This is a genomic window from Rubritalea sp. (genome assembly GCF_051252225.1).
GTDB lineage: Bacteria > Verrucomicrobiota > Verrucomicrobiia > Verrucomicrobiales > Akkermansiaceae > Rubritalea.
Genome location: NZ_JBPOGE010000007.1, coordinates 56183 through 113853, shown reverse-complemented (window position 1 = coordinate 113853; position 57671 = coordinate 56183). Strand labels below are relative to the sequence as shown.

52 protein-coding genes (2 of these 52 running past the window's edge) are annotated in these 57671 nt (G+C 46.3%); 4 read left to right on the top strand and 48 right to left on the bottom strand.

Translation table 11 applies throughout. The annotated features are described in order from the left end of the window. A protein-coding gene (locus ACSHX2_RS08815) for a beta-N-acetylhexosaminidase (protein WP_435692565.1) crosses the window boundary here: on the top strand, positions 1-291 show its 3' portion. The gene continues 1695 nt to the left of window position 1, outside the view; the window shows 291 of its 1986 coding nt (coding positions 1696-1986); its start codon lies beyond the left edge, outside the window; it ends in the stop codon at positions 289-291. 122 nt (positions 292-413) lie between these two features. Here ACSHX2_RS08815 and ACSHX2_RS08810 read toward each other — a convergent pair whose 3' ends face one another. From ACSHX2_RS08810 to ACSHX2_RS08750, 13 genes are all read right to left on the bottom strand, one after another. Next, positions 414-1673, bottom strand: coding sequence for a phospholipase D-like domain-containing protein (locus ACSHX2_RS08810; RefSeq protein WP_435692564.1), 1260 nt, complete (start codon positions 1671-1673; stop codon positions 414-416). A gap of 39 nt (positions 1674-1712) precedes the next feature. Further along, positions 1713-2318 carry a DUF1287 domain-containing protein gene (locus ACSHX2_RS08805; protein ID WP_435692563.1) on the bottom strand — a complete coding sequence of 202 codons (606 nt, stop codon included), beginning with the start codon at positions 2316-2318 and terminating at the stop codon, positions 1713-1715. A 311-nt stretch (positions 2319-2629) separates the two neighbouring features. Further along, positions 2630-3022 carry a (deoxy)nucleoside triphosphate pyrophosphohydrolase gene (locus tag ACSHX2_RS08800; RefSeq protein WP_435692562.1) on the bottom strand — a complete coding sequence of 131 codons (393 nt, stop codon included), beginning with the start codon at positions 3020-3022 and terminating at the stop codon, positions 2630-2632. Between the two features lie 152 nt (positions 3023-3174). Next, positions 3175-3669, bottom strand: coding sequence for a single-stranded DNA-binding protein (gene ssb / locus ACSHX2_RS08795; protein ID WP_435692561.1), 495 nt, complete (start codon positions 3667-3669; stop codon positions 3175-3177). Between the two features lie 128 nt (positions 3670-3797). Continuing rightward, positions 3798-4085: a 30S ribosomal protein S6 gene (locus ACSHX2_RS08790; protein WP_435692560.1), complete on the bottom strand. Its 288-nt coding sequence runs from the start codon at positions 4083-4085 to the stop codon at positions 3798-3800. Positions 4086-4097: 12 nt separating this feature from the next. Beyond that, positions 4098-4664, bottom strand: coding sequence for an aminoacyl-tRNA hydrolase (gene pth, locus ACSHX2_RS08785; protein WP_435692559.1), 567 nt, complete (start codon positions 4662-4664; stop codon positions 4098-4100). An 84-nt stretch (positions 4665-4748) separates the two neighbouring features. Beyond that, positions 4749-5336, bottom strand: coding sequence for a 50S ribosomal protein L25 (locus ACSHX2_RS08780; protein ID WP_435692558.1), 588 nt, complete (start codon positions 5334-5336; stop codon positions 4749-4751). Positions 5337-5685: 349 nt separating this feature from the next. After that, positions 5686-6615 (bottom strand): ribose-phosphate diphosphokinase, encoded by a 930-nt coding sequence (locus ACSHX2_RS08775; protein WP_435692668.1) that lies wholly within the window; start codon positions 6613-6615, stop codon positions 5686-5688. A gap of 284 nt (positions 6616-6899) precedes the next feature. Then, entirely contained in the window at positions 6900-8393 is a 1494-nt protein-coding gene (locus tag ACSHX2_RS08770; protein ID WP_435692557.1) for a sugar transferase, read from the bottom strand. Next, positions 8386-10092 carry a hypothetical protein gene (locus tag ACSHX2_RS08765; protein ID WP_435692671.1) on the bottom strand — a complete coding sequence of 569 codons (1707 nt, stop codon included), beginning with the start codon at positions 10090-10092 and terminating at the stop codon, positions 8386-8388. The genes ACSHX2_RS08770 and ACSHX2_RS08765 overlap by 8 nt, the downstream gene beginning before the upstream one ends. Further along, on the bottom strand, positions 10085-11743 hold the full coding sequence (gene xrtU / locus ACSHX2_RS08760) for an exosortase U (protein ID WP_435692556.1): 1659 nt from the start codon (positions 11741-11743) through the stop codon (positions 10085-10087). The genes ACSHX2_RS08765 and xrtU overlap by 8 nt, the downstream gene beginning before the upstream one ends. A gap of 25 nt (positions 11744-11768) precedes the next feature. Next, on the bottom strand, positions 11769-13223 hold the full coding sequence (locus ACSHX2_RS08755) for a hypothetical protein (RefSeq protein WP_435692555.1): 1455 nt from the start codon (positions 13221-13223) through the stop codon (positions 11769-11771). A gap of 369 nt (positions 13224-13592) precedes the next feature. Then, positions 13593-14672 carry an adenylyltransferase/cytidyltransferase family protein gene (locus ACSHX2_RS08750; protein WP_435692554.1) on the bottom strand — a complete coding sequence of 360 codons (1080 nt, stop codon included), beginning with the start codon at positions 14670-14672 and terminating at the stop codon, positions 13593-13595. 698 nt (positions 14673-15370) lie between these two features. Here ACSHX2_RS08750 and ACSHX2_RS08745 point away from each other — a divergent pair. Next, positions 15371-16306 (top strand): type I phosphomannose isomerase catalytic subunit, encoded by a 936-nt coding sequence (locus ACSHX2_RS08745; protein WP_435692553.1) that lies wholly within the window; start codon positions 15371-15373, stop codon positions 16304-16306. A 273-nt stretch (positions 16307-16579) separates the two neighbouring features. On the opposite strand, the gene ACSHX2_RS08740 is transcribed toward ACSHX2_RS08745, so the two are convergent. From ACSHX2_RS08740 to ACSHX2_RS08665, 16 genes are all read right to left on the bottom strand, one after another. After that, positions 16580-17440 carry a glycosyltransferase family 2 protein gene (locus tag ACSHX2_RS08740; protein ID WP_435692552.1) on the bottom strand — a complete coding sequence of 287 codons (861 nt, stop codon included), beginning with the start codon at positions 17438-17440 and terminating at the stop codon, positions 16580-16582. Further along, entirely contained in the window at positions 17430-17975 is a 546-nt protein-coding gene (locus tag ACSHX2_RS08735; protein WP_435692551.1) for a WcaF family extracellular polysaccharide biosynthesis acetyltransferase, read from the bottom strand. Before ACSHX2_RS08735 ends, ACSHX2_RS08740 begins: the two co-directional genes overlap by 11 nt. 3 nt (positions 17976-17978) lie before the next feature. After that, positions 17979-19127, bottom strand: coding sequence for a glycosyltransferase (locus tag ACSHX2_RS08730; protein WP_435692550.1), 1149 nt, complete (start codon positions 19125-19127; stop codon positions 17979-17981). Between the two features lie 16 nt (positions 19128-19143). Beyond that, positions 19144-20220, bottom strand: coding sequence for a glycosyltransferase family 4 protein (locus tag ACSHX2_RS08725; protein WP_435692549.1), 1077 nt, complete (start codon positions 20218-20220; stop codon positions 19144-19146). Then, positions 20217-21347 carry an O-antigen ligase family protein gene (locus ACSHX2_RS08720; protein WP_435692548.1) on the bottom strand — a complete coding sequence of 377 codons (1131 nt, stop codon included), beginning with the start codon at positions 21345-21347 and terminating at the stop codon, positions 20217-20219. Before ACSHX2_RS08720 ends, ACSHX2_RS08725 begins: the two co-directional genes overlap by 4 nt. Positions 21348-21412: 65 nt before the next feature. Then, positions 21413-22558: a hypothetical protein gene (locus ACSHX2_RS08715; RefSeq protein ID WP_435692547.1), complete on the bottom strand. Its 1146-nt coding sequence runs from the start codon at positions 22556-22558 to the stop codon at positions 21413-21415. Positions 22559-22575: 17 nt separating this feature from the next. Further along, the gene (locus ACSHX2_RS08710; protein ID WP_435692546.1) at positions 22576-23232 is read right to left on the bottom strand and encodes a CatB-related O-acetyltransferase; all 657 of its coding nucleotides are present in this window, start codon (positions 23230-23232) and stop codon (positions 22576-22578) included. Continuing rightward, entirely contained in the window at positions 23225-24427 is a 1203-nt protein-coding gene (locus ACSHX2_RS08705) for a hypothetical protein (protein ID WP_435692545.1), read from the bottom strand. Before ACSHX2_RS08705 ends, ACSHX2_RS08710 begins: the two co-directional genes overlap by 8 nt. Further along, positions 24379-25017 (bottom strand): glycosyltransferase, encoded by a 639-nt coding sequence (locus ACSHX2_RS08700; protein WP_435692544.1) that lies wholly within the window; start codon positions 25015-25017, stop codon positions 24379-24381. Before ACSHX2_RS08700 ends, ACSHX2_RS08705 begins: the two co-directional genes overlap by 49 nt. Beyond that, positions 25010-26062: a hypothetical protein gene (locus tag ACSHX2_RS08695; protein ID WP_435692543.1), complete on the bottom strand. Its 1053-nt coding sequence runs from the start codon at positions 26060-26062 to the stop codon at positions 25010-25012. The genes ACSHX2_RS08700 and ACSHX2_RS08695 overlap by 8 nt, the downstream gene beginning before the upstream one ends. Positions 26063-26064: 2 nt before the next feature. Beyond that, the gene (locus tag ACSHX2_RS08690) at positions 26065-26994 is read right to left on the bottom strand and encodes a sulfotransferase family protein (RefSeq protein WP_435692542.1); all 930 of its coding nucleotides are present in this window, start codon (positions 26992-26994) and stop codon (positions 26065-26067) included. Continuing rightward, the gene (locus tag ACSHX2_RS08685) at positions 26969-28414 is read right to left on the bottom strand and encodes a lipopolysaccharide biosynthesis protein (protein WP_435692541.1); all 1446 of its coding nucleotides are present in this window, start codon (positions 28412-28414) and stop codon (positions 26969-26971) included. The genes ACSHX2_RS08690 and ACSHX2_RS08685 overlap by 26 nt, the downstream gene beginning before the upstream one ends. 39 nt (positions 28415-28453) lie before the next feature. After that, positions 28454-30511 carry a polysaccharide biosynthesis tyrosine autokinase gene (locus tag ACSHX2_RS08680; protein WP_435692540.1) on the bottom strand — a complete coding sequence of 686 codons (2058 nt, stop codon included), beginning with the start codon at positions 30509-30511 and terminating at the stop codon, positions 28454-28456. A 184-nt stretch (positions 30512-30695) separates the two neighbouring features. After that, positions 30696-31493, bottom strand: a complete 798-nt coding sequence (locus tag ACSHX2_RS08675) for a polysaccharide biosynthesis/export family protein (protein ID WP_435692539.1) — start codon at positions 31491-31493, stop codon at positions 30696-30698. Positions 31494-31579: 86 nt separating this feature from the next. Beyond that, positions 31580-32173 carry a hypothetical protein gene (locus tag ACSHX2_RS08670; RefSeq protein ID WP_435692538.1) on the bottom strand — a complete coding sequence of 198 codons (594 nt, stop codon included), beginning with the start codon at positions 32171-32173 and terminating at the stop codon, positions 31580-31582. A 115-nt stretch (positions 32174-32288) separates the two neighbouring features. After that, the gene (locus ACSHX2_RS08665) at positions 32289-33548 is read right to left on the bottom strand and encodes a hypothetical protein (RefSeq protein WP_435692537.1); all 1260 of its coding nucleotides are present in this window, start codon (positions 33546-33548) and stop codon (positions 32289-32291) included. Between the two features lie 215 nt (positions 33549-33763). Between ACSHX2_RS08665 and ACSHX2_RS08660 the strand changes: the two genes are divergently transcribed. Continuing rightward, entirely contained in the window at positions 33764-34492 is a 729-nt protein-coding gene (locus tag ACSHX2_RS08660) for an integrase catalytic domain-containing protein (RefSeq protein WP_435692536.1), read from the top strand. 651 nt (positions 34493-35143) lie between these two features. Beyond that, positions 35144-36622, top strand: coding sequence for an O-antigen ligase family protein (locus ACSHX2_RS08655; RefSeq protein WP_435692535.1), 1479 nt, complete (start codon positions 35144-35146; stop codon positions 36620-36622). Between the two features lie 188 nt (positions 36623-36810). On the opposite strand, the gene ACSHX2_RS08650 is transcribed toward ACSHX2_RS08655, so the two are convergent. The 19 genes from ACSHX2_RS08650 to ACSHX2_RS08560 form a co-directional block, all read right to left on the bottom strand. Then, a complete protein-coding gene (locus tag ACSHX2_RS08650; protein ID WP_435692534.1) occupies positions 36811-38703 on the bottom strand; it encodes an O-antigen ligase family protein in 1893 nt (630 codons plus the stop codon). A gap of 23 nt (positions 38704-38726) precedes the next feature. Then, positions 38727-40211, bottom strand: coding sequence for a sugar transferase (locus ACSHX2_RS08645; RefSeq protein ID WP_435692533.1), 1485 nt, complete (start codon positions 40209-40211; stop codon positions 38727-38729). Positions 40212-40302: 91 nt separating this feature from the next. Further along, complete coding sequence (locus ACSHX2_RS08640) at positions 40303-41049, bottom strand: exosortase-associated EpsI family protein (protein WP_435692532.1); 747 nt, start codon at positions 41047-41049, stop codon at positions 40303-40305. Positions 41050-41052: 3 nt separating this feature from the next. Further along, positions 41053-41967, bottom strand: a complete 915-nt coding sequence (locus ACSHX2_RS08635) for an exosortase/archaeosortase family protein (protein ID WP_435692531.1) — start codon at positions 41965-41967, stop codon at positions 41053-41055. Positions 41968-42018: 51 nt separating this feature from the next. Beyond that, complete coding sequence (locus tag ACSHX2_RS08630) at positions 42019-43119, bottom strand: glycosyltransferase family 4 protein (protein ID WP_435692530.1); 1101 nt, start codon at positions 43117-43119, stop codon at positions 42019-42021. Next, positions 43119-44549 carry a hypothetical protein gene (locus ACSHX2_RS08625; RefSeq protein WP_435692529.1) on the bottom strand — a complete coding sequence of 477 codons (1431 nt, stop codon included), beginning with the start codon at positions 44547-44549 and terminating at the stop codon, positions 43119-43121. Before ACSHX2_RS08625 ends, ACSHX2_RS08630 begins: the two co-directional genes overlap by 1 nt. After that, positions 44539-45438, bottom strand: a complete 900-nt coding sequence (locus tag ACSHX2_RS08620) for a 6-hydroxymethylpterin diphosphokinase MptE-like protein (protein ID WP_435692667.1) — start codon at positions 45436-45438, stop codon at positions 44539-44541. Before ACSHX2_RS08620 ends, ACSHX2_RS08625 begins: the two co-directional genes overlap by 11 nt. Beyond that, positions 45438-46853: a lipopolysaccharide biosynthesis protein gene (locus ACSHX2_RS08615; protein WP_435692527.1), complete on the bottom strand. Its 1416-nt coding sequence runs from the start codon at positions 46851-46853 to the stop codon at positions 45438-45440. Before ACSHX2_RS08615 ends, ACSHX2_RS08620 begins: the two co-directional genes overlap by 1 nt. 31 nt (positions 46854-46884) lie before the next feature. After that, positions 46885-47961: a sulfotransferase gene (locus tag ACSHX2_RS08610; protein WP_435692525.1), complete on the bottom strand. Its 1077-nt coding sequence runs from the start codon at positions 47959-47961 to the stop codon at positions 46885-46887. Between the two features lie 23 nt (positions 47962-47984). Continuing rightward, on the bottom strand, positions 47985-49154 hold the full coding sequence (locus ACSHX2_RS08605; protein ID WP_435692523.1) for a LegC family aminotransferase: 1170 nt from the start codon (positions 49152-49154) through the stop codon (positions 47985-47987). Beyond that, positions 49155-50363 (bottom strand): polysaccharide biosynthesis protein, encoded by a 1209-nt coding sequence (locus tag ACSHX2_RS08600; RefSeq protein WP_435692522.1) that lies wholly within the window; start codon positions 50361-50363, stop codon positions 49155-49157. A 51-nt stretch (positions 50364-50414) separates the two neighbouring features. Next, positions 50415-51500 (bottom strand): nucleotidyltransferase family protein, encoded by a 1086-nt coding sequence (locus ACSHX2_RS08595; RefSeq protein WP_435692520.1) that lies wholly within the window; start codon positions 51498-51500, stop codon positions 50415-50417. A 31-nt stretch (positions 51501-51531) separates the two neighbouring features. Beyond that, positions 51532-52578: a GNAT family N-acetyltransferase gene (locus tag ACSHX2_RS08590; protein WP_435692518.1), complete on the bottom strand. Its 1047-nt coding sequence runs from the start codon at positions 52576-52578 to the stop codon at positions 51532-51534. Then, entirely contained in the window at positions 52562-53737 is a 1176-nt protein-coding gene (neuC, locus tag ACSHX2_RS08585) for a UDP-N-acetylglucosamine 2-epimerase (RefSeq protein WP_435692517.1), read from the bottom strand. Before neuC ends, ACSHX2_RS08590 begins: the two co-directional genes overlap by 17 nt. Continuing rightward, positions 53737-54771 carry an N-acetylneuraminate synthase gene (gene neuB, locus ACSHX2_RS08580; protein ID WP_435692515.1) on the bottom strand — a complete coding sequence of 345 codons (1035 nt, stop codon included), beginning with the start codon at positions 54769-54771 and terminating at the stop codon, positions 53737-53739. Before neuB ends, neuC begins: the two co-directional genes overlap by 1 nt. Positions 54772-54773: 2 nt before the next feature. Then, on the bottom strand, positions 54774-55475 hold the full coding sequence (locus ACSHX2_RS08575) for a cytidylyltransferase domain-containing protein (protein WP_435692513.1): 702 nt from the start codon (positions 55473-55475) through the stop codon (positions 54774-54776). Between the two features lie 3 nt (positions 55476-55478). Continuing rightward, the gene (locus ACSHX2_RS08570) at positions 55479-56297 is read right to left on the bottom strand and encodes a WecB/TagA/CpsF family glycosyltransferase (protein ID WP_435692511.1); all 819 of its coding nucleotides are present in this window, start codon (positions 56295-56297) and stop codon (positions 55479-55481) included. 19 nt (positions 56298-56316) lie between these two features. Next, complete coding sequence (locus ACSHX2_RS08565) at positions 56317-57249, bottom strand: UDP-glucuronic acid decarboxylase family protein (RefSeq protein WP_435692509.1); 933 nt, start codon at positions 57247-57249, stop codon at positions 56317-56319. Positions 57250-57292: 43 nt separating this feature from the next. Beyond that, positions 57293-57671, bottom strand: partial view of a DegT/DnrJ/EryC1/StrS family aminotransferase gene (locus tag ACSHX2_RS08560; protein ID WP_435692507.1) — the 3' portion only. The gene runs 803 nt beyond the window's last position; only the last 379 of its 1182 coding nucleotides appear in the window; its start codon lies off the right edge, out of view — the gene reads right to left on this strand; it ends in the stop codon at positions 57293-57295.

Sequence of the window (57671 nt, the reverse complement as noted above, 5' to 3'; positions counted from 1 at the left end):
TTCTTATCCAACCGACCCGCAAAAAAAGGAGACTATTTCACAGTCCATCTACAAGACTCCACCCAGGGCCTTATCACTGTCACCACCGGTGGCAAAGGCAGGAAATCTGGTAGCTTCCTCATCTCTGGAAACCTCGAAGTCTCCACCGATGGCAAAACCTGGTCAAAGATTGCTGAATTCAAAGACGGTAACGCCTCCGGCAATGCCCCTGCCGGCACCAAACACATCAAGGTCTCGATCACAGCCGACCATAAAAAGTGGCTCACCATCGAAGAGATTGATTTCCAGTAACAACTGAGATCTAAGATGAACGGTAGGTAGATGAGTGTGATTTAGTCAGCCAAGCTCACTAATCATTGTTTAGCCTAGGAACGCCAACAACAAATACACTTGGCCAAAGGCCAAGCTCACTTCTACAACTGCGGCTCTATCAACTTCCCAGCCCAAAGCTTCGGTCGTTCAGCCCAACTATATCCAGTATCTTCCATTGTCATTTGCTGACTTTGCTTAAGGTCCCGCTCAAACACCGCGCGCTGCACTGCAGCAAAGCTCTCGCTCAGCACATTCACATTAAGCTCATCATTAATGAAAAATGTTCGATCATCAAAATTCCCAGAGCCTATGATAGAAAGCGCATCATCCACCACGATCAACTTCCCGTGTAACATGCATGGACCGTATTCATAAATGCGGACACCAGCGGCGAGCAACTCAGGCCAATGTGAACGCGAAGTCAAACGCACCACAGGAGTGTCTATCTTATCATTTGGTAAGATAATATCCACTTCCACACCTCGTGCTCGCGCCCTCAATAAAGCTTTTCTCAACTCCTTGTTAGGCAAAAAATAGGCGTGCTCGATCAAGAGCGATTCCTTAGCAGAATCAATCGCCAATAAATAGCTAGCACCGAGCGTATCACCCCTCTCTTGAGGAGCGCCTAACACCGCCTGAGCCCGCATTTTACCCACTTTACTTAAAGGAGGGAAATACCCATCACCACTGAGCTCTACACCAGTCAGCTCTTTCCAATTATCGTTAAAGGCATGCTGAAGATCAGCAACCACGGGCCCGCGCAAACAATACATCGTATCGCGCCAACGCCACTCCTTTTCCACATCTCCATCCCAACAATCAGCGTAACCAGCTCCACCTGTGAAAGCCACTTTCCCATCCACCACAAGAATTTTTCGGTGATCCCTATTATTCCCATGCAATGGGCGAAAATAATTAAATGGGCGGTAAATCTCCACCTCAACCCCCGAATGCCTCAACTTAGCCAAGTAACGCTCATCAATCTTACGCGAACCAATCCCATCAATGACAAAGTGCACCTTCACTCCTTTTTCGGCACGCTCAGAAAGCGCCATCACTAGGTCGTAGGTCACCACCGCATCAACCGCCACGAAGGTCTCGAAAGTGATCGTCTTCTTAGCAGACCGGACCGCCTCTAACATCGCAGGAAAGTACTCAGCTCCATTCACCAGTGTTTCCACCTCATTCCCCTCAGACCAGCCCGCCATACATTGAACCGCAGAGTCCTCGCGAAAACCCTTTTCATACACAGCAGGAGCGCTGGCTCCCAACTCTGCATACACACTCGGATCCAGCTTCGCGCAGGAGCTGATACAGCAGACAAGAAATGCTGTTAGAAGGAGTTTTATGTAGCCGTTCAAAGTGAAAAAACGCTATCGAACAGCCTCTCCATTTGCAATCTACTTCACACGATAATGACCAGTAATAGGAAAGCCGAACAAACAATCCTCGAGCTTGGCACCCGCTCCAATATTATGAATCACGAAGGGAACTCCATCCGCATTTAGCTGATTGCTGACAATCATAATATGCGGCAGCCTGCCCGCTACAGTGCATGTCACGATATCCCCAGGTTTGTAATTCTTAGGATGCCTCTCGACCTCCAAACTCCAGCCCATTCTGGTGAAATACCTTTTCAGGTTCGGCACCCTTCGATGATCAATATTTTTATCCGGCCGCTTAAGCCCCCAGCTTTGTGGGTATTTCTGGAAATTTTCCTTCATATCGTCATGCACTAGCTGCTGTAAATCCATCCCCCAGGCTTTACGCATCGCTCGGATAATCACATCAGTACACACACCCTTTTCCACTGGGATATCACCCATCGGATACTCTAACGCAGCATAAGAGGGATCATATTCTACAGTCTTCCCTATCTGCCAGCTCGCCGCATCGACCAACTGCTTTGGCTTCCCGGAGACTTCAACCGTGGTGACTTCTCCACATGCCACGCACGTGTAAGCGATAATAATTAACCCGATGATTCTCTGTAACCTAGACCACATAACTCAGCCCTTATACTCAACGGAACTTAATCCACAATAAAAACTCAGAAGTGGTAAGGCGCCCCCTCCAGCGAAAATTTACGGCAATCCGTAGACAGGCATGGCGGGCTCGCTAAGTACGCCGCTATCTAAAGGCGCGTTAAAGCCCTCAAAGCTCGACCCTCTACTCTAACCCTTTCGCCAAAGGCGAAATTTATACCAGCCTAGGCAAGAGCCACGCGACAGCCTAGGAACGCCAACAATAAAAAGACCCATGGCTGAAAGCTGTAGTCAAAACCTCAAACTCACTGCCGCAGGACTCTGAAGGCGCTTCAACAGTAATCCTTGAAGCTCAGAAACTCCTCAAGAATTGGAACATCTGCAGGTGCCAGCTGGTAGTCTTTCACTCTCGCTGGCCTCACCCACACTATCTTCTGATGCTCGAGAGCAACTGGCTCACCGAGGCATTTACAAAGAAAAGGAATCAACCGAATCGAAAAACCATCGTAATGATGCACGACCGGCGTCAGAGCATCACCTACCAGAGTCATACATCCCAGTTCCTCTAGTAACTCGCGCTGCAACGCTAAATTCTCGGCCTCACCGGCATCTACCTTACCACCAGGAAACTCCCACATCCCAGCTTGAGCTTTCCCCTCAGGCCGCTGACAAAGCAAGAGCTCACCCTGTGAGTTCTCAATCAGAGCACAAACAACAGGAATCATCTTTAGATAAGTAGGAGTGTCGCTTCTTCGACGTCCAGAGGAATTCGGAGAGTGGTCCTCAACATGCTTATAATAGCCCGCACTCAAATATCGAGGTCAGACTATACACAAGTCGGACACCACCTGAGTGGCATCCCGACCAAATTTAAATCCTAAAACGGGATATCATCATCTTCGCCTTCAAATTGAGGCATTGGATTCGCAGGGGATGCCCCCTGTTGCGGCGGAGCTGCTGCTTGCGCTTGTTGTGGAGGTCCCGCCTGTTGCTGTGGAGCTCCTTGCGGCGGTCGCTGCTGACCTCCACCACCATTTGCGCCACCACCACCGACAAACTGCATATTCTCGCCAACTACTTTAAGACGACTACGCTGCTTTCCCGTTTGAGTGTCCTGCCACGTATCTAACTGAAGGCGACCTTCAATAAACACGCCTCGACCTTTCGCTAGGTACTGCCCGGCAAGCTCTGCTGTACGCCCCCAAAGCGTCACATCCACAAAAGTGGTTTCATCCACCCACTCTTCGCCTTGCTTCACACGGCGATTACAGGCCACACCAATATCAGTGACTGCTGTACCTTTAGGAGTGTATCGAACTTCGATGTCACGGGTCACATTGCCCATGATCATTACTTTATTAAAACTAGACATGTTGGGAGGGACTCTAAAAAGAAAATCCCTACTCGACAATAGAAAAGCCAAGCAGGGATGAAATCATTTTTACCACCTCGGTTTGAGGTGTCGATCGACTGGAATTCTAACGGATCACCGTTAGAAAATTATCCAAGACGACGGTATTGGTGCATGTAGATGCCAGCGACAAGGTCGAGAGCTTCTTTGATGTCTTCGATAGCTTCAGGAGCTGCGTCGAAGAAGTAGTTTACGTAAACACCGCCTTCGATTTGGCGCGCGTTGTAAGCAAATGTCTTACGACCAAGCTGCTTCACTTCGTCGAGTGTCGCACCATTTGCTTCGATTACCTTGCCTACTTCGCTAACGAATTCGTCAACGGAACCTTCTTTACCTTTGGTGTCGAGAACGACAAGACCTTCGTATTTTCTGCTCATAATTTTCAGTTTCTATGATTTGTTTTTGACGTTATACACGTTTGCAGCGGCTTCCAGCCCATCTGATAGCGCAAGCTGCACAGCATCAGCTGCTCTTGCAAGCGCGTTTTCCATTTCAGGCTTTTCGTCAGGAGTAAACCTCCCGAGTACATGCCCTACCATTTCTCCAGGTTTGGGGCCACCAATGCCGACCTTCAATCGAGGGAAATCATCGCTACCGAAATGCTGAATCAGTGATTTGAGTCCGTTGTGCCCTCCTGCTGAGCCACCTTTACGAAACCGTAAGGAGCCCACTGGGAGAGAAACATCATCAAAAACCACGAGCACTTCTTCTGGCTTCCATTTATAGAAGCGAAGCGCGGATCCTGCTGAAATACCACTTTCATTCATAAATGTCTGTGGCTTCATCAGCAGCGCCTGCGGATGCTTTGCGATATGTGATTTCCACTTGAGATGGTTCACAAATTGAGCGCCTGATCTGCCAGAAAGAATGTCGAGGACATCGAACCCAACATTATGTCGGGTGCCTTCGTATTTTCTTCCTGGATTTCCCAGGCCAATGACCAATTTGATTGCCACTTGTAGTGAAGGTCCGCTAGCTATTAGGAAATGGAGTTATCCACCAGCCAGCGGCAAAAGTTGCTATGAAACGTCAGTGATTAATTAGTCTTCTTGAGCAACACCAGCGGACTTAGCTGCACGTGTCATTGCGACGAGTGCGATAAGAACCTTGTCATGAAGAGTTGGAGTAACACCTTCTGGGAACTTGACGTCACCAATAGTAAGAGACTCAGAAAGCTCGAGACCTGTAACATCAGCGTTGATTGTTTCAGGAAGATCTTTCGGAAGAGCCTTCACCTTGAGAGTGTGAACGAGCTGCTCGAGAGCACCACCAGCTTTAACACCCTTAGGCTCACCGAGGAGAACCACTGGAAGTTTTGCTGTAAGAACTGTCTTTTCAGTCACTGCTAGAAAGTCAGCGTGAAGAATAGCACCAGAAAGCGCGTCGAACTGGAGATCCTGAAGGAATACCTGTTGTGGAGCGGAACCTTCAACTTCGAGGTTGAGAAGGATCTGGGATGAAGGTGATGCCTGAAGGAGATCTTTGAACTCCTTAGCATTTACCTTAACGTTCTTGTTTTCGGTTGCACCGTAAACGACGGATGGGACGAATCCCTCGCGACGCATTGCATTCAACACGCCAGAACCTGTGCGCGCGCGCTCAGTTGCTTTGATTGTTTCAATAGCCATTTTAATTATTTTATATAGAAGTTAGACATCGCCCAAAGTTACTTTATCAGACGTTTCTAGATGCGGTTTGTCCTGTGGAAAAATATGGCTGGTAGGTTGGTGAGATAATAACCTTTCCACAGGCCGGGCGCGGGTGGTAACGCCCTGAGCACGAATTGTCAATCAGAAAGCCACACACCTTTGGAGAAGGGAGAAGTGAGATGGGGGTGGACACCCTGCGACTCTACCTTGCACTCATCATGGCTAAAGAATGCTTATCTGCAACAGGGAAGGTAGGGCGGGCTCATCACAGAGAACTCAACCATCCTGAAACTTAATACATATACTACTAGCGCCATAGGCGCTTCGCCTACATATCAAACAGCGAAGTCACGCTCTCACCATTATGAATGCGACGCATCGCTTCACCGAAAAGAGGGGCTATCGAAAGTGCAGTGACATTGTCACCATAGGCTTGAGGGACAGAGTCGGTAGTGATCAGATCTTCGATCACAGAATCTTCAATCCGCTTGCGTGCAGTCTCACCGATTACAGCGTGTGAGACACCCGCAAAAATACGTTTGCAGCCACTCTCCTTCAAAATTTTTGCAGCAGCACAGAGCGTACCACCAGTCTCGGTCATATCATCGATCAAGAACACATCCTTACCTTCCACATCACCTATCACCTGAGTCGCCTCAACACGGGTTGCACTCACACGGTGCTTAGCAACGATTGCAAGATCCGCTCCGAGAGCATCAGAATAGGCACGTGCATTTTTCACGCCACCCACATCAGGAGAAACCACCGCTAGATTTTTACCATCTACGCCACACTCTTCCTTGAGGTATTTCACCATCACTGGGCGCGCGTAGAGGTGATCTACAGGAATATCGAAAAACCCCTGGATCTGCGCTGCGTGAAGATCCATAGTAACCACTCGGTTAATCCCGGCGGCGGAAATCAAGTTAGCAACAAGCTTCGCGGTGATAGGCACGCGAGACTTATCCTTACGATCCTGTCGAGCGTAACCAAAAAATGGCATTACCGCAGTAATCCGTCCCGCAGACGCACGACGTGCAGCATCAGTCATGATCAACAGCTCCATCAAATTATGATTCGTTGGAGGGCAGGTTGGCTGTACAATATAAACATCCTCACCTCGAATATTTTCATTAATTTGCACGAGAGTTTCCCCATCAGGGAACGCGTCCACTATCACATCAGCAACAGAAGTTTCGAGATGAGAAGCAATATTCTCTGCTAGCTGATTGTGCGCTGAACCTGCAATGATTTTCATAAGATCGTCTGCAGCTTGAGCAGCAATCTCACTACAGTCAATCACTCACACGTCTAAAAAGAGCGAAGAGGGAAGATACAGTTAAATCGCATGCCAGCTTTCGTCAAAAGCGAAATTTATACTAGCCGCGACCGGCGCTTCGTTCCAGCTGCAGGAACGGACCAGCACTGCTCACTTGGCTGAAAGCCAAGCCCCCCCTGGCGGGCCGTTGAATCACCTAGTTAAGAAACAAGTGATAAATGGACTTATAACTCGCCATTTTTAGAAGCCGCGTACAGCGACAATCACATCCCTTTGCCGAATAGTACCATGTAGAACGTCTTTACCACGATCGCTACATCGAGAGTCAGTGAATAACGGCGCACGTAATAAAGGTCAAAGTTGAGCTTCTCTAGCGTATCTTCATCATTCGCTCCGTAGGAATAATTCACCTGCGCCCAGCCAGTGATCCCCGGTTTCACCGCATGACGGAAATGGTAAAACGGGAAACGCTCCTCATAGCCCTTCACCAGATCCACCCATTCAGCGCGTGGACCGATCAAACTTAGATCACCCACTAGCACATTCCACAGTTGCGGAAGTTCGTCGAGGCGGGTCTTGCGGATAAATTTTCCAATCGGAGTAAGGCGAGCATCATTCACCTGCGTATATTTTGGCCCCTTCTCAGACCCCACGCGCATCGAGCGGAACTTAAGAATCATAAAAGATTTTTCACGGTGACCAGTACGCTCTTGTCTAAAAATAATCGGCCCCTTACTGGTCAGCTTGACCGCTAGAGCAGTTCCGATCAAAAACGGCGATGCAAACACAATACCCAGCAAAGCAGCGCCAATATCACACAGACGCTTTATCCGATCATAACTCACACTTCGGTTCAGACGGAAACCATCGAGCATCGGCCAGTTAATCGTCAACTGCGATGGCGGCTCTATCCGAAGTGCGTGCGCCAGATACGCTTCATAGGTATAAATCTTATGGCGTTGAAATAGCGCTGACACCATCCGCCGGCTAAACTCGTGCGGCAGCTTTTCCATCGGTGTCGCCACAATATAATTTTCTACATATTTCCCGCGAATCGATGACTGGAAGGTCACCGCTTTTGAATTCTCTACAAACGGAGATTCCTCGTCTCCCTCGATCAAGCGCTGCCCGATTCTAGAGGCATCAAAACTCACCACAACAAAATCGTGGGCAATATCCCGGGCGACAAGACGTCGATACAGATCGCGTGCACGCTGCCCAGCTCCAATGATACACACTGTGTTTTTACGCTCGAAATAGGACTGCAACCTCCCCAACACTACTCGATAAAAAATAGAAACCACGGGAAAAAGTAGCAATGCCCCCCCAACTACAAGGCGCGGTGACTTCAAGTCCACACCATAGGCTACCACCGAATAAATCAGACAAAATGTCAAAACAGCCACACCCACTGACATGATGATGTGCTCAGAAATGAAACGGTACGTCCGCTTATCTGTCGCGTAATTATATCCCCCTACCAAATACACGCCTATGATGCTCGGCAGTAAAATAGCCAGCAGCACACGCCTACTCACAGCCCCCAGCAAGTCTGCATCTGAATGAATATAAATGCCTATACTGAAAATAGCTACGATCAGAAAAACATCTGAAATCAGCAAAGCCAATGGATATATACGAATCGCCAATCGACGCTTCCAGTGGGTTTTCTCTCCCACTTCCGAGTGGGTCACCGCAAAGATGGATCCACTCAGTGGTGTTGTCTTATCATAGTCTTCGCGGGGATCGCTATTCATGTTCTTGCTCTCTCAATTTACTCGCTTCATTTTGAAGCGCGCGTTGATATTTCTCAGCGTTCTCTTTATCCTCTAAACCTGTGTATGCGCGTACTAGCCAATCATAGCCACGCAGCTTTTCTTGCCCCTCGAGCTCCTCCATACGCGGCTCAAGCAGCAGTAAAATCTCTTTCCACTGTGAACGCACCGAGTAGATGTAGCAACGATCTAAGAGCACATCTGCCCATTGTTCATGGTCAATTTCCTCAGCAATGTCCAATAGCTCAAAAGACCTCTGGTAGGACGAACGGTTCATCCCGGTAAACACCGTGATCGCGCTCGACCCTTCACGCGCGAGATACAGGGCAGCATAACGCATAACCTCCATCGCTTTTGGATCCAGGGACTTCGCAATAGAAAAATGCAACCGAGCGCTCTTATCGCTCCCCTCCACCCAGGAGTCCATGCCGCGTGCTAGGTGAGCAGAAACACCTCCGCGCTTCACCACCACATCCAGAATCTGCCCCGAGAGCAGCGGATATCCGGAAGCGGGGTCAATAATCTGATTTAGCACCGTACCGCAGCGTACGCGTGAGCTTCCCATCGTAATAGCACGGTCGAAATAACCAAATGCTTCCAACCGCCTCTCAGCATCCCGGAATTCGAGCAATTTCTCAAACATCCGTATGTAAAGTTCGCCTAGCCAGGCATCGTAATTTTGCCTATCTGCAGTCAACGATCGCTTACGTTCAATAATAGAAATTGCCTGTTTGAGGAGATCTGCTGACACCACCAAATCGGCTGTGTTTTGGGACTTCAGCGCCAAACCTTCTACATATTCACGCAAATACAAATCAAGCTCTGGATCTTCGTACAGAACATAGTCTAGCATTGTGTCCAGTTCTTCCAGCGCGCTGTCCTGGGCTCCTTGCCCAAAATAACTCTGCACCAACAGCAGCGATGCCTCAGGATCACGTTGCTCATAGTCACGCAGCACCTCCACAGCTCCTTGCGATTTTTGTTGAGAACGCAACAAGCGAACCAAGGTCTTCTTCCAATAGTTTAAATCACTATCTGTCAACGCGCTGTCAACCATGGCACGCGCCATCGCGGTGAGTTCATCCGCCTCTTCTGGGTTCATTTCACCTTGCTGCAGACGGCTAGAAATCAACCAACGTTTCGCAGGCTCATAACCACGTTCTCCCACCAATTTCTGCCGTAAAGCTTGAGCCCTAGGCTTATTACCATTCGCCGTCGAAGCCATCCATGCATGCAACAGCACTTGATCGTTATCGCTATAGTTTTTGTGGTGAATCAGCTTACCTAGCAAGAAGTCAGCCTGTTTCGCATCCCCCTCATTCATCGCCTCCATAGCACTGCGATAGTAACCTTCCTCCACTCCACCACGATTACTATTAGCACTGATGAAATAGGTGGTGAAGCCAACCATCGCGAGGATGAGAACCGGCGATGCTAACCATAGATTCTTCCATGGCCTGCCGACACACCATATTTTAACAAACCCCCATACAGCTCTGAAGGGCTTAGTTAACGCGTAAAAAAACGACTGGACCCTTATCTTGACAGCAAATACAGAAAGCCACTTTTTAATCTTCCACAACAAAAATTTAGGCAATAGCACTACAAGCCCAAGCACGTGGAGCAACTTATTGCTCTTTCTCCAGCTTCGCATCCGCATTGAGTCGTACGGGTTATTCATGTTTTCCACCCTCCTCCTCGAGTAATTTACGTGTTTGCTCACGAAACTCGCCGTACATTTCGCGAATTTCTTGCTTCATCTCCTCCCCCAAGGGAAACGGTGTCGTCACCATCGTTTGAGTTTGGTAATAGGTCGTAAGTGACTTGTCGGATTCTATTTTAAATGGCTCCTGCCACTGCTTTGGATTAAGATAATAGGCCAACATATCTACCCCCGTATCCGCAGGTTTTGGCTGCACGACTCCACCTTTTTGGTCGCTATGACTACACAAAATGAAACCGTAGTCCCCAGTTGGTAATCCCATCAGAGTCTCTGAAGCCTTCCATTCCTCAAAATCGCCACTCTCAGCGTTTGCTATTGAATCAACTTTCCAACCCAACTGCGTATAACACACACGCACGTCATGCCAGCTATCAAATGGATAATCTAGAGCCATAATTACTAGCGAGTCTTGGTATTGTAGCCTCCAAATAAAGGAAAACTGTCCCCACACACTGGCGAAATCGCGTTGCTCAGTTTCCACAGAAAGAACCTCCCAGCCAGGACGTGTAAATTGCACGAGAGTCGGGTCGATCATCACTAACTCATCTTTGCTCCCAAACATCGAATGTTTTTCGCCCCCCTCACTAGACCAAATTTCATTCATAATAAGCCCAGAAAAAAGAGCCAATACACCCAACCCAAGACAACTCGTTACAACAGCTATCTTTCTCGCAATTCTAGACTTCCCTGGCCGCCTTTTCTCAAGCACAGAAGCTGGATTTATCCTGACTATCCAATTCCATAATTTACTCAAGCCTAAGCCATCAGGCTTTCTGCTATCCACTTTCACAGGGGCCAACAAAAAGGCCACGAAAGCATCCGCACACAATAAAGCAGCAAAGGCCAATCCGTAGGACACAGCCAGTAAAGCGTAAAGCCACCAAGACTTTAAAATATCCACATCAAAATAGCCATAAATACCCCCAACGAGAACAACTCGCAAGACATTCACCCCTGCAGCGACGAGCAGCCCAACGATCACCATCAAACAAAGATGTAACGCCTTCCTCCTCTTAATAACACAAAACAAGCCAGCAAGTGCCGCAACTGCAATGATGGAAAAATAACTATTACTGATTCGCCCTGCGGCAATTTCATAGCCATTAATCACCATCACATCACTCTGCATTAGATGAGCTACGCCAACTCTATCAAGGACTTGAGACCCAATTTTTAAACTGATCCCTTCGAACAACGACAATATCCGATATTCGATTTGATCTGGTAATCTTAACGAAAACAGCATGAGCACCCATATTCCCCACAAGCCTTTAATTTTACGTAAGCTCAACAGATAGCAAAATAAAGCCGCTAGCATCAACATTACTGAGGCCGCGACTGGCCATGCATTATAGTATAGATAACCAACTACCGCAGAGAGAAAGCTACCGCTCAAGAAAAGAGTGATCACCCAGTAAGGTGCGTTTTTTTCAACCTTGGCCGCAGCCTTCCAACGAAAAATAAATAGCCCCACTAGCGACAGCCATAAAACAGGTAGGAAATGATAAATAATCTTCCTCCCAAAAATCGAATGGGAATACTCAACAAGCAATGGCGACAACAGCACTACGTATACGAGTGCGAACAGCCAGACACCAAAGCGCTTCATCGGTTTTTTCGTCTCAACCATGACCTTATTGATTTTGAGCCATATGCTCCTCCGCAAGCAAACGTTCTCCTTGATTCTTATAGGATTCCGCTAGTAATTGGTGAATTTCTTTACGCTTTACTTCATCGGAAGTGTGCGCAGCTAAAGCTTTTTCTAGCAACATAATTGCCTCCATCCACTGTGCCTGCCCTATCGCAACCCTCGCTTTTATCACGAGCAACTCCTCATCTTCCACACTACTCAATGCCTGTAGTCGTTCAGAAAGCTGCACAAAGTCTGCCGATCCCTGCTCGAGCTGAAACGCCACGTTTTGCAGCACTGCTTGGTGGTTCAGAGGAGCTGCTTGCACAGCAGCATCTAGGAACCCCCCCTTTTCCGCCGGCAGCATTTCAGCCAACACCAAACACAGCTCAGCTTTCAAATGAGCATCCTCCACCCTCGGCAATTCCTGTGACAGAGCACCTCCAAGCCTCGCCTTAAGCTCCGGAAAACGTGCCGCGACTATCTGCAACGCCGCCACTAACTCAGCGCGACCGAGCTGTTGTTGGTGGGCGAGCAACAGCATATCCACGAGCTTCTCACCATCCAGCGGATTTTGCTTCAACAGGTCAATGGCTAGAAAATAGTACTGTCCAGATTTCGCCGCCGAAATCAATGTATCCTGTCCTACAAAATCGCGTTCAAAAGTACGCATCGAACTATCCACCGCGTCGAACTCCTTCAGCAACATTCCTGAAAACAAATAATCTAAGCGCACATTGACATTGCCGCGCTGCTGACCAGCCACCCCTTGCCCTAAAGTCGCGAAGCGATGCCACCCCGCCTCCTCCAAGCCCAGATCATCGCCCTTAAAGCAAGTCGCATTGGCTAAATAAACTCCTAAGTCAGCATTTGCGCCATCGCCACTTGCCAGAGCATCCAGCATCAGCGTCAGCGCATCGTTGCGCCGTCCCACGCTTATCAAAAATTCAGCTAGCATCACCACCGGCTCAATTTCCCGCGGGCTCAATTCCACCGCAGCCTCTAAATGGCGCAGCGCTTTCACCAGTAACTCATCTTCTTCTAATTCAAACGGAGCCGCCACTTTACTGCCGCCAGCAGCCTCGATCGGAAACTTCTTCAAATAGCCAAAAGGCTTTTCTGCCAATAAATCCTGCGCCATCCAGAAATGCGCCGCACTATTCCCCTGCGGAATCTTGTTCGACATATGTAAGGGAGCGAGACGCTGCATCACCGCCCTCGCCTTAGCCTTCTCGCCATTATTCCAGAGCATCAGCGCATCATCGAAGCTCAAATTAGAAATCTCCTTTGCCACATCCGAAATACTCGCATCACCGAAATCCTGCTGCACAGTAACCTCATCAGTCGAAGTTGCATGCCAGATACCAGCAGCCAACACGACTATGATCACCGCAGTGACTCCCGCCTTCCGCCCATGGTTCTCGAACCAACGTTTTATTTTTTTGAGGGGCTTTGCCATACGGGCGAAAAGTGACCTCGTTTCCACAAACATTCAAGCCCAGATTGAGTACCTAAGACTGAGGAACAAGGAAATAGGAAATTGAAGAAAGTGAAAAAATCAGAAATGGTAGACGGTAGATTAGCTAACGGTACCATACAAAATGCTTATCTGCTGAAGACAGGGCGAGCTCACACCAAACAACTTCACCCCCCTTTCACCCAGACATCTGTTCCATCTAGCCAAGCACTCCACCGAAGGCCCCCTTTCGCCAACGGTGAAAATTATACCAGCCTAGGCTAAAGCGAAGCGACAGCCTAGGAAACCAGCCACAACATTACACTTGGCTGAAGGCCTAGCCTCATACTACAGCCGAAGCCCCCTTCGGCTCTATCGGCAGTATGGTTCCACCGCTCGCATCTGTTTATCTTCTGCCACCGCGACATCGCGTGCTGCCGACTCGCCAAAAAGATACAAGGCATAGCCACCAAAACCACCACCGCAGTACTTACGCGCCAACGCTCCGACAACATCTGGCAAAGGCTGCATACCTTCCTTCAGCTGCGCCTGATGGTACAGTCGAACACCTTCCGCCAATTTCTCGACATCTTCCGAGATCACTCCCTCTCGCGCCAGCTCAGACGATTCCGCGATCATGTCGTAATCTCGCTCCATATCCGCAAACGATGGCGTATCGTGCTCGGCACCAGTCCAGAGAATCGCCAACTTACCCGCCAGCATGTCGCCATTGCGTTTAAAATCTAATACCGGGAGCTGACCACTGCGCCACACACAAAGCCCCGTTTCCTTAATCACTGCCGGATCCTGCCAGCCAACCCCGAGATCGAGCTCAGCCTCGACACCGTCGTTGCCATTCAGCAAGGCCCACGCCCCACTGCCGCCCAGACCAGCTTGCTTTTCATAATCCCACTCGCGTAAGCTCACCATCGGCGAAATCGCACAGTTCACCACGAAGGCTCCCTCGCGCGAATGACGCGGCACATCCAGCCAACCACCCGCGAAATCCACTCGCAGCGGAGCCTCAGTCGGCGCCTTCACCCACTTCACAATCCCCGATGTCGAGACCGGCTCGAACTTCGGCGGAGTTTTAGGCAGCACAAAATACGTCGCCCCCACTTCCGCACAGAGTGCACGTTTGACCTCCGCGTATTGGTCATCCTCCGTCACCACCAGCATGTCTGGCTTCGCCTGTAAAAAGTAAGATCTGAAATCCAAACCCGTATCCGTGTCCGTACCGATGACGACATCGTCCACCATCCGCAACCCGCGAAGCAAAGCCTCCTTATGCGCATCAGGGATCGATGATCGACGCTGCTTATGGTGCCACAGCACATCTTCCGATGCAAAACTCACCGTCAAATGATCACCCAGCGCACGCGCCTCTTCAAAAAACTGCAAGTGACCTGCGTGGATAATATCGTAACAACCGGAAACAAAGATTCTTTTCATGAATTTAATTTAAAATGGGGGGAAGCTATGCTTCCGAAGGTTTGGTAGGGCGTGCTCGCCAAGCACGCCGATGCGTATCGGATGCAAATTGCTTGCCTAGCAAAAGCTATCGTGGTTTCGCTGCGCAGTTTAAGCGTCCGCTAGAAACAAGTTGAAGCCTTAAATGAATTTTCTTCAAAAGTGCACACCTTAATTCGCTCCGGTACCTACCTCAGGAAGTATGCTTGCGTACTCCTACATTCGCCGAAGGCGATACCTATCCCAGCCTAGGCTAAAGCGAAGCGTCAGCCCAGGACCCTCCCACCCACAACCACACTTGGTAAAGGCCAAGCCTATTAGAAGCCTCCTCGGCGCTCCCGCCCTTATCTGTCACCCAATTCTGAAAATTTTGCCCATTCTGTATAGCGTAAGAAATCTCTGCTACATCGTGCTGAAATTTAACATTATTCGTGGCGGCGTGCTCAGCGACCCGTCCTTATCTGACATCCATTCGTGAAATTCGCAAGATTAGTGGTAAAGCTCCATCCTGCTGGCATTTTAGAAAATTTAGTCTATTTCGCGGTAAAAAAACTCACTCAACATTCGCCACAGCCTCGCAATTTGAAGTATTTATTTGTTTTTTTACATCTATCAGCTTCAACTCCCAGCAGAGTTGATCACGATCAAACTCTAACCACGACCAACTGAAAACTTCCTTCATGACCCCTATCACCTTCACTCCCATCTACCAACAACGCGTGTGGGGTGGTAGAAAGCTCGAAAGCATTTACCGTCACACACTTCCAGATCCTCTCACACCCTACGGTGAATCGTGGGAGATTTCAGATCGCTGTGAGGCGCAATCGGTCGTCACCTCTGCAAATTTTAAAGGTAAAACCCTACATGAACTCTGGTCGGAGCATCGATCTGAACTCTTTGGCGACTACAGCTCTGAGCGCTTCCCCCTCCTCATCAAAATTCTCGATGCCCAGGCCGACCTCTCCATTCAGGTACACCCACCGCAACACATCGCCTCTGCACTCCATGGAGAAGCTAAGACTGAAATGTGGTACATCGCACACGCTGCGCCAGGAGCCACCATCTACGTTGGCTTAAAAAATGGCACCACCAAAGAGGCTTTCGAATCAGCTCTCCACAATGGCGATCCAGACAAACTTGTCCACGCCATCCAACCACTAGCTGGTGACTCCATCCACATCCCCTCAGGCAGGCTCCACGCCATTGGCGCCGGACTCGTCATCTATGAAATCCAGCAAAACTCAGATACCACCTACCGCGTCTTCGACTGGAACCGTCTAGGTCTCGATGGCAAGCCGCGCGACCTCCACATCGAAGAATCGCTCAAGTGTATCGACTTCGATGATTTTGAGCCCGCTATGGACAGCCCTAAAGGCACCACACTTGCTGAATGCCCTTACTACAAGGTTGACGAAATCAACCTCATAGCTGGAGACACACTAGGCAACCCAGCTACTGACAAGTTCTCCATCCTCACCATCGTCGCAGGAACTATCCGCGACACTGAAGGCTCAGAATACACAACTGGAGACTTCCTCCTCCTCCCCGCAACGGCATCAGTCACAGCCGCGTCTAGCGCAAAAATCCTCCAAACCACCCTTCCTACAGGAAATTAAACCTTTTTTCCCTTCGGATCAGTTTCACCAAACAATCCATTCAACACTCAACGCACTTTCCCTCCATTTTCGCCAAGGGCGAAACTTATACCAGCCTAGGCTAGAGCAAAGCGACAGCCTAGGATTCCCTATCCTAATACCACACTTGGCTGAAGGCCAAGCCTCATAAGGCCAGCGGCGCGCTCAGCGATCACGCCCTACCTCACCATTCGTCCAATTCGATCGATTCGTGGTGAAAAATCCATCAAACAAGCGGCTCTTAAATCAATCCCCTTAAACCTTCGATCTCATAAAAAACTGCGGAATCTTAGAAAAATTCTTCCAGAGCAAGGCATTCAGCCCGAGACCGTTCTCCTGTATCACGGACCAGTCCTCCTTCGACTTCTGAATAATGTTCTTCAGGTTACGGTTACTCACCCCACCCGTCCGCATCATCATCAGCACCTTCGGCAGATACTTGGCATGAAGCTTATGCTTCCACAGATAGCGCACCATGCTGTCGTAATCCGCCGCGATCTTATACTGCTGATCAAAGCCACCCAGCTCCTCGTAATATTTCCGACGCATGTAAAAAGCAGGATGCGGCGGCATCCACCCCTTCTTAAAATTCTCCCGATCGTACTCACCTGATGACCAGTGACGGACGATCTTAAATCGATCGTCACTGGAGTTGGCAGTTTTCAGGTGGCAGTTTTCAGACCCATCCACCTGCGACTCCGTCGCAGCACTCTCAACCTTCTCCTTTTTCCTTTCTCCTTTTTCCTCTCGTCGCTCCGCGACATATTCTAAATCACCGTATACCGCATCGATTTTCACATCTTCAAAAACCTTCGCCACATCACTAAGAACCGAGGGGCTTGGATAAAAATCATCGGAGTGCAGCAGGCCGATCACATCTCCCGTGGCCAGCTTGAGCCCCTTATTCAGAGCATCGTAAATCCCCTTATCAGGTTCAGAAACCATCACATCTGGTTGACGGCTCGCAGACTTCAGCACCTCTACTGTGCCATCCGCCGACCCTCCATCGACCACTACCCACTCGATATCAGCATAGTCTTGTGCAGCCATCGCTTCACACGCCGCGGCCATCGTCGCCTCGCGATTATACACCGCCGTGATTACGCTAAGTTTCATATCTCTTTTTGATAAATTTTGCGGGATTCCCACCAACCACTATCGCCGTCTGCACATCCTTCACCACAACCGATCCTGGCGTGCACATGCTAGATTCCGCCATCGTCACCCCAGGAGCGACAAAACTCGATGCACAAATCCAGACACCATCCTTGATCACGATCGGTTTTGTAATCAGATCAAAACTCTCTTGTCGGCTATCGTGTGAGCCGGTGCAGAGAAAGGCACGCTGTGAAATACACACATGCGATCCGACACGCACCTCATCGAGAGACAAAAACATGACCTCGTCACCAATCCATACGTGATCACCAAGTGTCACGCGCCATGGGAAGGTGATATTCACCGCAGATCGAATCACTACGCCTTCACCCACTTTCGCTCCAAAAGCTCTCAACAATACCACTTTAAATACAGAGGGCACAGGCAGTGAATGCGCAAAAAACAAACAGCGGCAAAGCCACCATAAAAGCTCTTTTATTAGACTCGCTCCCCGCTCGAACTCTCCCGTGCTAAATTTGGATAAATCGACCATCGTTTAATTTCCTCCTACGCATTGTGGTTTTTCTCCTTGCCCCAAGACCCACGCATAACACTCACTAAATTGTTGTGAAATGGTTGCCCATGAATATTCCTCTCTGACTACTTGTGGAGCTCTACGCCCCATCTCACGCAGATCCTCTAAACTTTTAATACAAGTGGCTTCATACAAAGCTTCCCGAATTCCTTCCACACTCGGCTCCGTCCACCAACCTATATTTTCTCGTTCTAGGATCTCCCATGGAGCCCCTTTGGTAGTAATCACTGGCACACTCGCAGCTAACGCTTCTGCGACAACTATCCCAAAATTTTCAGAATAGGTTGGAAGTATGAAAAGTGAAGCTCTGCTATACGCACTACGAATTTCGTCACCGTCTAACGGCCCGACGAAACGAATCACTTCCTCTAACCCTGCACGCTTTATCTGGTTCTCCAACTCGGCCTGATGCCCACCAGAGTCTGGTCCAGCTATCTCTAACTTCCACCCAGATGGCTTCACCTTTTCCCAAGCTTCAATCAGCAAAGGGAGACCTTTTTTCGGATGCACGCGACTCAAAAATAAAGCAGTTTTATCCCTAGCGCTATCATCCTCAATATTGAATTGCTCACAATCCACACCATTGGCAATCAGCGCAATGGGAGCCTTAAGACCCAGCGCACGCAGGACATCCACCTCTTGTTGCGAAGTCGCATGCAATAGATCTGCTGTCTGTAGGTTTTTATGCTCCCACAGTTTCCATACAGGCTTCTTTTTCCATGCCTTATTCTTGAGGGCCCATGGCTCTAACATTCCGTGCACCGAGGCAATGTGGGGACGCTTCAGTTTTTTTTTCCACTTCAGCGCGACAAACGAAGGATGCTGCCAAATCCCGTGTGTGTGTAGTATATCGCAACTAGAAGCTAACAGCTCTCGCTCAAATTGAGGTGACCACTGAATGGGCCGGCAGCGCACTGCACCCGTCACGCGTAAGTGAGCTCCTTGCCAGCTCGCAGAATCATTCGCTGCATCCTCGCGAAAGGGCATCCACACCTCATTCTCAATACCTAAATGCGCGGTATTAAATGTAAGATCTCTAACAGCGGCAAACACACCACCATCCATACGAGTCATGGGAGCGCTAGAGTGGGCAACTTTGATTTTTTTCACGGAAGACATTTTATTTCTAGCAACTTGTTTCTTCAGCGCAGGCCACAAATGCTAACAGCATTTGTTCGTAAGAATACGTTTTCTTCGTCCACTCCACGATTTCCTCTCTCTTGCTTAGCCATGCTCCTGATTCGTTATAGAAAGACTGAATCACAGCGGCCAGGCTCTTTACGCAGTCTGATTGAAAATACTGTGTATTCCACCCTTCCACGCATGCTTCTATCTCTGGAGAATGTGGTTCATCATCTGCCACTGCTACAGCCACTCCATAGGCAAAGGACTGCGTCACTGATAGCCCTACATAGCCTGGGGAAACACAGCAAATAGCATTACCAAACAGTGGACCCATTACAGACTTATCACTAACGTGACCTTTGAAAAAAACAGAGCTAGAAATGTGATGTTTTTCAACATAGCTCTCTAGACGCTCTCGCTCTGGTCCATCACCGACTATCACTAGCATAGCAGCTTGGGGAATCATTGCATTCTCTCTAGCAAAACGGAATGCTTCTAGAAGTAGCATTGGCTTTTTCCCTGCTACCAGACGGCCTAGAAATAAAATATCTAATACTTCCTTATCTGCAGGAAACGCCACGCAGTCTCCTACAGAAAAACATGCGTTTGCAGCAGTGCGCACGCTGTACCCTTTCTTACGGTCGCGTAATAGTTCTGCTTGAGATTCTGTGTAACTGATAAATCCAGCCGAAAAGGCAGTGTACAGAAATCCGAAGCGTCGCGTCAAAGCGGACTTCCCGTCAATGTGCCCCCATAGATAAGTAGGTTTACCTAGCAAAGCTCGTAGCCAAACTACCAATAGGTTTGAGAGAATGCGTAAGTTGTAGCTCAGCACAACCGTCTCGGCCTGTAGTAGGGGCTTCACTGCGCCCATTTGGATCAGTAACCTTCTACCTAAGAGATAAATATTACGCACCTTACACTGCACCGCCGCAGCGGCTTCTACCGTCTGAATCGTCGGAGAAAAATCAACCTCACCACAGACCACACAAAAATCATCTCCATACTGCTTTCTCAGCAACTGATAAAGCGGTAATCGGTAGTCGGGAATCACTGCTTGTTGGATGGCTAATTTCATCTGTGCATCCCTTGCTTTTTAAGCTTTCCAGCAAAAACTCCCAACATACCACCTAGCCCCCAGGCCATCCAGCGGTGCATCTCTATCGACATACTTGTCATGGAAGCCAAGAGGTTGAACAAAAACATGGCGCCTACTAGAATCACGATAGGTTGGGGATAGTTCCACAGCGCTCCAGCTGTTTTGAACGCATATCTAATAATGAGGATTGAAAGGACAAAACCAATGGCGCCAAATCGGATACAGAGTTCAAGAAAGAAGTTATGTGGGTAAGGCCCTGAATAATATTCTAAACCCGCCAACCACCATCGATTCACTCGAGAGAGGTAGAAACCGTATGAATCAGTCCTAGCCTCAGTAGACATATCCCCACCATCGGACAAACTGCTAAAGCGTTTCAGGATAAAGTCTAGATCATCGACCATATAGGCTGCAGCGGCCACACCACCAAGCGCAGCTAGCCCAATAAACCAAAGAATTTGCTTTTTCATTAGCACGTCTTTTCCTCGCATCCGACAGGCGAGCACACCGCACATCGTCAGCACAGCAAACAGCAAGCCACCACGCGAGCCAGTTTTTAGCACGGCAAACAAGGAGGCCGCCAATGCAAAATAGGCCATCCCACGCCACAACCATTTGTTGTGATAGAGCGATAAAATGACCGCAACAATAGCCAAACTCGAATACACCGTTGCCACGCCTACTGGATTCAATGACTCATCAGCCACCATTCGCCCTCCCTCAGCGGCCAAAGGAGAACGAATACTTAGGACAATGTAGGCACTAGAGAGCCCTGCCACCAGCAGCGTCATCACCTTCCACACGTCAGAAACAGGCCGTTTCAGTAGTTTGCGCGAGGAATACTTACCCGCTAATAGCGCCGTCAAAAAGGCGATATAAAGAATTCCTCGAAAAACAATCTGCGTGAACTCGAACATTTGCTGATTACGCATCCATTGAAAGCCTTCCATGAATAAGGCCCCTGCCACCACCATGCCCACCTCATTCACCGCCTCAGCATTGCGCTGCAGCTGCCGCACACAAATCCAAAGTAAAATGGCCAGTCCAAATGCCATGCAACCATAGCGCACCACGCTGCCAAAAAGCAAAAGCCCTGGATTACCCACGATACACACCATCCCCACGGCACTCAGTGCTAGGGCGTCCGATTGAAAATTCTCTATGCGTCTAGTCATACATGTCTCCCAACACTATTTAAAATGGCATTCTGAAAGTCGGCTGGCCGGTGCGTCTGCAGATACGGACTTGGCGACTTCTCTGGCCACTGCTTTATGCCCTCTTCATTCTCTAAAAGTAAAGTGCGCATCCCATCGGCATCGATTTCTGGCAGTGTATATCCAAGCTCGTACTCGCGTATCAAGGTACCCAGCAACCCTTCCTCAGGTCCCATAACCGGCCGATTGAATTGAGCTGCGAAACCGAGCAACCCACTACTCTGCCCCACATTTTTATAGGGCAGCGCCAGCACATCTGAAATTTCACACAAATGCCCTAGGTAGGAATACTCACAAAAACGATCGATCACCTGCACATCTATCTGGCCGGACAACGCTTCAACATGCGCATAAAACTCCTCTTTGATGTCCTCATACACTTTACCCGCAAAAATAAAACGGTAGCGCGGCCCTTCTCCCTCTGCGGCTAACAAAGCCGCTAATTTGAGAACCTCCATAGTACCCTTGCGATGGCACAAGCCGCCAAAATGCAACACCGTTGTGACCTCCATGTTTCTAGATAGCTCATAATCTCCACCCCCATCAACACTCACTGGTATGAAAGGATCAGCAAGATAACAAAACTTCCTACTATCGAACTTCGCATTAAAGGCAGCGCATGACTCTTGGTCATTCAACAGAAAGATCCGATCCACAGAGGGGTGCAGCCGCATCAATAAAAAGAGCAGAAAACCCTTCAACACACTCAGCCCATTTCCACAGCTACGTGTATAAATATTGTAGACCACACCGGAAAAACGAGCTGACCCCAGCATCAGTATGATGGATGGGATATATGTTACTAAAAACACTAAAAACACCTCCCGGTCGTTAGCCTTGGCCACATACTTTTTTAGGATGCGTCTACGCTGTAAAATCCCACGCCACCCAGCTAGCTGAGCGTTCGCTTGTTCCTCCTCACTTAAATAATAAAATGTGCATTCCTCGCTCCGCGGCCAAGACAGCCCACCGAGGGACAAATTAAAATCCGTGGGCACAACAATCTTCAATTCTGAAAGACTCTCTCGATCGTAAAATCCATGGTACACATGGTTAATGTACTCAAGTCGATGGCCTCGGATACCTGTCTCAAATATCAACATACACAGATATAATATAATTAATTTTTTAACTCTTTTGTAAAACTGATCAGATTTGATTGAATCCATGCTTCATCATGCTCCCACCATGGATCCTTTTTAATCTCATCAATGAAATATTCAGGAAAGCGTTTCTTTATGAATTTAGCGGGCACACCTCCGACAACTTCAAAATCACCAACATCTTTCGTCACCACACTACCAGAGGCAATAACCGCGCCATTACCAATTCTGACTCCACCAAGTATAATTACACGCGCTCCAATCCAAACGTCACTACCAATAATGGCGTAATAGGCTTCATTTGTCCCCACATAGCGAAATTCTTCAAAATTATTTTCAGAGACATAGGTAAAACCAGCTTGCTTCGCATTAGAATAAAAACAGGGGTGAGTCGACAAACGTTCTGAGACGGGATGAGCCCCCGGCAGGACAACAACCTCGGGACCGATGGAACAATACTTCCCAATCTCAGTTCTGGCTAATCGCGAATGTTGACATACATAAGAACCTCGTCCGACGACTGAGTCCTTCAATATCGCTCCTGAATAAATCTTAGTATTCCCATCCAAAGTAGCACCCCTGACATCAGCTTTTAAGGAGACTTGCACACCCTCTCTCTGCCACTTTGACCAGTTTTTTAAATTATAGATTGTATTTTTTAAACCGTTAAACATTCCACCCCCGCTTTCTTAATTTACCTAACACAGCCAAGTTCATCACTTTAATAAATGACTTAATCCCTGGCCACTCCTTCACATACATGAACTCTTTCATAGCAACACAAGAGTCATTCGATACATGCTTAATTTTAGTAATGCAGATCCCTTCGCCTTTCACATCACAGATGACATTAAATTCCCTCGGTCGTAACCGCATTGCCCACTGTGATTCATAATGCTTAACATCACGGATAGTGAGCACCTTCTTTTCTGGATCATAAATTTCTAAATTCCGGTAACCATAAAGATCAATGACTACATCTTCAAAAATGGTATTCAAAAATTGGCTGAGTGAATCACTCTCTATTTCAAAGTAAGCATCATAGCGTGGAATCACACGCTCTTGGGTGCCATCGATCGTCTGCAAGTAATTTGCCAAAGCTACTTGGTAACGATTATCTGCAACATCTACATTCGTGCCACATTCACAAAAGTTCGTTGAGTAAGATTGGGTAGGATAAACAAAATATTTTTCCTGAGCAATCAGGTAGGCAATATGCCACTTTAACCATGACGAATCTGGCCAAAAACGAACGTACTTAGGAACATCTAAATCAACTGGATAATCAACTTGTTCTTCTAGCCAATTTCTAAAATTTCGCCAATTGCCTGACTCCCACACTTGTCCCCATGACTGTGCAAATTGTTGTAAATAATAGCCCGCACCAGTATCTAAGGCTTGGAAACTAGCCCCCACATGAACGTTTCTAGGATGCTTGTAGAGTGAAATACCAGCGATTAAATCATTTCCTGAAAATGCCTCTAATGCATGAACTGCATATTGATAAAAATATCGAGACAAGCCCAAATCATCTTCCAGCATAATGATGGAGCCAAACCTTTTAGTCAGATCACCACACTGAAGGATGTGCTCTTTCAAGCCGAGGTTCTTTTGACCTAAAACTACCTCTTTAGAACCAAACTGCCATTCAAAGGCATCTGCGATTTCATGCACCTCCTTTGCCCCACCACCATCGATAGAAATAACCAAGGTGACATTTTTTAAGCCTGAGTACTCAGCTCGCGCGATCATGCCTAACAACCTTTTGAGTGACTCTGCCCGATTGAAAGCAGCTATAACTATTGCTGGATTTTTCATATCTATCGGAATAAACCTATTAGGATTCTGAGCATACGTTTCTCCTGCCAAAAATAGGGTTTAGGTCTCATGCGTATGGTAGAAATGTTCTTATCCTCTACTACACAATCCAACAGGCTCGCCCACGATCGACAAACCGAATCATAGCCAAACTTCCCAGAAACAAAGCTCTGAGCGGCAGCTCCCATTTGTTCATTTAAAGACTGGTCAGTCAGCAATCTCACAATGGCCTCGCTAAGGCCTTTGGTATCTCTCACTAAAATCCCTGTTTTAGCATCAGCTACAGTGTCTCTCAGCCCCCCTTTTGCTGCGCTCACCACAGGAACTCCACATGCCTGGAATTCCAATGCAGATCCTGGACAATTTTCCGTTAAGCCTGTCGGATTAACCACGCCTACTGTCGCCTTGCGCATGACTTCAAACTTTTCAGCCCCCATTAAGCCTAAAAACTCAACGGAAGGAAGAATCTCTCCATTCTCGTCGGTCAGGTATCGCATGAACCTATCCTCGTAATCAGCTTGATCTATCCCGTAACGACCTAGAGTCGCTCCCCTGTCATACACCTTCCCGCTACCGATCACCTTCAACTTAGCATTATAGCAAGGGATGATGATGCTTACAAAAGGCTCGGCCCTACGCATGCCATACCTCCTGATACAGCACCATACAGTCGCTCGCTATCGTTTGCCAATGCATGTGCTCACTCGCCCATTGTTTATTTTTATCTCCTTGGTCGGTCTGCTTCAGAGAAGCTACAATCGCTTGGTCAATAGAAGCTACAGACCGTGGGTCGAAAGTATAATTTCCTGCCGCGCGCAGATCTTCACCAATCACGGCGATATCCGGCCCCACTACGACTTTTCCAAAAGTATAAGCAAGTGCTACGTTGCCCGAGTTCAAACTCTCCGTCCGTGCAATAAACAGCATATCAGAAGCCACCACACAGCGCTCAACCTCATCATTCGTCAAATTCTTTTCTACGAGCAGCACATGAGCATCCCGCTGTAAGCGTAAGCGCAACCAGTAATGGCGCCAGTCTCGACGTGATGGGTAAGGGAGGCGCCCCGCTATGAGCAGTCTCTTTTTCTGCATAGGAAGTACTCGAAAGCCTCTCAAAAGTAAACCCAGCTCCTTCTCGCTACGGATAGCACCAACATGAACAAGCACAAATTCCTCTTCACTGAGCTTTAGACATTTCCTCGCCTCTCCTTTCTCCTTGCCATTAAGGAAACAACCGTAGTCACCATGCTTGATTACCCGATGAATCTTGCTATTCGTCTCAGCAAAATACCTCGCTTTAATCGATGAGATCGATGCTTCACCCAAATGCACTAAGGCATCCGCGTACTCATACAACAACCTATAAAGCGCTTCAAACGGCTTAGCATATTGTCCATGAGGTAATTCGTTGTGCACAGTAATAACACACTTTCCCCCTCCATTTTTATGCTCTTCCAACCGTTGTTGCAAACGAGCAAGCTCAGCCTCTGTCGCCGCTCTCCACCCAAAAATCTCCTCAGGCCACTGAAAATGAATCAAGTTAAAGGAGAAGCGAGGATCCCAGAGCCAATGAAGACCATACTCAACTTGTGCCTCACCATTTAACTTCAGCGCCTGCATCAAGTTAAGTACATATGGATTCCCACGAAAGGAATCATCACAGGAGCTAGATAGAAGTATTTTCATTATTAGAAGTCATAATTAAGCTTATTCAGGAGAACACCCGCTTCATCACTAATTAGATTTTTCTCCTCTGTACTTAATTGCGAAACGCCCTTTCCTATAGAATTCTTTTTCAAAGACCTACAACTATTAATAAACTCATTTTTTTGATTTTCTGAAAAATTTAAAAACACGCTCATTCTATCTGCTTCACCACTAGGATCTATAACTAGATCCTCATAGCGTACTTCATAATAGTTTTTTTCATCAACGTTACATCCAGCTGCAAGGCCAGCTTCGACGTGTGTGCGCCAAGCCCAAATAGAACGATGTAAATCTGTAGTCTCTCGAAATTCCTCAACTCTCTCAGGCTCGACCCAGAACTGAGGTATATCACCATTACGATAGCCGCCAATTTCATATGACAAGGGTTCCGCCATAGATTTAGTTAACCACCCCTTTTTGACATGTGACATAGCCATATCCCCTCCATTGCGAATTATATGAATAAATTGTGCCCCAGGAAACCATTTTAATAGTTTCTCAATAAGGAAGATATTCGTCGGTGTCTTCTCACAAAACCGCAAAGAAGAATTACTTAAAAGAGCATTATATACTTTTGAAAATTCTTTTTTAGCATGCTCATCAGAAATTTGATGTGCGCCAACATCATACCCCAGTGATTTTGTGTAAACAGGTTCAAAAAAATAATCTATCCCCGACACATTAGAAATACACTCTCCTAAAAAAGTTGTGCCGGAACGAGGTGCCCCAACAATAAATATTGGTTTTTTGAAACTTGAAACATTACTAAAACTATATTTCAGAAGCTGCTTTTCAGTAAAAGTATGTAATAAAAATCGACACCTATTTAAACCTTTCACTGGTAAACGATCCTCTCCATAAAAGGAGCTCAACTTTATAATTTTATCAGAAAAAATTCTTAATCTTTGCATCTTTTAATTTCTTATTTGTTAAAAATACAGCTCCAATAGATAACAGCATTAACACTCCATACTGTGCCAATGGTTGTGATTTCACATAAATAGGTAACTTATATAGCACAGAACTAAAGAATAAGGCGATTATTGGCCAAATACATGCACGTAATATATCTAATTTAAGTAAAGAAGTATTTTTAATGGCATAAAGGTACATAGGATAAAATGAGAGTACCACCGCTGCGGCATAACATTGTGCAAGGTACTCTACTCCCGTCTGCACCCCATAGAGAAACGCCAAACATACAACCACTGAAGAAATTATGCCTGCATACAAGTAACGTCTAGGTTGCCCTGAGCTCAATAATATTATACCTCTCAAACTCGCTACAGGCTGTATCATCCCAACAATTGCAAAGGCCTTAAAAATAGGCACAGATGCCAACCATTCCTCACCAAGTAATAAGGAGATAACAGCCTCGGCATGAAAATAAAGAAAACCAACTGTGGGGATAGTTAACCAAGCCAGTATCTCTGTACTTTTCTTATAGTATTCACGGAAATCTGGTCCCTTCGAGTCCAGCTTACTCATGGCTGGAAAAGCCACTGCTTGAATTGGAGCTCGTAAGGTCATCACAGGAACCATCAAAAGCTGGTATGCTCTTGAATAAAAACCTAATTCTACAGCACCCCACACACGGCCAATTAAAATATTATCTAAGTTCCTCGAAAAATAATTCACAAAATCAAAAGCCGTCACATTCGCGCCGAAACCTACTAGCTCCCGTACCCCACTACCTCGATGAGGTAAACTTGGCATGAAGGGTGAGAAAGCCCAGAGCGCTAGCATTGTCACTACACCACCAGCCAGTCTGCCCCAGACCAAGGACCAATAACTATAACCCTTGTACGCTAACACAATCGAAGCGATCAAGGTTACTAATGCTCCCGCAATACTTGCCGTGGATTTCTTAGCAAACAGCATGTCCCTGGTCAGACGGGCACCGTGCTGAGCCCCCAGGCTAGCGATCAAGAAACTTAGTGAAATGGCGACGGTCACCCATAGTAGCTCTGGTCTGTCGTAAAAATTTGCAACTAGAGGCGCACTCGCCGCGACCACACAAGTAAGACCCGTTCCAACTAAAACATTGATCCAAAACAAGTTACTCTGCTGCGCATCAGTAAGATCTTTTTTTTGAATCGCTGCTGTAGAGAGACCTAAATCACCAAACACCTGAGCGAAGGCTGCGACCGCCATCACCATCGCAATCACCCCAAATTCTTCGGGACCAAGTAAACGAGCGAGAACAACAGTCGACACCAACTGAATACTGATCTGGACTGCCTGTGCCACAAGGGTGACAGCCCCCCCTCTGATGGATTTTTTTTTTAAATCCTTAAAATCGACAGAAGAGTCTTTCAGCTGATTGCTCACGAAATAAATTGATGGGGGAAATAAAGAAAAACAGGATAACTACTTCTTATCACCATAGTAGCCGTAGTCTTCTGCTCCATATTCGCCGAAGCCTTTGTAACCATGATATTTATTCCCATCATTGCCACGCATACCATTGACCACCACACCGCCGACTTTTGCGCCAGCAAACTTGAGCAGATCACGCGCGCGGAGGATGGCCCCGATCGGCGTCTTCCGAGTGCGCACCACGAGGATAACCGAATGCGCATGCTTAGCGAGGAGACGAGAATCTGCCACAGGCAGCACCGGTGCAGAGTCAAGAATGATACGGTCAAAGCGTGGCCCTAATTGTTCAAGAATGGTGACAAACTCTGCTTCGTGAAGGAGTTCAGATGGATTGGGCGCTCTGTTACCTGATCCTAGCACCTTGAGGTGGGGAATGTCCGTGTCATGAAACACATCTTCCAGCTTGGCCTGTCCAGCAAGCACCTCGACCACACCTGGAGCACCTTTGAGCTGTGGGAAAGTTTCCGTCAATTTGGGACGGCGTAAATCTAGATCCACCAAGAGTGTGCGCTCCTTGTTCATCGCAAAGGCTGCCGCGAGTTCTGCTGAAATCGTCGTCTTCCCTTCGCCAGGAATAGCGGAAGTGATGAGCAGAATCTTGTTGCGCTCTTGTTTGCCAAATAAAACGACCGAAGCGCGCAGATTGCGAATCGCTTCAGAGTTCGCTGAATGCGGATCGTGCTGCAGTACTGACTGCCACTCTTTTTTACGGTTAAATTTAGTCGATGCAGGAATCGCAGCAAGGGCTGTAAGTCCAGTTGCCTCTTCCGCAGAACGCACGTCATAGATTTTATAATCAATGACTGATAGTAAGTAAGCCACACCAAAGCCTACGAAGACTCCGAGCACTGAGCCGGCTGCGAGATAGATAAGGCGCATGGAATCACCAGTCATTGAAACAAAAGCTGGTTCAATGATTTTAATACTATTCATTTCCCGATCGTCTGCCACGTCAATCTCAGTCATCCGGCGAGTGATCGATTCGTACTGATTTTTTGCCTGACTCACTGTCCCATTGAGGAGGTTAGCACGTGTAGCGAGAGCTGACTGCGCTAGGAGCACCCACTCATCAGCGGCTTCAGAACTCTCAGTTCCTCCAGCCACCACAATTTTCTCAAGAGCATCTAATTGGTCTCTGTATTCAAACCAGTAGGCTTTTTCTGAAGGTTTTTCTGAGGAACGCTTAATCTCCCGACCAAAGCGCTTTAATAAGTCGGAATAGATCGCTTCTTCTTGGATGCGCGCCGGGTGCTTCGGCAAGTAACGCTGTCTTAGCACAATTACTTCGGCACGCTTCGCTTGAATTTGCTCACTTAGCTTAATCGCTGAAACGTATACTTGAACGGACTTCTCTGAAGACTCTAAACTAAGCTTCGCATTGTCTGCCTCTTTTTTAAGAATCTTCACCGCATCCGCTGAACCACCTACGAGCTGAGATTCTTCGCGCTCTTTGTACACCTTGATCAAGGTGTCAGCAATCACTCTCGCCGCTTCAGGATCAGGGTGTGACACGCGCACCTCAATCAGTGAAGTACCTTTGCGGCCATTCACCGAAATCCATGCTCCCGCCATTTTACCCACGAGCTCACTGATTTCGACTGAGCTCGCTGGAGCGTAGGCTAGCTCCTCCTCTGTTCGCATGTAGCGTGGTTTGAAAGAAAATTTAGGCGGAATAGCCTTTTGCAGGGCTTGAACCTCAGGGCTCTCTGCCGTTGCAGCAAGAATCGCTGGACCAGTTACCTTACTCATCTCGGTAGCAATTCTTAGTTCGGCATTACTACGTTCTTGGTTAAGCTCTGCCCCAAGAATTCTTTCATCCTTCATATCCACCTCGAGTACAGCCAAGGCTTCGTTGCTCGGCGGCTTAACGGACATGTAGTAAAGCGCCCCGCAGTAACCGAGTATACCAAAAATGAGCATAATCCACCAACGACCAAGCGCCTGACGGATATTACTCATGCCTAGTCTATTAGTGACCGGCAGTTCTTCATTTAAGGAAATACGGGATTCTACGGCATCATCTGCAAAAGGATCAATGTCTCGGCTCATTTTAGAATAGGGGTCGGCTACGCCGACTGTTTAAGTGAAGTCGCTGTAGCGACTGTTTAAGGTGCAGCCTCGCTGCAGTTTAAGTTTAAGTGAAGAAAGTTTATGTGGGAGCGCTTAAGCTATAGTTAATTCCAACTTTGCAGTTCGTATTTTCCCCTATTGCTCTTCTAAAACACAGAGTGTTTTAGAAGCGACTTTCACGCACGACAATAAGATCACCGGGCTCGAGGAAGAACATAGGTGCTTGGCCTTGCTCTATGGCGCGGATGTCGACTAACATTTGACGTTTATTACGGTGAATCGTGACTGCTTTTTTGTAGGCGATGCGGCTAAAGCCACCAGCTTGAGCTAGGGCAGTCATGACGTCCATCTTACCCTCTCTCGGGTACTCCACCACACCTGGACGATTCACTTGACCTGAGACTGTAAGAGTCATCTTCTGCATTGTTTGGCGCGGGACTGTAACAGTATCACCATGCTTCATCACCCGACTACCGGAACCTTTTAAACTGAAATGGTTGATCGCGCCGCCCTTACTACGGACAATGATTCCACCAGTATTCGCTGACTCTAACACTCCACCAGCCTGAGCCACAGCCCCTCTTAAATCGAGAGCTCCTTCTTCAGGAAAGGGCACCGTACCAGGAGAGCGAACATCACCACCAACAATGACCCATTTTTCTGCAAAACCAAGAATCGAAAGGTTGATCTGGGCATTGACGAGGTAATCCTTTTCGTAAAGTGCTTTAATCTCTTCTTCTAGTTCCTTTAGACTTTTATCCGAAACTTTTATGTTACCTATTAATGGAAAAGACACATAGCCAGATTTGCCAATTTTTGACTCTGTGGCCAGATCTGGCTCCTGAAAAACAAGCAAACGAATAACGTCGTCTTTCTGGAGCTTATATTCCTTCACATCTTCAGCATGACTGACAACGAAAGAAGCGAGAAAAACCAGAAAAGAGAATAAGAATGATCTCATAGATGTGAACAAATAGTACAAAAGAAAGGGCGCCACGATTAAACACGTAGCACCCCTAGAAAAAATCGGGGGAAGGGTAGGAAACTTTAGTTTTTACTACCGTTCTTGCCCTTACGACCATTATCATCGGTACCGCCCTTACCGAGTACGGCATTGACGTTAGCTGCATTCACTTGAACGAGTTCAGCATACCTAACTAATTCCATGACGCCATAGTCCATACGAGGATTACGCACAAGTTCTCCGTTAGGGGTCATCCAGAAAGACTCTAAACCACGAATACCTCTAGGGAAGCGCTTCAGAGTCCTTCTTACATCCTTAGCGGAGAAAGATGGAAAAGTAATATCATTAACGACTTCGAACTTGGCTATAGATTTAGTTCCAGAAGTAGTGGTCTTGGAAGCGCTTAGCACTGTGCCTGCTGGCAAAACGATATTAGCAGCCCCAGATGGCAACTGCATGCTTGCACCAGGTGAAACCTCGAATTCTTCACCATCGACAGTATACTTCACTGGGACTCCATCTACTGGCACCTCCACTGAAATCCCAGCGGATTTAATAGCCTCTTCAGCAGAAGAGGCTTCTTGCGCAGAGACATGAGTTGGCATCATCAGGCCGAGGCTGGCCATGGCTGAAAAAGCGCTTATCGCGCTAAGCTGAAATATGGATCTTGTTTTCATAGTGGTGGTTTATTGGGGGTAGCGAAGGAAAGCTCCTGCTCATAGGTAAAGAAAGCACCCTACCTTTGCAACTCGAAAACTCTCCTAACTCACTTATTTCACTAAATAGTGGACATTAAAAAGCGTAACTCGCAGTAAGATCAAAGATGAAATTCCCGAAATCACGAGAATCCGTTTCGGAGTCGTTTGCTGAATAACGGAGACCAGAACCAACTGTGAAGCCGTTATCCATGATGTAGTTCCCACGTAAGAAGAGATTTATGTAATCACCATCAAGATCACCAACACCTGCAGAAGAGGTGGCAAAGTAGTTATCATACTCATAACTCAGCCCCGTAAGAACGCTAATGCGTGTTGTCGCAGCATAAACCGCTGACAAGTTCAAGCCGGTAGCTGAGTAGTCTTGACCTGCATCAGAGTACGAAGCACGGATATTATGATAAAGTAACCCAGTCAAAGTCGTCTTCCCTGTGAGCTGGTGACGCGCACCAAACTCAAAGGTGGGTGACACTCTAGTATCGAGATTCCCGCCTTCAAATTCGCGAAACTCCACACCGAGATAGCCAATAAGAGTCGTCTTCCCAAAGGCCTGGTAATTACCTCTCGCGCCGAATGAAAGCGCATTCTGATCTGGGTTCTCAGCCCCCTCAACAGCAGTGTACTCATAGCCGATATATGGGCCTACATCAAACTTGCCAGTCACCTGATACTGCCATGAAAGACGCGCATTGTAGCGCTCACGATCAAACAAGCGATCACTTTCAAATTCATCTGCAAGCGCTCCTATATCGAAATCAAAACGTGACTTACCTGAGTACTGATGAGAGATACTCAAATCACCTGTATACGAGCTCTTCGCAATGGATCCAGAAGCAAAGCGGTCTGCTCCATCAGTATTTTGATACCCAAGCCCTACATCCACGGTTGTTTTCGCAAATACATGCCTATACCCAGCATCCAAAAACTGGTCGACACTGTCTTGGTCTGAATTGTCCGCATATAAGTTGAAACGCGGTGTATAACTTAAGTTCCACTGATTCTCTGCATTCCGGCTATTTGCCAGCTCAAGGGGCACACTCACACGGAAGATGAAATCTTCTACTTCATCAGTCTCGGTAAGAAAAATATTATTATTATATTGGGCACTCGTCCTCACTCCAAAGGAGAAATACTCAAACATTTGTGACGCCAAAGTATCATCTGAAAGCCCTTCGTCGCCAAAAGCATCAAGTGACGCAGCATCAAGCGCAGCTTCACTGAACGTGCCGTAGGTTCCAGTAAGATCTTGCGCTGTCGCGCTTCCGACTAAAGCTACAACTCCTAGCGCAGTTAGCACTTGGGAGCTGAGGGGTTTTTTAAACTGCGTAGTATTCATATTAGGGGTGCGGTCTGCATTAGTAGAAAAAGCAGTTAGAGAAAAAATGTCAAGAGCCAAACAACCATTTGAATCCATCCCGTGTTGCCTCATTGAAGAGGACACCAAAAAAATATTGATTCCGCTCCGAATAGCTCCCGTTGCCTCATAAATGAGGACACTCTAGCCCAATCATGGCTATGAGTGAAAAAAGCATTGAAGAATAGACGATAAAAATGCGGGAGCGATATACCCGCATGACTGGTCGCAGAGCCAAAACTAAATTGCTAGACGAGCTCGTGGAGGTGACTGGCTGGGAGCGAAAGCATGCCAATAAAGTGATCCTTGGACAGAATAGAAAGTCAGGAACAAAAGGCCAGCGAGGAGCCCCAGCACAATATAATGGAGCCGCCATAGAAGCTCTAAAAAGCTGCTGGCTCGTCATGAATCAGCCATGTGGCAAACGCATGAAAGACATGTTACTCATTTGGGTTCCCTATCTTGAAGTGTCAGACGAAGTTCAGCAGCAATTAAAGACGATCAGTGCGGCTAGCATCGATCGATCATTGAAGAATTTTAAGGTGACAGCTGGCAAAAAAGTGAGACCACCAAAACCAGCCTCAGGAGTCAAAATCCTGGTCGAAGTTCGGGCGGAAAGCTGGTCCACTTGTGAGCCTGAATGGACTGAAGTTGATACGGTGGCTCATTGCGGAGGAGACATGAGCGGCAGCTTTGTTTGGACGCTTACCAGCGTTGATGCAGCAAGCGGCTGGACCGAGCTCCGAGCTATATGGAATAGGGGTCAGCACGCCTCGCTGGAAGGTTTGGAATCTATTTATGAGAGCCAACCCTTTAAATTATTGGGAGTAGATAGCGATAACGGAGGCGAGTTTTTAAATTACTTTGTCTACGATTGGTTAAAGAAAAAGGACATTCACCAGACAAGGTCACGTCCCTATTTTTAAAAAATCAGGCTTATGTGGAGCAGAAGAACTACACGCATGTTAGAGGATTGCTTGGCTATGATCGTCTTCACCATTAAGAGCAGCTTACTGAGCTTAACGAGTTACTTAAACTATGGAGCCTCTGTAAGAACCTATATTGCGTTACAATGAAACAGGAGAGCAGAGTACGCGAAGGCTCAAAGCATGTCCGTCGGCACGGCAAGACGAGCCTCACTCCAGCTCAGCGACTGCTAATGAGCGGGAAACTATCTGAAGAGCATAGCTGCTACACATTGAGCACCAACTATCGGCGAATGATCCATTTAAAATGAGAGCAGAAATCCGAAAAAAAGAAGACGCCTTTTGGAGGGAACGAGAGCAACTCATCAAGCAGGAGTGAAACGAATCGCTTACCTCGGAAGGCCGTTCTCCACTACGCTCCGCCCAGACTTCCTAGGCAACAATTAACCCAAAAACAAAGAAGAGTAGAGTGCCCTAATTATGAGGCAATGCTATCGAGACTGATCAAGAGCTTGGGTGTGCTCTATTCATGAAGCAACAGGCATCCCCAAGCAATTGTGTGAAGGCAGTAAGAGGACTCTCTATCCCTAGTCTACTCAACAGACTTTTCTCTCTTGATTCTTAGACCCTAAGCCTCCAGCCTTTCACGGTATGCCCCTGCGCTCTATTCTCATAGCCATAACCCTACTCCCTCTCGCCATCGGACCGTGGTGGCTTGGATCGTACTACGGTGAATACCGCTGGCCGTTGATATACGCTACATGGATCGCAGTCGCGGCTAGCTTTTTACTTAAAGGTGAGAAACCAGACCGCGCGCCACTAAGCAGATGGACATCGCTTTTCCTCGTCAGCCTACTCGCCAGCCAAGGCCTCTGGATGCTTCACAACGCTTGGGGCCATTTCATCCAAAATGAAATTATCGGCACTCGGCATTATTTTTGGGAAATTATCGAACTCGACAGCCAGCCCTCGCCCTTGCTCCCCGGAACAGTCGACAAGCGAGAAGCCTGGGATCGACTCAGCTATATCATCCCAGGGCTTTGCTATTTTTTAGCACTCCGACGCTGTATCGCGAATCGCGCACTCAAACTCTCCACCCTCTGTGGCACCCTTTTCTGGACAGGCGTGAGCATTGCACTCCTTGGGCTTGCTCAACGGTTCACTGAGGCCGAGGGCTTCTTCTGGAACAAGGAGCTTTTCGACACACAGCGCGTCCTCTTTTTCGCCACTTTCCGCAGCCCTGGAATAGCCTCTTGCTATCTCAATCTCTGTCTCTCCGTCGGGCTCAGCCATCTACTCGCCATCACCCACGAACTTAGTAAAAATAAACACGCCACGCCCACCAGACCACTCTGTATAGGTATCGGCATCATCGGCATCACCGCCGCAGCGATGAGTGCCGGCTCCAAAGCAGGTGCCATTTTTACGGCAGCGACTTTATTCCTCTGGCTCATCACTAATTTCCGAGCAATCTGGCGACTGATCAAACAATCTAGCTCTCTCCTACCCAGCGGCAGCCCGCACGAACGTAACATTCTCGCTGGCGCCTTGCTCGGCGCCATGGTGCTCACCACTTTAAGCTTTGGTGGACTGGTCTCCCAACGATGGGAACAAGCAGAGGAATCAAATTTCAACACACTCACTCAACGTCACCTAGCCAATCACAGCATGATAGAGATGCTCGAAACCAAGCACCCACGCTTCCCCAAATGGGAGGCACTAGGCTACGGCCCGGGCTCTTTCATGCCCCTCTTTCCTTTTTTTACTCTAGACAAAGGTGACTCACTGAAATCCAAGTGGGTCTATGCCCACAACGACCACCTTGAAACACTCATCGAATGGGGCTGGCTAGGAACCACTTTCTGGATCCTGCTCATTGGCGGGTCAGGCTTCCTCCTACTCTACGAAATCCTAGCAAAAAACAAAGCCCACACACACGCCCACCTCTTTTATTTCAATGGAGCCGCTATTGGCATGTTCATCTTCCTCCTCCATGCCACTGTCGACTTCCCTTTCCAAATCGAATCCATCGCCATCAGCTTCGCCGCCGTCATGAGCATCGGCTGGGCAGCCACGAGCTTGAGACGCAAAAGTAAAGTTAGGTATAGATCGCAGCCAGCCGATTGCTGAACGAACTGAAAAAGGTAGGGCTAAAGGCCAAGCTTATTTTTGGCGAATGGGTATTCCACGATTATTGTAGCCGTTGGCACCTCTGCGCACTCAGTGAGCCCGCACTACCTCATTTCATAATATCCAGCGTTTAAATCTAATCTACAGACACTTAGACAGAAATGGACTTAACCCTTCTCTGCAGCTTGCTACAACACCCGCTCCAGCAAACGTATCCGCTCCGCAAGCTCTCGCTTCATTGCACGAAGTTCCTCCTGCGCCTCACGAGGTGGCCGCGCCATACCAAACAGTTCCTGTGCCTTCTTGAAATACACCAATGCTTGCGCACCCTCACGCTCCAGCCACAATGAGTCCCCGCGTTGATAGCAATAAAGTCCATACTTCCAGTAAAGATACAACCAACGCCGTTGGCTCACGCCATTTTCTAGTACAAATTCGTACGACTCTTCAGCCTTTGCATACTCGTCGCTCGCAGCGAGAAAGCTAGCCTCAGTTAAGCGTAAATTCGGAGACATCGGATAAAGAGCTGCTGCCCGCAGATAGTGCTCTCCCGATTGTTTGTAATCCACGAGATTAGCCGACTTCTCAAACAGCGACCCATACATCTCGCCCAAGCGCCACTCTCTTTTAAAATTCGGAGCTCGCTCGTTTACAGCCGCTAACGCCGCAGCCTGCTCGCGCAGCTCTGGCTCCCAATCGCTCAACTCCATGGTCTCGTTGAATCGGCTGTACACCTTAAACGCTGGCAACTCTTTCCAGCCAAAATACATAGCGTAGGCAGAACTCGTCAATACTGACAGCAGCACCGGTATGACTAATAGCCAGCGCCCCAACCCAGCTTCAAACTTTAGTCTCCGCCAACCCAACGCACACACCACCACTATGGTCAGTAAGTTCGCCGGAATATGCGCCGGAAATGAAAATAAACAATGCACACAAAAGGCCACAAAGGCTGCAAATACCGCCATTCCCCACACCACGTCCTCACGCTTAAGCAACGAAAAAACCAGCACCCCACCATAAGAAAGAATCAAGCTAAACAAGAGAATGAACCCTGCTAGCCCATAATCACAGAGCACCTGAAAGTACTCATTATGCGCATAGTTCAGTGTTCCAAGTGCATACCCACCGCGACGCGACTGCAAGGAAACACTCCGCCACTCCACCGAATGTGCTCCCAAACCAAATGCAGGCGCTTCCATAAACTGATCTACAGCCAACGCACTAAAATCTTTCCGCCCACTGTCCTGAGTCTGCCCCTCATGCGCCGTCCAACCTCGGCTCGCATCCAGCCGACCAAATTGAGAATACCCCGCAGATACCACCACGATTACTAACAGCAATAAGCCTCCTGCTGCTAAAGGCTTCTTCAGCTTTCTCGAATTCCATAAATGGATCGCGTAGAAAACAAAAAACACCGCCATGCCCGCCGCGGCACTCACAAAAGCCCCGCGCGATGCACACATCCCCAACAACACCAAATTCCCCACCACCACAATGCCCGCTACAATGCGCGTCATTAGTCCCACCGATTTACCAAACAGCATTCCTAAGCAGCTCAGCGCTGCCACAGCTGCGAAGTTCCCGAAATAGTTATAATGGGTGAACACTCCTGTCCCCACCACATTCCCCTCAGTCCGCTCCACAAACAAACACCAGCTTTGGTCAACATTCAGCTGATACCAACTCGCTGCGACGTTACAGCCTAACATGACAAGCATCACAGCTAGCCACACCCGCTTCACTATCGCCGGTTGCCTTCCCGCAATGGTCGATACCCCAAACCACAGCAAGAGCGCCGAAAGAATGAGAATCAAGTCAGTCTGCCCATAGAGCGCCACCGGCGACTCCCACGCGCGCCAGGCAAAGCACCCCGCAGCGATAACTACCAAAGCATCAAACCAGCCCAATGCCACACGTTCCAAGAAGAACCAAACCAAAGCCCACAATACTCCCGCCAGTGCAAGTACTAGCACGTAGGGAGCCATCGCCTCCGGCCGGTCCCAAGTCGCCAGCAGAACGCAAAGGAGATACCCTAGAATGAGCACTAGCCCCTGAAACACCGAGATGGTCTTTTTCATCAATCCACTCAAAATAGACTCTCCTAGCTCGCCCCCTTGGAGAACAACACCGCTGGTATGGTTTTACAGATAATCTTCAAATCCAGCCACAATGACCAATTATCAATATACTCTAGGTCCATTTTTACCCAGTCATCGAAACTAGTAATCGTATTCCTCCCACCTGCCTGCCAAGTGCAGGTAATCCCAGGCTTTACGCTCAGACGGCGACGATGCGCTGATTGCTCGAATTCCTTCACCTCGTAAACGGGAAGTGGCCGCGGCCCGACCACACTCATATCGCCCATCAACACATTAATAAACTGCGGCAACTCATCGATACTCCATTTCCGCAAAAATCGCGCAAAAGGAAACACCCGAGGATCGTCCTCAAGCTTAAACACTGGACCAGTCATTTGATTGCCCATCTGCTCCTTCACTTTCGCCAATTTCTCCTCAGCATCCAAGCACATAGTGCGGAACTTCCACATCTTAAACTCCTTACCGTACTTGCCAGCGCGTCGTTGTCTAAAAAACACAGGGCCAGGATTCGATAACATAATCCCCACAGCCGCGAGCAACCAAAGCGGCGAACTAGCAACGATAACCGCCAATGCAAAACAACGGTCTAACAAGGACTTCGCCAGTAATGCCCATGACAACTCAGGAGTCGAACGTAACACCAACATCGGCTTGTCGCCCAGAGTATCAAACGCCGGACGAGAAATCTGCGCGCTTACAAAATTAGCGGCCACCCAAACCTCTAGCCCCTGCACCTCAGAAATGCTCACAGCCTCGCCCACTTTATCGAACAATACATGGCGCGGAGAAACAATCACCCGCTGGGCTGACGCTTCCACGATCACATCCGCAAGCTCGCTCACCTCCCGGCCGTTCAAATCAAAATGAGCACAGATCTCGAGATAATCGGTCACAGACGACGGCAACTCGGCCTCAAATTCGGCTAAATCTTCCAAGGCACCGACCAAAATAGCGCGCTCCCGATCAGCCCCTTTCTTCACCCTTCGGCGCAACACATTGCGCACCCACACAAAGCGCCAAAACACAAAGTTCAGAGCAAAGAACCCACCAAACACCAGCACCAAACGCGATGACGGGTCTAACTTAAATGCCAAGACACAGCCCCCAACCACAGCCCCTAACACAGCTGCGGTCTGGATGACTTTCCATAGCGCAGCCGATGCCTTTAAATTTAGCGTATTCTTATAAAAACCAAACAACTCGAGCGTCAAGGGCGTGAACGGAACTACAATGAACAACAACCACGCAATCGGGTTCAAACCAAGGCCCGAGTATTGCTGGTCAATCACATTCCACCGAACCGCTGAAGCAATCGCAAATCCTGCCCACACCAAAAAGGCGTCTAACAACTGTAGAGCCTGAAGCGAAAATTCTTCTTTTTTACGTGATCCGAACAATAGAGTGAGGAGTGAGGAGTGAGGAGTGAGGAGTGAGGAGTGAGGAGTGAGGAGTGAGGAGTGACCTAGGCAACCCAAGCCGCATGTCAATGTCTAACAAACACTACAGTAACTTCAACTTAAACCGCAACGCTGCTGCTATTCCACATCTTCCAGGCTAAATCGCTCAACATTCCACTGCTTAAGGTGTGACTACTTGTGGTAACAATTCACGCATAAAACCCTCCATTATTTCAGCGCTTTGTTTCTCATCAAAGACCTGTTCATCTGGGATACGGAAACCTTGATCTCGGTATACCGAAGTCACCGGCACGCTGAAAGTAGCGTAAGCCCATTGTTGATCGTAGCCCTTAAACAATCGTGCCTCGATATCTGCAAAGGTCCTGTCGTAATGGCCTGAAACAATTTTTTCTGCGCCAAAGAAAGTGTAGTACTGTATCCGCTTATCGTAGACTGGTTCACCAAACTTATTTTTAGGTGGCTCCACCCCGTTATGCTTCACACGCGGCCGTACACAGACAATCTCACGGACCTGGAGCCCGCTACCATCAGCAAAGACATTCGGAATCACAATCGAGCGCTCTCTTTCAAAATTCCAGCCCTGCGCTCTCAAACAAATCTCGGGCCGATGGAGGCTATTGTTGATATCTTTCCCAGAAAAAACCAGCGAAACCTCCACGCCTGAGAACCCTTTGTCATAGGTGTCAGTATAATAGCGGCGAGCAAACTCGGTATCCGCGGCAAGAATTTTCAACTCAGCTGCACTGACTTCGCGTTTTTCGCTCGTCCATGAGCCCACCGAAGCTGGTAGATCCTTGCTCAGGCGAGAGGACACCATTTCCTTTTGCTTCGGTAGTATCCAGATCGCTGAAAAACCTAGAGAAAGAACACCCAGCAATATCCATAAACGTTTTGTAACACCATTCATCACTTAAGCTTTTTGAGTAACTTTCACCTTCTTCTTAAACCTCTTCGGATTGAGCACCCGATCTAAAACAAACAACCCAGCCAATGCGGCTGGGAAGAACAATAGTAGTCCTGAAAAATCGTGGTAGGCATTCGCAGCAAAATCCTCAAAGCCTAACTCAGCCAACACCAGAATCGTAAAGACTCGGCAAAAATTTCCAAATAGGGCCAATGGCAATGCCGAAGCAAACACCACGACCTTCTTCCAAAGCTCTTTCTGCGTGTAATACGCGTAAATGGCTGCAATCATCACCAGCGCCATTAGTGAGCGCACCCCACTACAACCTTCTGCAATATTGAAGTCCCACTTATTGGTCGCCGAATGAATGTTGTTCCCCGTGTTGATTAAATCCATCCCAACACCAGTCCCCGCATAATAACAAGCCTGCGTCACGAACACCTGCAGATGGTTCGTCATCTGATTCAGGCCCGGGACAGGTATCGCAAACCACCAGAAAAACGCAGGAAACAAGAGATACCGCCCCTTCTTCCAGCCCAACAAATAAATCGAAGACCCTGCAATCAAAAATGGCAAGCCAATCAACGCCAATCGCGGCTGAATTGTCCGTGCAGACGCTAAAAAAAGCAGCAGCCCAAACAACACAATAATAAGACCGAACCAGCCACTCGACTTCTCCTCTAACTTAATCGGCTTCACCGCCGAATAACAAAAAGCCATGAACAAGAACGGCACCGCATAACCGTGCAGTAAGTCATTAGTTTCATTCCAAGACAAAACCATCCATGAAATCAAATTACTTCCACGACCTTCTAAATTGGTACTTATATCGTGCACACCAAAATAATAGCCGAGCACTAGACCGATTAAAATAATTGGAACGTACCCACTCGGTGTGATGGCTCTATTATTTGCGTTCATGTCTTCACAATCCCCAAGGTTCTAAGTTTGTAAATATTTTTCATATACGGATCAGCGACACACCTCTAGAAAAGCGGCTTCCATCTTACGTAAAAAGCATGCCTTTGTATAATTTTGAAGATATCTTTCCCTTCCGGAAAACCCCATTTTCTCTCTTAATTCAGGATCGTTTTTCAACTTTAAAATAGCTTCTGCCAACAGTTCTGGAGATTTAGGGTCGCATAAAATCGCTGTTTTTTGGTCACTTACCACACTTGCAACACCCCTCCACTTTGTTGCTACCACCGCTAAGCTATTCGCCATAGCTTCCACGAGAACCATTCCAAAAGTTTCTGTAGGATGATGTGACGCGAATAGAAAGATGTCTGCATCCGCATATTCTTTCCACTTACTATCTCCATGTAATGGCCCTGTAAAAATAATTTGCTCCCTAAGAGATTGCTGGACGAGAAGAGCATGGACTCTCCCTCTAAATTCCTCGCTCACCCAGTCACCTACAAATACGAATTCAAACAACACATTAGCATCCCTCAATACAGCAGCAGTCTTGATTACCTCAAGCACCCCTTTCTCTTCGCATAATAAACCCACAGAAAGAATTCGGAACAACTTAGCCTCTCTAGATCGCGGGAGAACATGCACATCAACCCCATTCATAATGACAACATTTTTCTTAGCTTTAAAATAAGCACCCGATGGAGAACCAATTCTATTAACATCAATCGACAAATCAGCCCCACGGTAGACGAAGCGAGCCACCCTCCCAATTATTGGCAGTGCCTCAATATACTCATCCAGTCCCCCAGCGTGAAAGTGGAATATAGTTTTAGGGAATAGCCACCTAACAGACAATAAGTACACCAGATCACGGATGACTGGAACCAAACTAGGGCTTGCTGGCAAGTAATAAAGACAAATAGGCTTTCTAGTGGTTACGAACAACCACGTTTTTAAAATTAGACTAAAAAGATGCCCTATTTTTTTAAGCTTAAAAACTCCAATATCTTCAGCCTTATCACTATACACCATCCGCAACCTTTCAACGTCAAGATCAGCCCAATCATGCTCAAAAAGTATTTGAGTAACTATCGACTGGCCATGGAAAGGTGGGGGGGTTTGCCCCACTATCAATATTTCACATCGTTTATGCATTAAGTACGTAGCCTTTCCTCATTGGGGGAAATGGAATGAATTGATAAACTAATTAGGATGAACAGAAAAATATTTGCAGGAAACTGGAATATATAAGTACCTGCAATAATTGACACCAATAGTGACAAAACCGCGCCAACCACCGTCGTTACATACTTTCGATCAGTAACACTCAACCTGAACATACTGCGATGAAGTGACCTCAAAAACACAACAGCCGAAATCAACAATATGAAAGTGGGAATATATCCCCATTTGAATAAAAATCTACTTATCATGTCATGCGAGAACGCTGGATCATCATACCTATATTCAGACGCGTATGGCTCATGATCCACACCAAATGGTTGCCAATTATCAGGATTCTTCACATTAGAAAATCCTAGAAACCTATCATATAAAGTTGTTACTCTATATGCTTGGGTACTCTCACCATAGTCTCCACTAATCATAGATTGCCACCCATGTAGATTATTTAAAAACCAGTCAGAAAAAACCACCAATGATATCAATAAAAAAATACCGAAAACATACATTATTATCGTCGTCCATTTATATCTAATGAGTAAAACTATAAGGGGGTAAATCATCAATGTAATCCAGCCTGCACGAGTAAAAGTCATGACACAAGATAGACTGAACAACCCAATCAAAAGAACACCTACCAATGTATTTATTGCTTTATACCTTAAGCATATACACATAATCATGGCGCAAGCCGACATTACGATTGTAAGGGAACTAGCTGAATTCAATGTTGAAAAAGGTCGGATATCAACATCTGCTAACTGACGAGATTCTATCGATAAGCCAGTAGCTAAATAGTCTAATTCAAAACCGGCTAAGCCGTATACTCTTTGCCAAACCCCATAGATTGCAACGGGAATAAACACATATGCTGCGAATTTTGCATACCTCACTAGCGATTCATTTTCTCTGAAAATTATAGGTAACACATAAATTAAATATATAAACACTCCGTAGTCAGCAACCCCTCTCAAAGATTTCATCCCCCCATCCCCCATAGCTGCATTTAGAGCCACTAAACATAATATAAACGTACAAAAACAAAATCTAATATTATCATACTTACTATTCGATGAGTGAAGAACCCCTGATATTAGACAGTGTGAGGTAATACCCGCTAAAACCATAGGACTCATTGCTAGCACATAAACAAGATCCAATTCAGATAGTGAGGACCCTAAGATCAAAAATCTTTTCAAGAGGTCGCTATATGCTGCAAGAAATACAAGTAAGTAGACTGCAGACTTTGGAACGAGTAAACCGACGAGAAGAAAAACAAATGAAAGAATCAGCGCTAAAGCTCCCACCTCATTACCACCACTGGACAATACAACGGTTATTACAATTATAGCAAACAATAATGCAACAGTATAAATAAATATTGATTGTATATTATTTTTCATAAACATCTAAATCTAAATTTCTGTCGAAAGCGTCCGTGTAAGTTGATTTTGCAATATTATATATTTTGGAAGTACTCAATTTATTAATTTTTTCGAGATACGCAAAGTGTTTGTAAATATCAAAAAATATATGAGTCGTAGGTCCATATTTTTCTCTTGGCAGGTAAAAATCGGAGGCTTCTTTATTATAAAAATGTTCATTTTTGAAATATTGCTTATTATCGACATCCACATAATAGGTTTTAAAGTATGAATTATCATATCCACAAAGATAAATTTCATCGTACCCAATATCCATCGCTAATGATATGGAATAAAAAGCTGTCCTATCATAAAAACCTATAGGCTTATTAACATCACTAACATTAGAGCTATACACATTAGAGCACATACAACATGGTATAGAATTTAAAAACTTAGTTCTATGATAGTATTGGTATGGGACAAGTACATCAACACTCTTATCATTCATCGCTTGAATATCTAGTTCCGATTGCTTTGAATACTTGGGATCATCTTTTTCTCGGTAGTGTGACGGGTCAACAAATACACCGAAGCTAGGCTTCAAATCATGATCAAACATCACCTTAGATGCAAAAGAATTTACGGTTATAAGATCATATTCACCTGATTCTACTAAACATTTTATTTTCCTGAAGTCTAAATCCGCAAGTGAGGGGCCATTTGCAAAAACAAAAACTTTACGTGCCCGAGTCTTACGAAACTCTGAAATACGCTCACGCCCCAAACGCCGCAATCCTCTGTATTTCAATGTGTAAAGAAAACACCTAACTGCAGTTATTAGTTTACAGAGAACCAAGCGAGAAAGAGTCGTTGGCTCTTCGCGAAAAATATTTTTTACACGTCTCTTAACATCCTGAAAATCCATCACTTATTACTTATGAGTTTGCGACCTAACAACCACAGCCCCGCAACACAAATGAGAACAGCACAAAATAACAATGATTGCTGCACTAAACTACCAACAACAGCAAACTCGCACACTACATACATCGATACACCACAAACGAGCATTGCTGCAAATGGGATATAAACTCGTTCAATCAAATCACTTTTATACACTACACAAAAAATAAGGAGAATCATGTTCATTGCGAAAAAACCCACCACATTGGACCAAGCTGCTCCAGATAAACCATATTGAGGAATCAAAAACACGCAACTCGCTATATTGATCGCCAAGCCTATCGTGGCAAATACTGGGAGCCAGGCATTTTTCTTTAAATAATTGATGTATGTCGCCTGTGAGACAAAAACACCATTGAAGTAGATTGCTAACGCAAAGATAGGTAGTAAATCCCCACTTCCCACGTACTCTTTATCAACGATGACTGGATAAACGTAGGGAGCTAGCTGCACAAAAACGAGGGCAACTATCACGAAAAAAATCATTTTCGTCCACTGCACATCTGAAGCCTCCCCCTCCTTACTAGCAGACTTTAAATCAAGATATCGTGGCATCCACGATCTCGTCGTTGAACTATAGATGAAATTTGCGCCCATTGCCACGGTCTTCGCCGCTGAAAAAAGACCTACATCTTCCATTTTCATGTAATGTTCTAATATGAGTCTGTCTGAATACATCATCGCTCCCATAGCGAAGCCATAAGGAATCAAAGGAAGTCCATAACGCAAAGAAACTCTCAACTCTATTGGATCTACCCTAGGCTTAAGGTACATAGAAAAGTCCAATAGCTTAAATACTACAAAGACACTAACAAGCCCCCCTAGGCATTTTGCGGTAAGCCTACCCATCGACTGCTGATTAAAAACCAACAACAATATGAAGGTTGCTAAAGTAGCTACAGAAAATGCTGATATTTGAATCATACATGAGTTCCTGTGCTTTTCTTGAGCTGTTAACAACTGCCCTCCAATGTCTCTAGGAGGATTCGATATTAATAATATCATCACTGGTGCGAGGTGCCAAAAATTAACTCCAGCTATTGAATCAATCACCTCGAACCAGAACAGTCCACATATGAATAAAACAACAACAAAACCAGCGCATAGCTGCACCCAAAATGAAGCGCTAAATAAGCTGATGAATTTACTTTCGTCATCTTTATATTCATAAAAATACCGAGCTACAGAAGCCCCCAACCCTAATGTCACAAATGGAGTGAGTAGTAATGAAACTGCTGTAGCTGTACTTAAAACGCCAAATTCTGTGGGTGACAAAACACGTGTCAGTAGCGGTAACAAGATCAAACTAACCCCACTCGTAAGCACTCCGACTATCGAGTACCAGAATGTACCTTTTATTACTCTTTTCAGCTGCATAAACTAATATATTTCCTCACATATAGTAGCATTATAAAGTAGCGACTTTCACTAATTCCCAGATAGCTGAGTAGCTTTCAGGTATCATGCGGTGATCTAATAACTCTACTGATCGATAAAATTCACCTTCTTTAGACGATGATCGAGAGCGCCAAGAGTTTCCTTTTACCCCTAGCCCCATAATAGTCGCTTCGTTCATCGATTCAGCCTGTTCTATCCCTAGAAATCCGCAAAGCGATCTCTGTACACTTTCTCTATCTTCTATTAGATCATTAAAACTCACCAATGCCACCTGCTCCGGGTAATGTAACCTCAGATAGAGCATATCAATCACTTTGTGGTACCAGTGCTCCCAGGCCACCTGGACCATCTCTTTGGTAATATCTACATCCCCATGCTTAGACTTGATCTGAGAAATAGCATAAGAATCAAAGGGTCTAAGGCTAGTAAGGATTTTCGCATTTGGCATTGTTTGGCAAATCCACAATAACTGAGTACGCATGGCTCCATGCACCATATAGCCATCGTATTTCGACTGATTCTGCTGAGGAACCAATTTCATTAAAGCTCTGAGGTAAATACAAAATACTTCATTATACGTCTTCGCCTTTATAATCTGCTCCAGGTTCTCTGATAGGTTTTGATAGTAACTTTCAAAATCTACATCAACTACTCGCCCTTCAAAATCTACTACCGATGAAACCTTGGCATCTCCTATTCCTGAATACCCGACAGTTCCTTCACACCCACTATCAGCCAGCTCTTTCATCCTTCTCCACTTACTCCCAGCACCATTTGATGCTACTTCCATCATATTTTCTACAGCATCCGCAGATCTTAATGATTCAACATAATGCTTTATATCATAATTACATCGCGTAAAACTGAACATATGAAAGCCGTCTTCACCCGGTACGACTGGCAACTCAGGATGCCCATCGAGCATCGACATTAAAAGGTGGTTGCCCATTCTAGATGGGCTAGATACAATCAATAGTCTCGATAAATTCTGGTTTTTAACGAGATCAAAAAATGGATGCTTTGGGATCCTACATTCATGGTAAAATGTTAAATAGTCAGCATATTGCTTTTTAGCTTCTTCAAACATCGAGATTATTCACTTTTTTACACTTAAGAGCACTTAATCAAAGACGCACTACTTGGAAGGCATAAGATCGATTTCTCTATGCTCTCAGACACATCCGTCTTTGATCTAGGGCAATCTTTATATATCTCCAATTGATGCATTGGCCTCCATAATGGTCGAGCCATAAAACCATGATCATTACATAATGAGAGTAAACTATCGCGATCTTTCCTTGAGGCATTAACCAGTTCCACAGCATTAAGCCAATAATTACTCTTGCAGCCCAGAGGCTCGTCCACCCATCGAAAAGAAGCGGCATTCTCTATAGCTGCCTTATAGCGAGAGGCCAACTTTCTCTTGCTCTCCAAAAAGTCGGGCATCTGCTCTAATTGAGCAACCCCCATTGCTGCATTTAAATTTGGCATGCGGTAATTGAACGCCTTTTGATCATGCACAAATTCCCATGGATGGGGCACCTTCGCAGTTGTAGTCAAATGTTTCGCTCTATCTGCCAAATCATTATCATTGGTCAATATTGCACCACCTCCACCAGTTGTGATAATTTTGTTACCATTAAAACTAATAGCTGAAGCTATACCAAAATTACCAGTATGTTTTCCTTTATAATAACTTCCCAATGATTCGGCAGCATCCTCCACTACAGCCAAAGAAAACAATTCAGCTACCTCCATTAGGCGATCCATTCGAATTGCGTGACCTAAAGTATGCATCGGCAAAATAGCTGTAATTCGCCTTCCTGTATTCTTATTATAAAGACCATCAACTTTCTTCACTGATACATTTTTTAAGTACTCGTATAAGCTATCTGGATCCAAGCCCAAGGTTGCTCGCTCTACATCCACGAAATGCGGTATAGCACCAGCCATACCCACAGCATTTGCTGTCGCAACAAAGGTTAATGATGGCATGAGCACCTCATCATTGGGTTTCACTCCCGCTAGTATTAGACATACATGCAAAGCTGCAGTTCCATTCACTACCGCCACAGCTCGCTCAACTCCACAATATGCTGCTAAATCCTCCTCAAATTGATCCACATACTTGCCAACGCTAGACACCCAGCCACTCTTGATACAATCAGCTACTAACTCAGCCTCAGCCCCCCTGAAACAGGGCTCATGCAGGGGGATGACACCATGCTGTGCTCCCAATACATTCGTTAAAACACCAATTAATTCTTCACTAGGATTCATTTACATTTTTTGATCAAGGTTTTTGTCCGCCTCTCGATGCTCCAGCTCAGGAACTGCCGTTTGTACATACTTTAGTAGTTCCTCTTTTCCCCACGTCCCAGAGGCTCTAGCGGCACGGATGAGCCTCACAGCATCTATGACCGATTCATCACTATGGTACTTTGGAGAAAGTACGATCCCGACATTCTTAAAACGCTCAAGTTCTACCGGCTCCTCTGGATCATTGAATTCTTCATAAAGCTTTTCTCCAGAGGTATCTGACGTTGAAAAATTGCAAGCCCATCGCCTATCTCCCTCTGATCTAGAGCGCATAAATGCTAAAGCTTGCTGCTCTTCATTAAACTCGATCGGCTCATAGCCAGACGCCTGTAAAAATAGTCTAGCGATTTCCGCAAAGGTTTTCATGTCCCTCTCTGGGTCAAATTTAGGAAAAAATATCTCTCTATTCTCTCCCGTAAAACATGCCAAGAGACACAACTGACCGGCTTCCTGCTCAGTAATGAAATACCGACGAACATCACTCGGAGCTGATAGTGGCTGTTTCTTTGCTAAGCGGTTTTCAAAGCTTTGCAGCAAACTCCCATCAGAAAATGCAACATTAGCAAATCGTGCACTCGTAAAACCAAGCACATCAGCACGATGAAGGAAAACTCTCTCCATTAAAGCCTTAGATGCCCCCATTAAATTTGCAGGCCTTACTGACTTATCTGAAGACACGCTAAAGACTCGGCGTAAACTGGTCATATCGCTCAACCAATCCAATAGATCGTTATTTGAAAGCACATTTACCTGGAGTAGCCTCATTAAAGTAAAAGGATCACGCTCAGCTCTAACATGCTTTAATGCTGAAAAATTCAGAACGTATTCATATGCATGACTGGCCAGTAATGCTTGCATCTCCGTACTTCCAAAATCGATTGAAAACGTCTTAAAATCCTTAGGTAATTGGTATGCTCCTGCCCGAAGATCCCTCACAACCTCTACTAAATTGTTTTCAGATATATCAAGAAGGTGAAGTGCTTTGAACGAATAACGAGTCAGCTCACGAACAAATGCTGAACCAATAGAACCTGCAGCGCCAATAACTAAGACTCTGGCATCGAATAACTGCTCTTGAATTTGATCAGAAGATCTCTCGAGATCATCCTTCAAAAATGATTCCGACCTACCCAAAATAGACTTTAACAGTTTTTGCTTATCTTTAGACATCCTCTAATTTATCTTAATATTCTTTCTCATAATATTTAAATGGTCTCCCACCTAGCCATGATCCTTCTGAGCCTTCTCGTAATCAGCCATTTGCCCTATATCTATCCAGTACTCAGCAATTGGATAAGCTACAACAGACCCACCACTACGTATGACTTCTTCGATAAGATCTGTCATATCATAACGCACCCCCTTAGGAATCATTCCGTGCGCTTTTTCAGACACTACATACACCCCGGCATTTACCAAAAAATCTAAAACTGGCTTTTCCTCTATAGAGGTAACTTGCTCCCCCGACACACGCATCACTCCATAGGGAACAGTCATATCATACTGCCTAACACCCACAGTCACAGAGGCTTTATGATCATGATGGAAATCTAACAATGCCCGCCAACCAACTTTAGTTAGGATGTCGCCATTGGTCACGACTAGAGGACGGTCGACACTAGGAACTAAACTTAACGCACCTGCTGTCCCATTCGGCTCATTTTCCTGTAAGTAGCGTATATTAACATTAAATTTCGAACCATCTTCAAAATACTCTTCGATGACACGCCTTTTATAATAGGTTGATAGATAAATATCCTTAATGCCAGATTGCTTAAACCTTTCCACAATATGCTCTAACAACGGTCTCCCATTCACAGGTAGCATCGGCTTCGGCATATGATCAGTAAGTGGCCGAAGCCGCGTACCAAATCCACCAGCCATAATTACACCGTAGGCATAAGTCTCGACACACGATGGAGCTGCCTCTGAATCGTCAACTAAGCAACTCAAACGTATCGTATTCCTTCCCATTAATTCTTCGCTAAACACAATATCTAACAAATAATCACTCTTGTCCACGACTGGAAGCTGTGTGATTTGATTATCTCGCATAATAGCAATACATTCATCATCACTCACATCAGGTGATACCACTATTGGGTCGTGTATCCCTCGCAAGTCCTTACTTTGCATCAAGCTGAGCACATTATCCTCAAGCTTTACCCCGTCAAGCAAACCTCTCCTTAAATCCCCATCAGTTAGTGTAGTAATCAACGTCCTATTATCAGCCACCAAAGCGATACCTCGAGCATTGAGCCCGATCAGCTCCATCAGCTCTCGGACTGTATGATTTGGAGTAATCATGTATCTTGATATATTCAGATTATCCATTTCTCTATTCTACAATTCTATACTTAAGAATACGACTGCCATAGGTTTTCTCTAGCTCAGGATAGTCTACAACCCAGCGATCAATCAATTGCTTGTACACACTCGCCTGATGAACACATTTGCCAATCCAAAAATTGTGCTTTCTAGACGCCATTGACATTTTAAATTTAAAAAGGCTATCACTCTCTGCCACCGATCGACCACCGCCCAAGTGAAATTCCTTTAAGCCCATCGTGCGCGCTTTCTGAGCTGCTGCGTCAAGAATCAGATTAGTTGCACCTGGCGCCTTATGTGCGCTATTTTTCACCGACAAATGATAATGAAGAATGTGCCCTCCATAAATAAAGAGAGAAGCAGCTAACCACACACCCTCTGACCGTGCCGCCATGAGCCAGCCTTGCCGTTTGACCATTTCCTTTAACCTCTTAAAATAAATATCATTAAAAGAATAAAACGCCTCGGCTCCCATCTTTTGCATCCCTTCGAGATAGAGGTGTACAAAGCTATCAAAATACTGATCCACGTCCAACTCATCCACTTGAATACCTTCTCTCTGAGCTCGTCGCACCATATAGCGACCATCCCTAGAGTACTCAGTCGTCGCGCAATTTCTTAAATCCATGGAAACCGTTTGGCGATCTTCAAATATCTGCATATCACCAGCATTCCAACGATCATTGCCTATCAGTGGATGAAATGCACAGAATTCTGCGACTACAAACTCACTCGTACACCAATCCTCAAATGCACGCCGAGCGGAATCAATAAAACCACTATCATCAGTACTACACAATGGACCACCATAGCCATAGGCACTTTCAATATCACACCCCTTTACACCATAAATCAGAGGAATGGGCCGTTGAATAAATGGATAAATATAACTCTGCCCATCATCTTCATAATAAAATAGACGCCCTTTGTCGCCGTTTGACAAAACATGCAACTGTAACCACTCAGGGGTAAAGTAAACATCCACCGTACTACCTAACTGAGACCTCCACTTATCGGCATCACGGAAGCAGTCATAAATTTCAATCATAGTGGCCATAACAGTCTACAAATTTTTTACGTAATAGTTTCGTACCAAGATCAACTGAAACTAATACATCTAGTATCTTCTGAATAGCAGTCCCATCACCATAAGGGTTAGCCACTCCCTTCAACGTATCCTTAAAACCTTTCGATAAAGCTAACTTCAAAGCACTCGAAATATCATTCGCTTTGCAAGTTTTCACATCGATCACATTTCTGGCGCGCAGGCGCCCATCTTGACGACCTCCCACATTCACCACTGGCAGCCCAAAACTTGGAGCCTCCCATAGCCCACTAGAAGAATTACCCAGCATCGCTGAGCCATACTTTAATACACTATAGTATCGAATTTGACCTAATGAAGAAACCAATACAGCATTCGAGTGACTATCACAAAAATCACGTAAAGCCTCCAAGATCAATGCACTTCCAGGGTCGGCATTAGGATAGGTAAATACGAAGTTCGCATTGATCCTCCTAGCCCCCTCCAAAAGGGCCCTTACATCCTCAATGGCACCGCCACCCAATGTCTCAGGATGGTATGTCACAACTACTACCGGATCTGTAAAGTCAACTCCAAGCTCCTCACTAAGCTCCTCCTTACTTAGATAATCCATACCTAAAATACCGTCCAAAGCTGGTTCACCAGTCACCGTGACACGCCAAGGCTCCTCTCCCATCCCCATAATACGCTGAGCGTGTAATGGGTTAGTTGGGAAATGGAGGTGACTCAGTTTCGTGACAGCATGACGGATAGAATCGTCTATAGCCCCCTCAGTAATTTCACCTCCTGCGATGTGAGCTATAGGTATTCCTAAACACACCGCAGCGGTAGCCAATGGCAGTAATTCAGCTCGATCACCATTGATCAAAATAATAGCAGGTTGATGGCGTACTAACGCTTCGGTCACCCCTATCAGCTCTCGACCCAACGCTTTGGAGAATTCTTCTCTAGTCGACTTTCCATCAAACATCTCTACCTCTGCCGCAATAGGTATTCCATCCTCTTCAATTTCTGATTTTGTAAATCCATCTGATTGACTTAAGTGACTACCACTAACAATTAAGCACAACTCAAGATCTGCATGAGCCTCAAGCGCTCTCACCAACCCACGAAAACTACCATATTCGGCGCGTGATGAAGTAAAAACTGTAATTTTTCGCACCTTAGACATTACCTCGCACTTTCAAAACTATTCTCTAAAATTAGCGAATTTTTACCAATCTTTGAAGTAGTAACTTTTCCTATAATAGCCTCAAGATGCTCAGCTCCTATCCCCTTGCCTGAACCACGCTTTAATGCAATATCACCCATACGTATTACCTCGCCAGCTAAAATATCTCGCGCCGCTACCACTTCCTTTCGTACCACTTTTCGTGTAGCTAACTCACTAGATGATGGCCGTTTTATTCCATCCCCGATACCACTTTCTATTTTACGGATGCCTCTCACCAGATCTGCAAACTCATCAGGCTCCGACGAACATAGATGATCAGGTCCATCCATTGATCTATCTAAGGTTAGATGTTTCTCAATGACTTGTGCTCCCATTGCCACAGCAGCAAAACACATTTCACTACCCATTGTATGATCCGAGTAACCAATAGGACACTCAAAATGTTCACGCATCGTCTGCATTGCGCGTAAATTACACTCTGCTGGATCCGCTGGATAATTCGACACACAGTGTAAGAGGCAAATATCTCGCTGACCTGACGCCTCAATCACCGATACAGCACGCTCCACCTCTGCTAATGTAGCCATTCCTGTTGATACAATCATGGGCAATCTCTCTTTAGCTAAAAAGTCCAAAAACGGTAAGTTCGTGAGTTCTCCACTTCCCACTTTGATCAGCCCCATTCCACGATCAATTAAGAAACGTGCACTCACCTCCTCATCCGGTGTTGATAAAAAATGTATCCCCATCAACTCCGCAAATTCTTGTAATTCTGAAAATTGATCGTGAGTCAATTCCAGCGATTTCAAGAGATCAAATTGGCTCTTAGACCCCGTATTAACCTCTTGATAATCAGCGCTCAAAGACTCCTCGGTAACTATTAATTCAGTCACCCATGTCTGAAATTTCACCACATCAGCACCAGCGTTCTTAGCTGCTATGATCAGTTCCTTAGCTAACTCGATATCGCCATTATGATTTACTCCCGCTTCTGCAATAATCAGGCACTTTCCTTTAGAAAACTCTAACATAATTAAACCTCGATTCCTCTCTCCTTGATAAGCATTTCAGCAATCCTAAACTCTAATAAAGTATCGATATCAATTGACCTTTCTTGCGGCATTTCTACCCCCTTTGTCACGCCGCCATACATTCCCCTACCGTCCATCAAGAGCTCTGACCTCACCATATAAATAGCTCCATTGACAATATATGGTAATTCTAAGGATTGTCGGGTTGGCCCACATTTGGGCTGCTTCATGAAATCCTCTAAAGTACCATCTGGACGCATAAATTTCATCCACTGTGGAGGTTCTGAGACCTCTCGCACCGAAACTACAGTATCAACACCTCCTTGTTTTGCCACATCAATAACAGAGGAGATATCTTTTTGATCTCTCAAAGGGCTAGTTGGCTGAAGCAGCATCACCCAATCATAGACCTCACTATAACACTCTTGAGATTGCTTAAGCGCATGCTCCATCACATCTTCGCCCGATGCATTACAACTAGCTAATCCGGCAGGCCTCATGAATGGGACACTGGCTCCACACATTCTTGATACATCTGCGATCTCATCATCATCTGTACTCACGATTACACGAGAAAACACTCTAACACCCAATGCTAATTCAATGGTCCATGTAATCAACGGCTTCCCAGCCAAGTACTTTACATTTTTTCTAGGGATCCCTTTCGAGCCCCCTCTAGCTGGAATTACCACTAAAACATTCATCTTTTAATAACTAAATATTCGATACCACATAAAAAGTAAATTATAGATAAAATACCTCTTCCACAACCTCCTTGGCTCCTTACACAATCGATAAAACCACTCCATGCCAATACTCTGCATCCAACTCGGCGCTTGATCTACTTCTCCTGCATGAAATGCGAATGCGGCTCCGATGCCGAAATAGCAGCCTGGAGGCAATTGCTCTTTATGTGCCGCAATCCAACGTTCTTGTTTTGGGCAGCCGAGACCGATCCAAATCAGATTCGCGCCGGACTCTACAATTTTTTCTCTAATTCTCTCAAACTCATCTTCAGCCCAATCGCCAAATGGTGGAGAGTAACTGCCTGTTATTTGTGAAGCAGGATATTCCTTCTGAAACCGCTGATGAAGTTTATCCAGTGTACTCTGTGCGCCACCTAGGAAAAAATGCTTCAGCTTTTTATTTTCTGATGATGCTTCGATAGCTTTTAACATCAAAGTCGGCCCATAGACCCTATCAGTGAGTTTACCTGTAAGCTTTACACTCTCACAAGTATGACCGCTTCCCTCTTTTTCCTCTACACTTTTTCCTTTTGCCAAGGCTCGATTGATTGCCCAGATCAAAGGCATTCCGTCAGGACAAATAAGGTCGAATTTCGACATGACTTCGCCAAAGTCCTTCTCGTGGCGCGCTAGGGCAGCTACATGCGTATTAGCTGCTTCCACGGCATACGCACAGTCATCTTGTAATGCCTTTTCAAAAACCCACGCTATCGCTGATGCATAATCAATAACAGCAACTGGCAAGCCGATTACATCGACAGTATAAAATGGTTTAGACAAGGGATTAAAAGCGGGCTCCTTATTTACCTAACAATTCTTTAAAATAGTGGATCGTCTTATCGAGTCCATCATCTAAGGAAATAGTTGGTTCCCAGTCTAGATGTTCTTTCGCCATGCTGATGTCTGGTTGGCGTTGCTTCGGGTCATCGCCTGGTAGTGGATGGTATGTCAGCTTTGAAGAGCCTCCCACTTTCGCGAGAACTTGCTCAGCGAGCTCAATCATCGTAAATTCGTTTGGATTGCCGATATTGATTGGGCCAATTATTTCATCCTGATTCATGAAACGCGAGAACCCTTCAATAAGGTCATCAACATAGCAGAATGATCGAGTCTGTGAACCATCTCCATAAATGGTGATATTTTCACCACGAAGCGCCTGCACGATAAAGTTAGAAACCACTCTTCCGTCATCCGGATTCATGCGAGGTCCGTAGGTGTTAAAAATTCTAACAATACGAATATCCACTCCGTTTTGGCGGTGGTAATCGTAAAACAGAGTCTCGGCGGCGCGCTTGCCCTCATCGTAGCAAGAGCGAATCCCTATCGGATTCACATTCCCCCAGTAGCTTTCTGGCTGTGGGTGCACGTGTGGGTCGCCATACACTTCTGAAGTCGAGGCCTGGAACACTCTGGCTCCAGTACGTTTAGCTAAACCAAGGGTATTGATAGCCCCCATCACTGAGGTCTTAATCGTTTTGATCGGATTGTGCTGATAGTGAGGCGGCGATGCTGGGCATGCCAAATTGTAAATCTGATCGACCTCAGCTTTAAACGGGTCGATCACATCATGACGCAAGAGCTCGAAGTTTGGGTTTCCTAACAGATGCGTAACATTCCTCTTAAATCCCGTGAAGAAGTTATCGAGACAGATTACTTCATGGCCTTCATTGAGAAGGCGCTCGCAGAGGTGAGAACCTAGAAATCCAGCTCCTCCAGTTACTAGTATGCGCATAATGGTAAGTTAAAAATATTTAATTGAAAATGGCTCAAGTTGTTTAAGCCTTTAGAAAACTAGCAATTGCTTCAATCACTTCATTTTTCTGATCAAGTGTGAGCTCTGGATAGATCGGGATGCTGATCACCTCTAGAGCTAACTGCTCACAAACTGGAAGACCTGTTTTAGGCAAGTCACTGAAGCATTCTTGTTGGTGCAATGGAACCGGATAGTAGGTATCACAGCCAATCCCATTTTCTGTGAGGTGTGCACGAAGTGAGTCGCGCTGACCTCCGAGCACACGAATCGTAAACTGATTCCAAATATGTTCATTGTGCTCATACGCCACGGGGAGAACTAACTTGATCCCCGCAGCCTGATGACGGAAGTTTTGCGACTCTATACATCCACAGTCTTGTTGCTGGGCTTGAGTGACACCA

Bases quoted from the DNA above. Each gene is read 5' to 3' on its own strand.
- ACSHX2_RS08805 (WP_435692563.1), bottom strand. From the start codon at position 2,318: ATGTGGTCTAGGTTACAGAGAATCATCGGGTTAATTATTATCGCTTAC.
- ACSHX2_RS08800 (WP_435692562.1), bottom strand. From the start codon at position 3,022: ATGATTCCTGTTGTTTGTGCTCTGATTGAGAACTCACAGGGTGAGCTC.
- ssb (WP_435692561.1), bottom strand. From the start codon at position 3,669: ATGTCTAGTTTTAATAAAGTAATGATCATGGGCAATGTGACCCGTGAC.
- ACSHX2_RS08790 (WP_435692560.1), bottom strand. From the start codon at position 4,085: ATGAGCAGAAAATACGAAGGTCTTGTCGTTCTCGACACCAAAGGTAAA.
- ACSHX2_RS08780 (WP_435692558.1), bottom strand. From the start codon at position 5,336: ATGGCTATTGAAACAATCAAAGCAACTGAGCGCGCGCGCACAGGTTCT.
- ACSHX2_RS08775 (WP_435692668.1), bottom strand. From the start codon at position 6,615: ATGAAAATCATTGCAGGTTCAGCGCACAATCAGCTAGCAGAGAATATT.
- ACSHX2_RS08770 (WP_435692557.1), bottom strand. From the start codon at position 8,393: ATGAATAGCGATCCCCGCGAAGACTATGATAAGACAACACCACTGAGT.
- ACSHX2_RS08765 (WP_435692671.1), bottom strand. From the start codon at position 10,092: ATGAATAACCCGTACGACTCAATGCGGATGCGAAGCTGGAGAAAGAGC.
- xrtU (WP_435692556.1), bottom strand. From the start codon at position 11,743: ATGAAGCGCTTTGGTGTCTGGCTGTTCGCACTCGTATACGTAGTGCTG.
- ACSHX2_RS08755 (WP_435692555.1), bottom strand. From the start codon at position 13,223: ATGGCAAAGCCCCTCAAAAAAATAAAACGTTGGTTCGAGAACCATGGG.
- ACSHX2_RS08750 (WP_435692554.1), bottom strand. From the start codon at position 14,672: ATGAAAAGAATCTTTGTTTCCGGTTGTTACGATATTATCCACGCAGGT.
- ACSHX2_RS08745 (WP_435692553.1), top strand. From the start codon at position 15,371: ATGACCCCTATCACCTTCACTCCCATCTACCAACAACGCGTGTGGGGT.
- ACSHX2_RS08740 (WP_435692552.1), bottom strand. From the start codon at position 17,440: ATGAAACTTAGCGTAATCACGGCGGTGTATAATCGCGAGGCGACGATG.
- ACSHX2_RS08735 (WP_435692551.1), bottom strand. From the start codon at position 17,975: ATGGTCGATTTATCCAAATTTAGCACGGGAGAGTTCGAGCGGGGAGCG.
- ACSHX2_RS08725 (WP_435692549.1), bottom strand. From the start codon at position 20,220: ATGAAATTAGCCATCCAACAAGCAGTGATTCCCGACTACCGATTACCG.
- ACSHX2_RS08715 (WP_435692547.1), bottom strand. From the start codon at position 22,558: ATGTTGATATTTGAGACAGGTATCCGAGGCCATCGACTTGAGTACATT.
- ACSHX2_RS08710 (WP_435692546.1), bottom strand. From the start codon at position 23,232: ATGTTTAACGGTTTAAAAAATACAATCTATAATTTAAAAAACTGGTCA.
- ACSHX2_RS08700 (WP_435692544.1), bottom strand. From the start codon at position 25,017: ATGCGTAGGGCCGAGCCTTTTGTAAGCATCATCATCCCTTGCTATAAT.
- ACSHX2_RS08695 (WP_435692543.1), bottom strand. From the start codon at position 26,062: ATGAAAATACTTCTATCTAGCTCCTGTGATGATTCCTTTCGTGGGAAT.
- ACSHX2_RS08690 (WP_435692542.1), bottom strand. From the start codon at position 26,994: ATGCAAAGATTAAGAATTTTTTCTGATAAAATTATAAAGTTGAGCTCC.
- ACSHX2_RS08680 (WP_435692540.1), bottom strand. From the start codon at position 30,511: ATGAGCCGAGACATTGATCCTTTTGCAGATGATGCCGTAGAATCCCGT.
- ACSHX2_RS08675 (WP_435692539.1), bottom strand. From the start codon at position 31,493: ATGAGATCATTCTTATTCTCTTTTCTGGTTTTTCTCGCTTCTTTCGTT.
- ACSHX2_RS08670 (WP_435692538.1), bottom strand. From the start codon at position 32,173: ATGAAAACAAGATCCATATTTCAGCTTAGCGCGATAAGCGCTTTTTCA.
- ACSHX2_RS08665 (WP_435692537.1), bottom strand. From the start codon at position 33,548: ATGAATACTACGCAGTTTAAAAAACCCCTCAGCTCCCAAGTGCTAACT.
- ACSHX2_RS08660 (WP_435692536.1), top strand. From the start codon at position 33,764: ATGCGGGAGCGATATACCCGCATGACTGGTCGCAGAGCCAAAACTAAA.
- ACSHX2_RS08655 (WP_435692535.1), top strand. From the start codon at position 35,144: ATGCCCCTGCGCTCTATTCTCATAGCCATAACCCTACTCCCTCTCGCC.
- ACSHX2_RS08650 (WP_435692534.1), bottom strand. From the start codon at position 38,703: ATGAAAAAGACCATCTCGGTGTTTCAGGGGCTAGTGCTCATTCTAGGG.
- ACSHX2_RS08640 (WP_435692532.1), bottom strand. From the start codon at position 41,049: ATGAATGGTGTTACAAAACGTTTATGGATATTGCTGGGTGTTCTTTCT.
- ACSHX2_RS08635 (WP_435692531.1), bottom strand. From the start codon at position 41,967: ATGAACGCAAATAATAGAGCCATCACACCGAGTGGGTACGTTCCAATT.
- ACSHX2_RS08630 (WP_435692530.1), bottom strand. From the start codon at position 43,119: ATGCATAAACGATGTGAAATATTGATAGTGGGGCAAACCCCCCCACCT.
- ACSHX2_RS08625 (WP_435692529.1), bottom strand. From the start codon at position 44,549: ATGAAAAATAATATACAATCAATATTTATTTATACTGTTGCATTATTG.
- ACSHX2_RS08620 (WP_435692667.1), bottom strand. From the start codon at position 45,438: ATGGATTTTCAGGATGTTAAGAGACGTGTAAAAAATATTTTTCGCGAA.
- ACSHX2_RS08615 (WP_435692527.1), bottom strand. From the start codon at position 46,853: ATGCAGCTGAAAAGAGTAATAAAAGGTACATTCTGGTACTCGATAGTC.
- ACSHX2_RS08610 (WP_435692525.1), bottom strand. From the start codon at position 47,961: ATGTTTGAAGAAGCTAAAAAGCAATATGCTGACTATTTAACATTTTAC.
- ACSHX2_RS08605 (WP_435692523.1), bottom strand. From the start codon at position 49,154: ATGAATCCTAGTGAAGAATTAATTGGTGTTTTAACGAATGTATTGGGA.
- ACSHX2_RS08600 (WP_435692522.1), bottom strand. From the start codon at position 50,363: ATGTCTAAAGATAAGCAAAAACTGTTAAAGTCTATTTTGGGTAGGTCG.
- ACSHX2_RS08595 (WP_435692520.1), bottom strand. From the start codon at position 51,500: ATGATTACTCCAAATCATACAGTCCGAGAGCTGATGGAGCTGATCGGG.
- ACSHX2_RS08590 (WP_435692518.1), bottom strand. From the start codon at position 52,578: ATGGCCACTATGATTGAAATTTATGACTGCTTCCGTGATGCCGATAAG.
- neuC (WP_435692517.1), bottom strand. From the start codon at position 53,737: ATGTCTAAGGTGCGAAAAATTACAGTTTTTACTTCATCACGCGCCGAA.
- neuB (WP_435692515.1), bottom strand. From the start codon at position 54,771: ATGTTAGAGTTTTCTAAAGGAAAGTGCCTGATTATTGCAGAAGCGGGA.
- ACSHX2_RS08575 (WP_435692513.1), bottom strand. From the start codon at position 55,475: ATGAATGTTTTAGTGGTAATTCCAGCTAGAGGGGGCTCGAAAGGGATC.
- ACSHX2_RS08565 (WP_435692509.1), bottom strand. From the start codon at position 57,249: ATGCGCATACTAGTAACTGGAGGAGCTGGATTTCTAGGTTCTCACCTC.